This is a genomic window from Geobacter sp. (genome assembly GCA_009684525.1).
Lineage (GTDB): Bacteria > Desulfobacterota > Desulfuromonadia > Geobacterales > DSM-12255 > Geoanaerobacter.
Genome location: WKKR01000002.1, coordinates 977,951 through 1,035,621, shown reverse-complemented (window position 1 = coordinate 1,035,621; position 57,671 = coordinate 977,951). Strand labels below are relative to the sequence as shown.

Sequence of the window (57,671 nt, the reverse complement as noted above, 5' to 3'; positions counted from 1 at the left end):
GCGGGAAATTCTTGATCCGGATGAAACCTTTGGAGACGAGGTTCTTCAGGTAGGAATTGACCAGGCCGAGGGCGATCCCCAGGCGCCGGGACAGCTCCCGCTGGGAGATCTCCCGTTCATGGTCGATTTCGGACAATAACTGCAGGGTTTTGTAGGTATCGAGCGACTTTTGATCGGCAGCGTTCATATCGTGAACGGTACCGGGAAACAGGCGTCAAGTCAAGCGGAAGATGCAGATTCTGGGTCATTCGCCATCATCGATCGGCTTGCGCATCGCTGTCATGACAATGGCGAGCAGCACCTTGACCATGTAGTAGATGCCGTTCATGGCGGAGATCGACGATGTCCCTGCCTGACGTTCGCGCATCCGGATGGAGGCCTCGGCCAGCCGGAACTCGTTCTTGCCGAGCAGGATGACCGCCTCCGGTTCCGGGTAATCCACCGGGTAGTGCCGCGCCAGGAAGTGGATGGCCCGGCTGTCATAGGCGCGGAACCCGGAGGTGTTGTCGGTTACGCGTTGGCCGATGAGGATCGAGTTGACGGCGTCGAACAGGTGGATGCCGAACCTGCGCATGAAGGTGGAGCGGTACCCCTCGGTCCACCCCATGAAACGCGACCCGATCGTCACATTTGCCTGCTGCTCCCGCATGACCGCAAGCAGTTTGGGGATCTCCGCCGCAATGTGCTGGCCGTCGCCATCGAACTGGACCGCCATGGCATAGTCATGGCGATCGGCATACTTGAAGCCGGTCTGGACTGCACCGCCGATGCCGAGGTTCTTGGGGAGATCGATCACCCGCACCCCTTCGGCGCGAGCCACGACGCTCGTCCGGTCGCGTGAACCGTCGTTGACCACCAGGATGTCCAGCGGCATCGCCAGGCTGCGCAGGTCGGCAATCACCGCAGCAATGCTGGAAGCCTCGTTGTAGGCGGGTATGATGACCAGCAGTTCCGCCCGTTGGCCGGTTGTGGCATCTTCGTCCAGGTTCCGCAGTCCCAGCTCCTGGATCAGTTCATTATTCTGGTCGGTAAGCCGGGTAATGACGATGGAGATATGGATCAGCACCAGGAAGGAAAAGGCGGTGGTGAAGAGCATCAGGATGCTCGGCTTGTATGCCACGCCGAACAAGTCGCCGAAGCGGTCGATGGCATGCTTGTCGATGGAGAGGTAGATGAAGAAGAGGCTCATGCAGAACCAGAGGATGGAGTATTCCTCCTTCACCCGGCGCCGCTGCACCAACCCGAAGATGAACGCAAAGATACCCACGCTGAAGGCAAGGGAAAAGAGCTGGATTTTATCAAAGGTGATCATGCTGCTCCCATGGCCCGGTCACGTAACGGCTGGCAGACCTGTTCACCGCTTGCCCGCTTCGGTCAAGAGTTCCCTGAACGACAGCGGATAACTGCGCAAGAGGGCCGCCATCTCTTCATGAGAAATACTCGCTTTGGCTGCAATCTGCCGTCGTTTGGCGAGGCAGGCAGGCAGGCCGAGGATGGCGTCGCGCACCCCTCTCATGGCCGCCCCCATGAGCTCACCCTTGCGGCCACTCCCGCGAAAAGCCTCGCCGGAACCGGATGCGCCGGCAACCAGCCCGGCCTGCACCGCGTAGCGCTGCAGCGTAAAAAAGGGGAGCTGCAGGAGGGCTGCAGGGGGGAAGTTCTTCACGGCGACCCAGTAGTGGTTGCGCTCCACCAGATAGAGCTTGAGCGGCGAAAAGCTGCCGCCTGTCTGCGAATATTTGTGCAGTACCTTCGCATTTGATGCAAGAACGGCGCCCCAACCGGCACGCCGCCCCCTGAGCCCCAGGTCGGTGTCCTCGGCATAGGCGAAGAAATCGTCGTCGAAAAAGCCGGTCTTCTCCAGCATGGCCCGCCGGTAGAGGGCGGCGCAGGCGCTGGGGAGGAGGATGTCCAGGACCGGCGGCACAGGAGAGAGTTCCGAAAACCGCCTGAAGCGATGCATGCCGCGTGACATGCCGTCGCGGCAGATGCCGAACCCCATCGAATCGATCACGTCCGGATCGGCATGGGAGCAGATCCGGCACCCCACCATCCCCACGGCCGGGTTCCCGTCGGCGACCCGCACCAGTTCGGCGAGCCAAGCCGGGTCAACCCGGGTGTCGTTGTTCAGGGTAACGACGAACTCACCCCGGGCCTGCTCGAAACCCCGGTTGTTGCCGGTTGCGAACCCCGTGTTTTGCGGCAGCTCCACGAGCCTGACCCAGGGGAAGCGCTCCCGCAGGAACGGAGCGGAGCCGTCCGTTGAACCGTTGTCGACCAGCACCACCTCGAACTGGCGAAACGTCTGGGCGGCAATGCTCTCCAGGCACTCCTCCAGGTGGTGCAGGCCGTTCCAGTTGACGATGATGATCGAGACTCGCGGCATACCGCCCCTACCCCCTGTTTATCCTGTGACGCATAGCAAACCACCGCTGCAACAGGGCCCACGACAGGAACCAGCGCCGCTTGAGCTGCGTCCAGGGCATGAAGCGGATTGGGAAGTCGGTCATGCTCGCCTCGTGCTTGCGGTACTGCATGGTCTTCACTGGCACAAAGGCGGTGGCGCCGAACAGTTCGGCCACAAGGCCGAGCCACATGTCGTGCATCGGGATGCGGGGAGGAAACGGCAGGGCGATCTCCAGCAGCTGCCGCGAAAACGCCATGCTGCAGCCGATATAGCTATTGTCGACGATATTCTTCAAGAGGCCCGGCCCGGCCCGCCGCAGCCGGCCCAACAGGGAAGGAAAGAGGAGGTTCCCGGACGCATCGATGACCTCGGCGTCCAGCACCGTCAGATAGACCGGCTGCGGTTTGCTGGAGAAGAGCTCGCGGATCACCGCCACCTTGTTGGGGAGCCAGACGTCGTCCTGGTCGGAGAGGGCAATGATATCGCCGGATGCGTAAGTGAGGGCGTTCTCGAAGTTCAGCACCGGGCTCGAAAAGCAGTTCCCGGTCAGCAACCGCAGCCGTGGATCGGCATGGCTCCGGACGATCGCCACCGTGGCGTCGGTGGAGCCGTCATCGGAAACGATCAGTTCGTCGGAAGGCGCCAGTTGTGCCAGGATCGACGCCAGCTGCGCCTCGATGAAGCGTTCGCCGTTATGGGTCGCCATGCAAACGGAGATGCGCGGATTCGGTATTTCCATGGGGGTCAACAGTTCTTCCCTGTTTATGCACATTGTCAATGCAATTTACAATCAGCAGAGCCCCGACATCCGTCCCTCATGCATCGCGGGATTGGCCGGTCATCCCCCGCAGCAGGAGCGGCCAGAACCTGAAGGTACGGTAGCGCAGGGAGAGGACCAGGCACCGCACCAGCATGGCCAGCGGATGGGTGAGCCGGTCCAGCGGCGACCGGATACTGTTCCGCGCCCCCTGGCAGAAAAAGGTGAAGCGGGCAAGGGCGCTTGCCAGCGGGGTCTCCTCCCGGTCGGAGAAGCCGTGCCCGCAGTCCATATCGAGGATATACGCCTCGCCGAAGCGGCTAGCGAAACGGCGGCAAAAGTCGTGATCGGCAAAATCGAGCGGTATCCGCTCGTCGAAGCCGCCGATTTTTTTCATTGCATCAACATTGATCAGCATTCCACTATTCAATATAGACCGATGCTGCAAAGACATAGTGCCTTTAGTGACTTCTTTCAATGGAGCTCCAATCCCCATCCGGAAGGAACATGGAGATAATGTAACATTGCCTGACTTGAGGAACGGTGCATATAAATTCGCCTTACCTGAATTTATTGCTTCACAATACAAAGGCAAAGAATCCGATGGGAAGGAAGTATCCTGATCGAGGAGAAGAAGCCAACTTTTGCCAAGCCTGTGTGCTAACTGCAACCCTTCGTTATAGGCTTTACTGACACCTGGATTTGATGAATCGTGGATATATATAATGTTTAACTGAGGTGGAAGTTCTTCACTTGCACTCATCATTGATTCACTGCTATTGTCATAAATGAGCAAATCCAACTTTGTATCGATACTATTGAGGCTCTCTGCAAGTGTAAAAAGAGTAATTGATTCCTTTATGTCAACATTGTAAACCACTTCGACAGCCAATACCCTCCCAGCTATCTCTTGGAATTGATTGCATTTTCGATCCATGTCATTACCTAAAGAGCAATAATCCCAGATTCACGAGCCAACTCCCATAAAAGAACCTATACCTCAATATTGTCAATCGTCGCCGGAAGAAGCCTTGCGTCCCTAATTGCAGATAAGCATTGATTATTTCTTGCAGATGATCGTCAAGCCTATCCCGATATCGGTCAAGAAACTCAGCCGCTTGACGCCTCAAATGAGCTGTTAGCTTAGTGCGCTGATCCAGTGCGGCTTTCCACTGGGCCCTCGAAAAAACTTTACTAATTTCTGTCAGAAAGTTTACATGTGTTGCACCGCTGTCATTCATTTCATGCTGGCGATACAACATAGTTGGCCGATTCAAAAAGGCAATATGGCCGAATGCGCCAGCGACCAGCATCAGCCACCAGTCATGCATCCGCGCAGATGATGGAATGGGGCAGGCAAGTTCGAGCAGAGCCCTGTTTATCATCATGGTGCAGCCTGTTGCATTATTCTGCATGAGTAGTCGGTTAAGACTAATGGCATGAGGATTTGTCTTTTGCATCCGCCACAAAGAATCCGCTACAGGCCTAAGTGCATGGTCCACGACCCGGAGATCTGAATGTACCAAGAGAGGAGCATCAGGACCAAAAGCTGTCTCCAACTCATGCATTTTCTGAAGCGTAGTCTCTATTTTATCTGAAAGCCAAACATCATCTTGGTCGCAAAACATGATGTATGGTGCATCAGTCTGTTCCAGCAAATAACCGAAATTGCGACATGCACCAAGTTGGGCGCCAGTATTTGGGACAGTCGTGATAACTGCCGGGTGCGTCTCCCGATACGAAGCGATGATTTCAGGGGTTGCATCCGTCGAGTTGTCATCACTAACCAAGAGACACCAATCTCGATTGGTTTGGATGATCAGCGAGTCCAATTGTTCTGGAAGGAATGCCGCGCCGTTGTAAGTGGCGAGAAGAATCGCTACTGAACACCCCATTGCTGGACTTGTCCCGGTATAATGCAACCCAATCCCTTATTACGCTGCCATGGCAATATGACACCACGACCACGTTTGTCGTCAGCACCAGCAGCACCTACAGGGCCGCCACATGCTGTGCCTACAGGCAGTTGATTATCATCGTCACCGCACCACAATGAATCATAAGCCCAAACTGCTGTCAGCGTGATGCCATGCTGCCTTTGGCTAAGCAAATTTTCCCGCTTCGGCCTTACAGGAAATTGAATGTGATAACCTTCCAAATTTCACAGCATTAGCCATCAGCAAGCACAGGAGAGTGAGCCCCCTGATCCTCTAATGCGCCGTACCGTTCAACCATGAATCCGATCATGGCCCGCATCATGAATCGGGCAAAACTGCAATTATCTAATTATGTCAAGCGAGTCGAGAATACGCTCACATTGATTGAACCAGGCGTACCGTTCGCGGGCATCAACATAGGCACGTTCTGCCATCTCCCGATAGGTACCCAGACCATCAAGGGCAGTTCGTATCGCTTTCTCCCAAGAAAATGCTTGGGATATATATCCAGTCTCACCATCGACAATTGCCTTGGCATACGCGTAAGAAGGAGAAGCAATACTTTGTGTACCGACTATGGCTGCCTCGAAATACTTGAGTTCCGACTTGCAATTAGTGAAAGTATTGTATTGAAGTGGAATAAGGTTGAATTCGACTGATGCAACAAGTCGCTGCAAATTGACATAATCGTGAAATGGATAATAGCTCACCCGTGAACTGAAGCGCTTAAGTGTCGGGCCAGCCTCAATGTATCCAACAACCACGAGCCCCGTATCCTTACGCTCTTCAAGGATAGATTCAAGCGCAGGGATCACCAAAGCAAAATCGCGGTTATGAGAGGGGGAGCCGCTGAAATACCCAAAATGGACCATGCCGTCCTCACCAGGCTTCAAGGTCGCCTTAGCCTTGTAAAGCTGGTCTGAAAGCTCCAATTGTTCTTTATTGATGAAGTTGGGTACAACTGAAACCGGCAAACCGGAAAATTTCTGAATATGGCCAGCCAGGAATTCGTTAGTCGTTATTGCACCATCACATAATTTGAGGGTTGCGCCCATCCGGCTGCAATACGAAAACCAGTAATCCCATACGTTAGGGTTATCAGGATCTTGATCAAGGGTGGTCAGAATTAGCGGGGCAAAGTCAGTGTCAAAAACCAGATCATCGACATCGAACAAAACCCTCTTCCGGCGGTTGTGAAATGCTGTAATTACCTGATTTACACGATTATCGTAGCAGGTTCTGCAAATGACCAGGATATCGGCAGCATCAGCGATTTCGTCAATCCGGTGCAGGTCAGACATGAAGAAATATGATGCGGAAATTTCATGTTTGATGGCATTGAGCACCTGCACCATGTTATAGGCTCGATAGCGGAACGTGCTGTTGTTCGGCAGATCGTAAAAATAGGCCACCCTGCGTTTACGCCTCCAAAGCATGCGCAGCCGTTCCGTAAGCCCTTGACACCAGGGGTCAGTATATGGAAAGGCAGGCGCTAATGAAAGTAACGAAAACATCAGGGTTTTCTCGAAAGGGCCTGTATGATACCGGCAGTGGATGATCGCCAATTGCGACCAAGCCCGCTATTGGCATGATTTGAACTCCGTGTGGTCTCATCCATGGCAAGATGTATCCCAGCCTCAAGAGCCTCCAACATTGACTCACTGCAGAGTTCCTCGCAAACAATATTGGCTGAATAGCTGGCAAGATCGCGTTTGTTGCCAAACCTGTTGGTCACCACTACCGCTCCGCTGGCTGCAAGATCAAGCGGAGGGTAACTCGGATGAGGAGTATACATGAGACAAAGCCCCAGATCGACACGGCCTATCAACTCAGCATATTCAGCCCATGCCAGATTTTCTCGGATTTCGGGGCTAATTGTTCCACCGATAATGACCTTTGGGATATCCTTGCCAACAAACAAAATATCCCATTTTTCAAGATCAATAATACCTCGTGAAACCGCCGTCTCCAAAAGATCCAGGCCAAAATAAAAGAGGTTGCGCAGGTTGTAGGGTCGAGCATAAAATATCAGGGTTCGCTTACTTCGATTTTTATCAGCCCGGGGGTAGAATACCTCAGACGGAAATGCAGGCTCGAACCAAATACCATTCTCGACGATATTTGTGAATCCTTCTGCTGTAAAGTGGTCAAACAGAAGCCGTGTATTGATTACGAAACGGATTCCCGTGCTTTTAAGAACAGTTGAGCAGTGGAGATGGTCATCGCCATAGGAATAAAACATCCGCTCGTCTTCCTGAAGCAGGTAGATAATTGAGTCATGGGGTATGCTCGCCATGGTTGCAGCCGTCGTCCACCATGACGTAGTAATGAATATCTCCCCATAAAAGAAATCGAATTCATGGTAATTGTTGCTGAATGGCGCGAATACGAATTCCACGTCGTCCTGGAGAGCAATGCCGTATGTCCCAAGAACGTGCTGTAGATTGCCAGGCTTGGAAGGCTCAGTGCGAGTGATTATTCTCAATCGCGCGTTCATCGATTCCGCAAGCAACGCGGCAATGATCATAGCTGTCCCGACTCCGCCATAAAGACTGCCGCTATTGATGCTATCGGTAACGATACTGATACGCCTGGCGTCTGCTGCCGGTGTCGAATAAACCTTCAAGGGTGAACACGAGGCGAAACGTGAACTGACCAACTCTCTAGCGTTCCCTTTATCACTATCATGGTAAGACGGCACAACAGGAGCACCTTTATTCTTTAAAGTCTCTACAACAAGACGAACTAACGCTCGATTCCCGAATAGTCGTCGATAGCGGCAAGCATTTTTAAACCGTTCAATCAAAACAACTCCCCTCTGCCACGCATGTATTACATAAGTGGCTCATTTGTTCCCTTTGGGCATAAACAGATCAGCTAATGCACGTACGGGGCGTGTTACTCTCCACGAAAAGGACCCCAGCAGTGCATCAATCCGGTTATTCAAGGCACAAATCAGTGCATCTTTCTCTGACAACTGGTTTGCCTGCTCATCGACCAAATGTCGTTTTTCTGTCAATTCAGTTTCGATACGACATAATCTATTGTTTATATCTATATACTCTTCTGTAAAATACGTTTTAAATAATTTTTCTTTATTATTAATGAAATAATCATCTACAACTTTAAGACTTGAATGACCTCCAAATGCAAATTTAGCCAGAACTATATCGATATAATTGATTTTAATGCCGTGCAATGTAAAACATTTGATATTAAACAACCAATCAGCCCACGTTTTATAATCGGTATCGAATTTGCCCAGTTTATAGAATAGCTCCTTTTTATAGATGATCGCTTGATGGCAGATATTTTTCTCCATCAGCTTCAGTAGAGAGAATTTACCGTCATACAGTGTACCGGTATCCCCCCAGATCACGTTGCCATATACGAAATCATATTGAGATATCCCTTCTACGCCGAATATCTCTTCCAATACAGTTTCTGAATGAAACAGGTCATCGCTACCAAGGAAATAAATCCACTCACCGTTGGCAAGGTCGATTCCCTTGTTCATGGCATCATATATCCCGATGTCTTTTTCAGAAACAAATCGAATATGGGGGTACTGCTTCGCATAATTCTGCACGATATCGAGGGTTTTATCAGTCGACAGGCCATCAACAATCAAATGCTCTATATTCTTATATTTCTGGCCAGCAACACTACGGATGCAAGCCTCAATAGCATTTCCTGAATTTAATGTAGGAGTAATTATGGTGATTTTAGGTTCTGCGTCCATACTCGGATAAACTCCCGCCTTCGACACTAGCCAGACTCGTCAGTTCAACAGCACAAGAGCCAAATGAGTACCACTTCTTGACTGAAGAGATCTCTAATCGCGAGGTGGACAGAATGAATTCTTACCGCACCCCTCACCACTTGCGTACGAACTCCGCCATGCAAAGGTCCAGCCAAGCTCGAATTCGGGTTTACCTCGCGCTGGGAAGGTTTTCTTTCATGCACTAGCTTCAAATAGGATTGTGGTGCCGGACAGGTTGCATCAAGGATTGGGAGTGCTCAGGCATTGCCACGATACATCACGGCTCTTTGCGTTTCAGATTCTTCAATCTTAATATTTTCTTGCGATCAAACGAGTAAAGACTGTTGATGCCGCGTTTTTTCATCACGACCGCGTTATAACCGTCCACAAATATCACGAATCTCTTTCGGCATGGTTATCTGGCCTTTGGTAGTAACGGTTGACAACATAATTCTTACCGCCACAACACATTCCTACCTGAAACATTAGGCGAGACATTCAGCTTTGTCAATCGCTTCAACCTTCGCGATCACCTCTCGAGTCAGGGTTTCCGACTCACCGATTTCACAATATCCAGCAACTTTCTGAGCGGGAAGGTGAGTCGCCAGGAAAGGGAGGATTCCAAAGCATGAATTCGTTTCTGAAGTTGCTGGATTAACGCATCCCTCTCATGAATCGACAGAAAGTCAATCGGCTGGTCGCCTGGAATCTGATGATTTTTCAACAAACCAATCTCTTCCGATTTTTTCTTATATAATGGGGAATTTTTATAAAAGTTGTAGATTTGAATTTTCATATCATCATATCTATTGCGCAATTTTATGATTGTCCAAAACTTTTCAAATTGGACATAAGATGCTATCAATTCACTTGATGTATCGTTACTAACAAGTTTATGCCCCAATCTAATGTACTTGCGCTTATAATGCCATATGATCGCCTTAGAATCTTTCATCCAAATATTGGTGAAATTCGGCGCTATTGACACATCTGAATTTATAAATTCCCTGTACGAGCTCAAAACAACTTCTGAGGCACCAAAACCTCTAGTCAGCTTTTTCAGATAGTCCGAAGTAAGCCTGAATGATGGTAGGTAATGATAATATAATAGTCTATCATCATACCATAGGCGCCACCTGTAACACAAAAGCGCAAGGCAAATTTCGGAATCCTCACCAGAGCTGAGGTTTGTTCCATGCCTCCCTGAAAGTGAAAAAGAAAATCCGTTCTCGACAATTTCTTGCCATGCTGTACTTCTGATAGTCAATCCAGCTCCCCAGAGAAATCCTCTCGAATCGACATATCCGCTCGATTCACCCTGTGGACCGACTGCGTAACACTGCTGGAACTGTTCAAACCAAGGAGGGGGGGGCGACTCAAAGCTTGGGAAACCTTTACCGCCGCAAGCACCGACTTCTGGATGCCCAGACATGATTTCGTAGACGATATTGACCCATTCGGGGCAAACCCAGTTATCGTCATCTATGAAACAGATATACTCATATCGTGATTCCTCGAAACCTTTTAGCCGAGCGTTCCTGAGGCCAAGCTGATTTTCGACAACAATTCTTGTCACGTCTTTCAGATGAGAGGAAACTAGTTTGGCAGCGATTTCAGAAGTGCCATCAGTGGAAGCGTTGTCAACAATGATAAGCTCCCAAGGAATACCATCGGAAACCCGCATATCAATTATATGCTGGATTGTTGGAGGCAATTTATCTGCGCTGTTATAACAGCAAATAACTAGGCTGACCCCGTTCATCATCTATCCAATTGACTTACAACGCAACGTGAATACTCATCGTATTTTTCGGATGTCACAATAAACCCTGACTGCATAAGTTCAGATATGTTTCGCAATTCAACAGGCTTATTCGATAATTGCTTTAAGCTTTTGCCAGGATTTCCAGTGCTGATTTTATGATAGGCAAGATATTCTTTTGAGTTCTGCCAGTAATTTTGCTCTATAAGTGCATTTTTTACTATTTCTGAAAATTCATCTGTGAATTTATAATGGTACAACAAACAGGTAACATCTGCCAGCTGGTAACCTTTTTCCACAAAATGCGAATTAAAGGTGTCCGTATCTAGACGTCCATCTCGCTTCAGCAAGCACATTTTAGATAAACATATTACGTCAAGATCAAACACTTGCTGCCTCACCCCGTTATAATGAACAGGAATCTTGAGCCCGGCAATATTGTCACTAATCATATCCTTCTTAATTGCTGATATATCGTAATACCTATAATCGCTCCTGGCAAACTTCTGTCCAGACGGAGGATCAAACAATGGCTGACCTGAAAACATATCGAGCATTTGCGCCATTACAGCATTACATGAGTTGCCGTTAAGATACTTCAAGAACATATTTATAGAAAGACGGTCAGAATGAGGATAATCAAAAAACTCGTCGATATCAACGCATAAGCACCAGGTATTCCGAGAAAACCTATTAAGGAGATATGCCTTAAATCCGTGAGCGTATGTCCTGTAGGGTAACTTGGTCTTCAATATGGTAACATTGTCATACTTTCTGGCAATTGCTACAGTATTGTCAACAGAGTTATTATCAAGTAATACAATGTGCTTTACACCAATATCGGTATAATAATCTATGAACGATTTAACATAATACGCACCGTTTCGCACTACACACACAACAATAAGCTCATCATCACTACATGCTATGCTTTCTGGACCGCTTATGTGCTCAATACACGTACTGACAATCAGCCTATTAACCTTGCCAAATCTCAATCTTTTTCGCGGGACATAATGTAACCCTAATTTGGTAAACAAAATGTCACGTAATGCCAACATGGAATAATCAATCCTCTGTAATATGAATATTCAGTCTAATATTTTGCACCCGACTAGACATCAAAGGCTAGGACAAGAAATACCCATCATCGTCATATTACATCTCTGACACAGAGCTAATTTCTTGTGCAAAACCTGCTTACGTATCTCCCGATAATGTTTGGTGTTCCACAGTTCTGCAAATGAATTATAGTCCTTGATATTGCCGATCTTAACCTTTCTTTCTATATCAATACAGCAAAGAGCAACTTCACCATCTGCACAAACTACCGGCTCATAAACGTAAGGACATACTATAATTGGCATTTTAAGCTTTAAGTTTTTTCTATTTCTTTTGTATCTTGAATACTCGTTATTTACAGGAAGATAGCTTAATGCGTTTTCATATCTCAGTTTGTTAAGCTTTTCACTTGAAGCTATATCAAGAGACAACGTCTTCAGATAAAGAAAATCAGCATTGACTCCTCTCAAGATTGTTTTCATCTCTTCAATCTCATTTTCATTGTACTTGGTTACTACACACTGAACTCCCACGCTAACTCCTGGGGGCTTATTACCCACTACTTCTTTCAACGTATTGAGAATCTTGCTGAAATCGCTTCCAATTCTGTGCCTGCCATGGGACTCCTGTGACGTCCCGTCAAGAGCAAATATCAAATGATTCAGACCGGCATTCAGAGCATCAATATACTGTGTTCCCGGCAAAGTACCATTAGAACAAAGATGAGTATGAATGTTTTTCCCAGCTATCGACTTTAAAATCACAGGGAGATCCGGGTTCAAAAATGATTCGCCTGAAAAATGCAGTATAAGATTTGTTACCGACGCAGGTAATTTTCCCAAATACGCCAAAGCACAATTTACCGGCATGTTACAAGTATTTTCCGGCTTATACTGCTGGAAGCAAAATGTACATTTGAGGTTGCATCTTGAAGAGAGCTCCAGATACATGGTCTTTATCTGCCTGTAATGGTTCACATATCTATCAGGGAAAGCCATGTAAAAAAGCTTGGCAAAAAAATTCTGCCGCAGTTTGTATTGAAGGAATTTTTTGCTGAAAACCATCAGGAGTTCACCATACTACTGAGCTTTAAAATCCATTCTTCACCTATGACGTCGATAGAATAGCGAGGGATCACGGTCCTGCGGGCCTCGGCACCGATTTTTTCACGAAGCCCTACGTCCTTCAAATCAACCAAGTACCTTACCCAATCATCAATAGTCCTGGCCATGAACCCATTGTGCCCGTTTTTGATGATCTTCTCATATGCCGGCATTTCTGAGGCAATAACAGGCATTCCAAGAGCCATGCACATGGTGAGCCTGTTGTTTGATTTTACCTTCCAGCAAATGTTATCAATGGTGGGAATAACAACGACATCACCTGAAAGTATTTCACTGTGAACTGTTTTGAGATCCCATGCCACATCAGCGGCAGGGTGGTTTGATATGGTCTTTAACGAATAGCGAGGGTCATCAAGCTGCCGTAGCGCTTCATGAACTATATCCAGAGTTTTCCAATTAAACTCGTGCCCTACCCATACAAGTTGGATAGTATCAGTCTTTTCATGCACTTTAACTATATCTTCATCGATCTCCAGAGCATCGTCAATAGCTATAGGCATTATCCCATATTTCCCACAATAATGCGTCCGCAAAAACCCTGATGTCACCACCAGGTAATCAACTGCCTTAACCATTTGATCCATCTCTTTATCAAGAATATCTGAAACAAGGAATACTGTCTTAATTCCTCTTTTCTTTGCAGCTTCAGCCAAAAAAACAGCTTCTTTCCCGTACACTTTCTGAAAAATAAGAACGGTAATTCCCGAATCAAGCAAATTGTCCCGTTCTGCCGTTGTCAAAGTCAGGAAGTGCTTCATAGAAGGGTTGGTCTGGAATATGGTGGAAGCGATCCCTCTTTTCAAAAGGAAATTATGGATGTTTATTCCATGGATTCTTGAACTGCCGGTATTGATATCGCCAAGAAGAATCCAGCCGACATTAGGAACGGCTTCTCCCACCGCAGGAATTGCACCCTTAGTTGTTGCTTTGCCGAAAAATGTCTTGAGAATAGAAAGCATCTTATTTGTCAGCCTTAAAAACCAGGTCAAGCCCGTAACAAGGACAGATCCAACAAAGATTTGCCTCGTAAAATTCTTGGAACATGCTATTGCAGTTAAAGATCACTTCCAGAGGCTTCTTAAACAAGCTCAGACGCTTAAATGGATTAGCAATAACCAGCTTTTGAGAGACTACTCTAATCCTTATGTCGGTGTAAAAATTTGGCACTTTTCTCCGTAACTGATATATGTCATCGACAAAGTAATAAAAGGTATAGAGCCCCATAAACTTGTTGTGCGTGTAATCGGAATAGTAATATGGGTTGGAAAAATGGGGTACAAAAAGATGGCAGGTCCCGTCAGGCTTGAGAACACGAACGATCTCACGCATCAACCCTTCAAGGTTCTCCACATGCTCAAAGAAACTTCTTGAATGAATTTCGTCAACCGAGTTGTCGGGGAAAAATGGTAACCCCTGCTCAATATCAGCCACAATATCAACACCGGGCATATTAAGCCGGTCTATCCCTATACGGCCTGGGGTTTTATTTCTGCCACATCCAAGTTCTATAACAATAGGCATATTACGGTTGAATATTTGCTGAAGCTCTATATTGAATATTTCTCTCATGGTTGCGAGATCATAAAATTCTTATTTTAGGCTGATGATAAATGATTCCCTGTGATTGTTCCTTACCCCAAACATGTAAAGTGCAGACATTTTTTCTGGTATCAAGATTTGTGAAATCCTGCGAGGTTGCATGGTCTGCAACCCCAAACGATAATAGATAGTGACCAGGATTAAGCAACATGCCTGCCAGTAACTCTACATGAACAACTTCTCCTCGATTTCTTGGTCCGAATTGTTCGTCACTGTCAAAGAAACTATGCGCAACAAGAAGGTTCTGGCCTACAATATTACTGATCGCAAAACCGAAACAAGGGTTATCGACTTGCTCATAAAATTCTACCATAAGCCTTAATTTGAAAGTCTCACCACTCTCAATGCTCACAGTTTCTTGGTCTGCCGAGTTAAGTATAATATAATTAAGTATTTTTGCAGCACCGGTACCATATTGATAATCGATAGAGCTGCATTTATCCTTTATGCTATTTTTCATCTCTAGATATTTTTTATCAGCATCTTCTTTCGTATCGGCAAATTTCGCAGACTGCTCTTTTTCACGCATTAGTTGATAATACTGCAAGGTAATCATTTGTGGTTTGCCTTGACTGTAAATTTGACCTGAATCAAGCATGATCGCACGGTCACATAATGTATTAACGGAGTTCATATCATGAGTAACGAACAAAGTAGTTACTCCACCTTTAGTCATCTGATTGATACGATCCATGCACTTGCTTTGAAACATGATATCACCGACAGCGAGCGCTTCATCAATAATTAGAATATCGGGGTCCACATTCACTGCTAAAGCAAAAGCCAGCCTCACAAACATGCCACTGCTGTAAGTTTTGACTGGCTGATAAACAAATTCTCCAATATCAGCAAACGACAGGATATCACTGAGTCGCGCATCCATCTCCTCACGCGTGTACCCCATGAGCATACCATTGAAATATACATTCTCTAAACCCGTAAGCTCCGGATTAAACCCAGCACCGAGTTCAAGCAAGGCAGAAACCTTACCATTGACCGCTACGGCGCCACTGGTTGGGGTCAGCACTCCTGTAAGAATTTTCAGAAGGGTAGACTTCCCGGAACCATTTCTGCCAATAACACCTACGGATTCCCCCTGCTTAATCTCAAAACTTATATTGTTTAGAGCAAAATATTCGTGATGGTACTGCCGGCGTAGAGGATGTAAAGACTCTTTCAAACGATCTACAGGTGAATTATAAAGCTTGTAGACCTTCGTAAGATTTTTTGCTTCTATTACAATATGCTGTAATGACATAAGCGTATCAAGCCTTAACAATTATCTTCTTCAGTTTAAGAAAGCGATATTCTAAAAAGTGGTAACTTAAGGCCGAAATTCCGATCACAACAACAAAATATAAAACAAATAATAAACTTCCAATTATGTTGAATTTAATTGTATTAAAGTCAACATACCTTTTAACCAGCCACAACAAAGGTAAATGATATACATAAACCCCATATGATATTTTACCAATATAAACCATGATCTTATTATCAATGATTGTTCTAGAATTAGTCAATGTTTCCATTATCATGAATCCAGTTAATAAATTGATTGCTGAATAAAACCAAACATGCATATACCCGTTCTCTACCAGGTACTCTGGTTTTAAATATTGCGTTTTTTCTGAAAACGAATAGATTACACTTGACCCATTAATGCAATACGCAATAGTCAATCCTGTAATTAAAAATGCTAATGTCAAATACGCGATATTTTTTATTCTTATATGTATGTTATTTACACCAATTGTAGCAATTATTGCACCTACAGCAAATGCATCCATTTGGCAAAATGTTGAATTATATACTAGACTTCCTAACCACCAACTGTCATTATTCCATATTGATGCAATTTCAACCAGCAAATAACGAAGACCAGGGACACCTACCAACAATAAAACTAGTATACATTTCAACCGTAGCTCTGAGAATTTATAGACAATAAATGGCCAAAATAAATAAAATTGTTCTTCTACAGATAATGACCAAAAATGAGTGAAAAATAACGAGACACCTTCACCGAAGAACATTCTTTTTATATTGTATGTAAAAGTAATCAGCCATTTAATATTACCCTCATAATCATCGGGTTGTCGGACAACAGCAAATAATATCGTCAACAACATGATATAAAAAAAATAGAGCGGAAATATCCTCAATATTCGCTTTGAATAGAAATTATAATAATAATGATCAGACTTTTTGTCTTCCAATAATATATTTGTAATAAGATATCCCGACAAAACAAAAAACATCTGGACCCCGATCCAACCAAATCGAAGATATCCGTAATGATAAAGAATCACGAATACAACCGATATCCCCCTAAGTCCATCCAATCCACTAGAGTACTTCATAGCTCCCTACTCAACGACATGAAATGACTAAATCTGATTAGCATTTCGCTTATACAAATTAATATTGGAAATTTGTATCTTGTTGGCACTCATCCCTTTGACATCTATTTCAACCTTTATCTGATGTAATCTATTCCCAAGCATCCAGCGCGGGCTCACGTCTACCGGTAACAGCATTTTCCCATTAGCAGCAATAAATCGAATGGTATTTTTTTCCAAAAAATCAATATCGTTTTTCTCATTCCAGCCAACAGTTCCTTCAAATTCTTTCACATCAGTCCCCATTGGTATCGATAAGTCAAAAGACAAAAAAGCAATGTCTCTCGGCAGAAGACTAAGATCATCTGTATTAATAATAATTTTTTGACCAGGATTATTATGGTCTGAATGATAGACTTGCTCTAATTTAGAAGACAATGAGTACCATGATCTACCCCAAGCAATCGGTATTTTTAACAATGAGTCAATTTTAAACGATTTATCAAGCAATATGAGTTCATTTTCACGAGTTCGAGGCATTCGAGCAGTTAAACTAACGCTTCGCTGAACTTTAACCTTCTGAACTCCATAAACAATATCAGTCAATGACTTATCCAATTCAACGACAATTGCTCTATTCGTGATTTCAATGATTTTACCTTTATACTTCCCTCTAAATACTAAATAATCTCCATGCGAAATATCGTTAATCAGCTCGTTGCCCAATACTTTAATTGATATTAATCTTTTGTTTATTATCCCACGTTTAGCAGTCGTACAAATTTCCTGGACTTCAGCAAAGATTTCGTCGGAACATCCCCAAAAGGGGAACTCTCTTGCATAATCTGGTTTAACTAGAAAGATATACTCCCCTCGCTTAAGTGGCAAATAATTGAGACAAAAATACCTATAAATCAGATTAGCCCTCAATGAAGCACTCCCCCCATCATGTTGATTAATATTTCCATCAATAAGCACTACCATTGGTGGATTAGACATTATTCGGGAGAGAATCCTTTTTTGCATTTTAGCCGAAGAAGCATTATAAAAAGCCGCTTCCTGCATTATTACTGGCAAATTAAAATAAAAATAATAGGCAGAATGACCACTTAGGTCGAGAAATGTTACTCCTGGCTTCAGCAATTCATCAAAATGTTTTTTTAATCTAACTAAAGATTCCAGCCTATTTTCTTCGAGCAATACATTTCCAAGTCTTGGCAGCATTTGCTGAGAATTTAAGCGTTGGAATTGATCGTCAGTAAGATTGACTATTGTAAATGGATTATTCGCGATATTTATTATGTTTGGCAAAGTACGCCCTACCAACCCATTTCCCACAGCGCCAAACAGCAAGCAGATAATCCACAGATTAGTTTTATTATGCACATATTGATACAATGATATGTAAAGTGGTAGTGTAAGTGAAACAATAAATACTGTCACTGCACCAGTTCTGGAAAATCCTTCATCAATCCGTCCAAGACTATATATAGACAATATCATGAGAAACCCAAAAAGAATAAAGAAACAAATTACTTTCTGCGTAGAGGCTCCCCCAACACCATTAGAAAATTCGCGTAACATTAAATACAAAATAAGTACTGCTACTAATATCCATCCTACTCTCATTATTTCCCATATTATTCCGTCACTAAATATTCCTTTACCAGATGATATACCAGTACCGATTGAGGCAAGCCAAGATATTCCATTTGCAACACTATTTACAGATGAATTATCTCTTAAATACACGAGAAGATAGTATATTACACTAGCAAATGGGGTGACAATGCAAGCTATTAAGCTAATTATCATAAATATTAAAATTGAATATAATAATTTATACCTATTTAATTGCCATGCCTGATAAAACATAAAGCATGCTACAGGGAAGGAAGCTATAGCAAATGGCACTCCCGTTGACATAGCATACAATATCAATAAAATTGACCCAACATACCAGACCAGCAACCACTTAAATGGATTCAGCAACATTCTTTTATTTATTAAAAACAGTAATAGTGGCGATATGAACCAGAAATTGTGGTAATTTGTTGGGAATGGGAATGTCACTAAAACAATAAAAGCATAAATTGGCCCAATAACGCCTGAGAAAGCAATGTAGGTTAACCCTATTGCGGTTGCAAACAAGATTGAATCCGCTGGGATAAAGGATGCTGCAGACCCGTCAAAGAATGCCCATGAAAACATCCCATGCAGAAGATGAACAAAACCGTGAGGATAGTTGAGGTCAACAAAAGGCAGCTCTCCAAATTGTATTAGCTGCTGCCAAGGGAGGTACCACTCTCCCATATGATAATCATCCCGAGCGTATTGCACACCAATTGCTGGCATACGCATCGAAACAAGAACTGCAATTACTGCCAGTGAATCCAGCACATCAGAAGGCCAAGCGTCTGACCATTTATTCGATAATTTAATTTTTCGAAATTTATTAAATATCGCTCTCCACGAAATTAAAACATACACAACTAAACAAAATAACAAGAAACCGGATGCGTTATAACCATACATCAAACTGCCATTTGCTTTCCACACCGGCGGGATTAATACGAATATTAATAAAGGCAATGGATATTGCATAATAACTATTGCCTTTGTCAGACTTACCTTAAAGCAATTCAGTGAAATATTAGTTATGAACATTAACTGAATTACAACTGCCGCCGCAAATAACAAGCTAAGCAATACGATTGCAGTATTTGATGATATTAATCCACAAATACTACTCATTATTTTAATATCATATAGTGTTAACGCTCTCGCGATCACCATAAAAAAAGATATGCCTATCAATGGAACCATTATCAAAAATGCTACTACCAACCCAGTTACACAAATTACACTATCCCTATCAAGCTGTTTTCTGTATTTGATTAAATTCATCAATGTGAACATCACGCCTGCATACACAACTAGAGTCATTGCAAGATAATCAGTGCGGGAGTGACTGCTAACCATGTAATTACCGAACCATAATACAAAACAACCAATAGGCAAAATAAACACTGAGTTAATTGCATCCACACTATTCGTATTGCATAATTTATCCGTTAATCTTCTAAAAACATATGCCACAAAAAAAATATTGGATGTAAAGACAAGTATGAATATTATGTAGGCGTAGTATTCAATTGTTTTAGATGCATCGGACCATGCGATACTACCAACAATAAAATCAGTGTATGTTTGATTTATTTTTAATTGAAATCGTGAGATTAGAAGTGATAATGACAACAGACTTGAAAACAACAATGAAGTGATTATTACATATGGGCCTAATATCGATAAGATAGATAATCTTTTGATAAGATATTCAAATATAAAGCATATATTCAACCTCATAAAATTAATTCCTTCTGTTTATTTCTTCCCAAAGATACTTAAGAAGCTTTATACCAGTAGGTAGGATTTTAAAGCGAGTTTCTCCATGAGGGCGTTCAATCTCGCTGACAGGAAATTCAATTCTTTTTAGACGCAGTTTATACGCGCGAATAACCATTTCAATATCAATCGACAAACCATGAGCCAAAGGCGCTATTCGCCTAAACCCTTCGACTGAAAAACCTTTATATCCATGTAAGACATCTCGTATGAAGCAGCCTTCTCTACGCCAGAGCAATGAAGCAAAAAATGCTAAACACAATACCCCCCATTTACGAGGTTTAAATATCTTACTGTCCTCCTCGTTCCTTCCCCCCTCAATTTTCCGACTTGCAACCACTAAATCGTATCCACCCTCTAACAATGGTCTAAAATTTTTAAGGGTAGAAGGATCAATTGTCCCCTTCGGAAGAAAAACAACCATCGCGTCACCAGAACAACAGTCAACAGCATGAATATAAGCTGCATTCAAACCTTTCTTCGGTTGCTGAAAAACCCTAATCCCTTGAGATTCTAAATACTCAACTGAACCGTCAGTACTTCCTCCATCAACAGCAAAAACTTGATCAAATTCCCCGAGAGGTAGCAGTGGGACATCATGCCTGCACCCCTCTAATTCATTCCATACCAATAAACACAATGATATTTTCATACACTACATCCCAGCCACCAAGCTACGCGCAACTTCGATCGCATTTGCTACGGCAACGTCAGAATTCATATGCTCCCACGTCCCCCATCTTCCTAAACCAACGATATTGACGCTACGGCCCCAAGACAATATTTCATTAATCACCCTAGGCTTGTTTATCAAATTTACCGGGTAAGCATATTCATTTATATATTGCCAATTGACAGATTGGATTGAACGAGCCGAATTAGTTTCAGTCCAATGCCCCATACTCCCATGCAAAAAATTATTCCGACACAGAATACGATGAAAAGATTTACTCATATCAGGATTGTATATCCAGTGAGCATCCGTGTTTAAATTATCTGGATAATAATCAATCGTTATTGAGGTATACTCCAACTCCCTTATTGCACTAACAATAGTTGAAGGTAAGTCTGATATTTTGCAAATCGAAGTCCATGGCACAGTATTAATTATCATGTCAGCTTTGAAGTGATCATTAATTATAAGGTTATTTACGTCAATACTAGTTATAGGGCTTGAGGTAAGCAAATGATTACCAAGTGCTTTTCCCATCCTGCTCCAAATCTCTCCATAACCAAAACTAGATGGATACAGAAATCGACTGTGAGCGGGTATTTTCCCCGTTGATTTTTTTTCTAAACAACTGCGTAACGTATCTCGAAAAGACACTTCAGGTAATTTATATAACCAATATGTCCCCAACTTTGAAAGATCGATAGACCAAAGTTTTTGGTTATATGGAAGCATGTAATCTTCGGCAATCCTGCTCCCAAGCTTCCAATACACCCAATCCCTAAAACCTAACGGCATTTGTTGACCACATACAGACCCAGCCTTAGAAATAGATTCAAGGTAATCTAATTGAATTTCATGAGGAAACTGCCAGATATTTGCTTCTAAAGGATAATCTACACTATGACCATTAATTATTATTCGAGATATCCGCTCATATTCACACCATTCTGTTTTAGGCATAAATGAATAAACAAAGTCCAAAACATCGCAACGCTTTGTATCAAGGAAATGGCCCCCTCCAATGTCTAAAGGAGCACCATCCACTACACAACTGCGACAGAGCCCACCTGGCGTAGCCTCCTTCTCAAGGACAACAAATGAAGTTTCCCCATGCCTCAGGAGTGTATGCGCAAAACTGAGCCCAGAGGGCCCTGCGCCCAATATAACATAGCGGTATGATTGCATATACACCCTAATATCGAATAACGGATTCGATAAGTTTTATTGCTATAAAAAAGGCGGCACACACAATGATGGCCGCCTTTAAGCTAATGAGGAACTAAGATCCTAAAAAATCTACGCCAATAAAACACTCAATTACTATCAATTCTCGCTTACATTTTTTGCTGGATATAAGTTATGACATCACATAAATCAATAATATGGAATCTTTCTATCAACTCCATTCACCGTAATAGTCATGTAACCTGCTGGTGTAGCGGGTAATGCATCTGCCGCACCTGCTGTCGGAGCAGTAGTCGTCGTTGCCGGAGAAATTGCTATCGTACCACTCGCAACTTCTAACTTATGGGTCGGAGATGCAGTACCAACTCCAACGTTCCCATTTTTCAAAACTAACGTATCTGCGACTGCACCACTTTTAAAAAGCTTAAACACGTTTTGCGCGTTTGTCCTAATATAAAAATCATGAGTGTAACAGTTCATTAAAGCAGTACCACTTACCCCAGGAACACCATATCCAGGCACACTATCAGACAAAACCTGAAAAATAATATGTTCTTGCCCGGCGGGTCCAAGGACAAATTGCTCTTGAGCTGCTGCATCATTGGCATTAAAGATATTGGGGTTTTCAACACGCAATGCAACAACACCACTTTTTGCCTGTTTTACGTGAATTTTCGCATTAGCATCTGGAGTAAATGCTGAAGCGCCCAATGTGAGCACGCCTGTGTCACTTACAGCAAAGACTGTGTCTGTGCCATTAGTCCCCTTCACCACCAACTTATCCGCCGCACTTGCAGCCCCAACCATCAATGCCGATACTGCCAGAATTGTCGCTATACTCGTGATCATCTTCCGCATTGTGAATGCCTCCTTTGTACGCGTCTGATATTGATCTTGTTCTCGTTTTATTTAATCTTCCGCCGAAATCAACCGCAACTTTAGCAGATTTATGAAAACTTCTAAACAAAAATCCTGAGAATGACCCCCTGCATGTCGCGTTACCACGGAGCCGCCCGTTAATTCACTGAGCGCTCAAGCAGCCTATTGCCTGCTATCGGTCCCTATTCGTTGCCTTGACTTCCTCTCTGTGTACACTCTGTGCCGAAAACTGAACTTAGGCTTGTATCCTGCCAACTGTTTTCTTAACTACTCTGGTGACCTGTACACATTTTTATGCAAAATCAAAACCAAAACCAAATAACACAACATGGAACCGCAGATGACCGCAGATGGACGCAGATAAACTCAAATCCTTCAAACCTTCAGCCACTGATGTCACGGATGGACACGGATAACATCTTTTGGGGTTAAAGCTTACATCCGTGAAAATCCGTGTAATCCGTGGCTCATGCTTTTTAATCTCAAAACCTTCAAACCGTTAGCCACCGATGTCACGGATGGACACGGATAAACCCATTAAACATCTTTTTTGGGTTAAAGCTTACATCCGTGAAAATCCGTGTAATCCGTGGCTCATGTTTTTTAATCTCAAAACCTTCAAACCGTTGGCCACAGATGTCACGGATGGACACGGATAACATCTTTTTGGGGTTAAAGCTTACATCCGTGAAAATCCGTGTAATCCGTGGCTCATGCTTTTTCCACTACGGATGTCCCTCATAAAACTAATCTTTTAAATTCGGCACGGGAAGTGCCAAAGTTAACAAGAAGGCCAACTCGTATTCCGGTAGCCTTCAAGTAGTTTAACAATTGCGCCTGATGTACAGGCTTTAAAACATCCACAGCTTTCAATTCGACAATTACTTCACCCTCAACAAGAATGTCCGGGAAATACAAACCGACATCTTCACCTTTATACAGCACACGAAGCTCTTTCTGCTCTTCAAGCACCACACCCCGCAGACGCAGTTCCTTGACCAACGCCTTTTGATAAACGGTTTCAAGGAAGCCCGGCCACAATATGGAATGAACCTCGTAGATCGCCCCAATTATTCTTGAGGTGATTTCATCTGCAATTAGAGAATTTGGTTTGCTGTTATCCGTGGCCATCCGTGTTATCCGTGGCTAAAGTCTACAACACATCCGCGAAGTGCGGACGCAGTCGGCGAAAAACCACCGCCCCCAGCACGAACAGCAACCCGGTGACCCCCCAGAAATAGAGGGTCTGCCAGGGGTGCTCCCAGAACCAGACCTTGTGGATCAGGCTGTCGCGGTAGCCTTCGACAATGTACTCCACGGGATTGAGCTTGACGAAAGGAAGATACTTTGCCGGTACCAGGTTGATCGGCCAGAAGATGGGGGTGCCCCAGAAGAGAAACTGCAGACCCATGGCCACCAGTTGCCCCATGTCGCGGAAAAAGATGATCACCGACGAGGTGAGCCAGGAGAGGCCGGTAAGGAGAATGAGGGATGCGGCAAGGAAGTAGACCACCTGGATACTATGAATGGAAATCGGGGATCCGTTGATGACAAACATGACGAAGATCATGGCCAGAAAGAAGAGATGGATGATCAACGTCGAAAAGAGCCTCACCAGCGGCAAAATCCCGATACTGAAGGCCACCTTCTTGACGATGAAGGAGTTATCCAGGATCGCGCCCGTGGCGCTGGAAAGGGCGTCGTTGAAGAAGAACCAGGGGATGATCCCGGACGCCAGCCAGAGCACGTAGGGGACGTCCTGAACCGGCTTGCTCTTGAAGACAAAGGAGAAGACGAACCAGAGGATGGTGATGTAGACGGTCGGATGCACGAACGCCCAGAGCATGCCGAGATAGGAGCCCAGATACTTGCTCTTGAAGTCGCGCCGCGTCATCTCCAGAATGAGTTGGCGGCGGGTGACCAGTTCGGCGATGAACGCCGAGAATACGCGGAAGTAATTCATTGAATCCTCTTGCAGCAGCAATCAAAAAGGCGGCGCATCCGAAGATGGCCGCCTTGAAGACTGCATCACGTATCTTCTTAATTGATGACGATCGCCCCGCCGCTGCTGGAGCCAATGATAACCGCGCCCGAGGAAATCGTCAAGCTGCCGGTGATGGTGGCATAGTTCCCTGCGGGGACCGACGCCCAGTCAGTAGCCCAACCACCGACCAGGGTAACCGTTTTTGCCTGGTTGGCAGCAAGGGCGAAGCTCTGGGCGGTCTGGACATCGATCTGGGCACCGGTTGCGGCGGCATCGTACGCTTCCTGCAGAGTCTGATAGTAGGCTGTTCCCACACGTACCGGACCGCCGGGCAGCAGAACAAAGCGGGCTGTCGCAGTCTTGTCCGCATCCATGAGATCGATGGTGCAGGGAGGAGGTGTGACCGCACCGCTTCGTTGCGTGGTGCAGGCGCCGCTCCAGCCGATGAAATACATCCCCGAATCGTCCGTGGGGGTCAGTACGACACTGGTCGTGTTTACGGGGATGGAAACCGTCTGGCCGGTGCAGGCGGTGCCGCAATCCAGCCCACCCACGTTGCTGACGACCCTGCCGGTTCCATTGCCGATCTTGGTGAGGGCCAGGTCCCACGCGGTCCTGCTGAAGGTGGCAGAGACGGTGTGTGCTGCAGCTACAGCCGGGAAGAGGTAGGTTGCCGGCGTGCCGACATTTCCGCTGTCGACCGTGACGCTGGTCGTGGCATAGTTGTGGTCGGGAGTGATCGCAACGTTCAGGTCCAAACCGCCGGCAGCCTTGATGACGCCAGTGGAAGGATTCCGTGTCACGAGTTCAACTGGATTGATAGTGCCACCACTGCCGGGTGTGGCGGTTATGTCGAAGAACACCGGTCCGGCAAAGTTGCCGAGTGAGTTGGGATACTGTCCCACCGCAGGGGTTGCGGAAACCGTGTTGGTTGCGGGGTTGATCACCGAAGCAGTCCCTGAAAGGGAATTGGCAGCAACGAGCTTGGCTCCGTTAGGGCTGATGGCTATCCCCATCGGAGCTTGCCCTACCGAGATGGCAGCGGTGACAGTGTCGCTGGCAGTATCGATGACTGAAACTTTATCAAGTGCACCAGAATTGCTCACATACGCCTTGAGTCCATCAGGACTGACGGCAACGCCGAAGGGGAGCGAGAGTGCAGCAACCCCGGAACCCGAGGCGATCGTCGAGACTCCCGAAGTAGTGGTGTTGATGACCGAAATCGAGCTTTCGGTCCAGTTGGCAACATAGACCTTGGCACCATTCGGCGTTACGCCGAGCCCCTTCGGGCCGGGACTGGCAGTGGAACCGACGGTGTATTCGGTGGCAGACTTGGCATAGCTGGAGGTGCCGTCATTGGCATCGACAACTACCACCTTGTTGCTGCCGTTACAGGAGACGTAGACAGAGTAAACGCCGCCTGTTGCCGGGCCGACAGCCACACCGTCCGGCAGGTTGTAGCCGAGGGAGACGGTTGCGAGCTTGCTCTGTGTCGCAGTGTTGTAGACCGATAGCGTGGCGCCGTCATTGTCAGCCACGAAAAGTCGCGTTCCCGCGGCATTGACCGCCAAACCACCAGGGGTATTCGCAAGAGCGATGGTGCTGACCGAATTGTCCATGGTATCGATGACCGAAATCGTCTTGTCGGCCTGATTTGATACGTAGACCCGGCTCCCCATGGCGTTGACCGCCACGCCGTAGGGCTGTTGCCCGACGGCAATGGTCGCGGAGACAGTATTGGAGGCAGTATCGAGAACCGATACTGTGGCATCGGTATTGTTTGCTATGTACGCGAAAGGTGCAGCCTGAACGATCCCCGCAGACATGAGCATGCACAAGACACCGAATATTACCCTGAAATACATGTCTTCCTCCTGTTACGTTGATACAGATAGCTTTTCTCTTTTCAATATTCATGCAAAATCGAAACCAATTACGCCGACACGTCCCGGCATTGGTGATAAACCGTTAACACTTTACCATGCGCCACTGGTGAGGCGCAACAGGAAAGAGCCCTGCCAACGGCGCGTTTATGGCGTTCCCCCCATGCTCATGATCTGCCCGGTCAGCGGCCCGGCCAAGGGGGAATGCAGTTCCCGCAGCCGTTGCAGTGCCCAATGTGCCGCGGGCTGGTTGCCAAGACGCACGGCAGCCGTTCCGTAATTGAAGTAGGCGTTGGGGTAGTCCGGCTTCAGCATGGCAGCAAGGCTGAAATACTGCAACGCCGCCCTGATCTTGCCCTGCTGGAAAAGGGCCGTCCCGAGGTTGTCATACGGGATATGGTACGCAGGCCTGAGCGGTATCGCCTTTCTGAGGGTATCTTCAACCTGCGGCCAGAGCTCCTTTTCGGCGTAGGCATTGGCCAGGGTCAGATGGTTACGCTGATTATGGGGTGCCTTGCGCACGCCGTCCTGCGCAAAGGCAATCGGGTCTGCCCAGAGGGCGTTACGCTGCCAGGTTGCAGTGCCATAGCCGAGCAGGGCGCACAGCAGCAGTCCCAGTGCCATGTTCCGAGACGGAATGGAGCGGACGAGCGCTGTCAGGGCGATGGCGACACCGGCCATGGGCAAATAGAGACGATGCTCAACTGCCGCATCAAGAGGGATGATGGTCGATTCCACTGCCAGCGTGACAAAGAACCAGAAGATACCGAAGGCCAGGAGCGGCTTTCTCCTGTGCAGCCAGAACGCCGCGGCCAGAAGCAGGACAAGCCCCGCACCGGCCGCGACGTTCTGCAGGGTCAGGAGTTTGCCGACCAGCGGGTACCCGTAATCGAAGACCTGGCCATAGGGGAGGAGCAGCAGGCGGATATAGAGCCAGAGCACGGAAAACTCGGTTACCTGGTAGATGAGCTGGAGATTCTCCGGCGGTTTTTCCACCTTGCGTGGTTGCTGCAGTTCGGCAGCAAGCGGCAGTGCCGCGCTGGGAGCTATCTTGCCCGTGGCCGACCTCTCCTCTGCCCTGGCCCAGTATTCGGCCAATCCCGCATCTTTGAGAAGGACGTCGCTCATCCCGACCTGCAGGTAGATGAAGAGGCAGGATACCAGGACAAAGGGGAGCAGATAGGCCGCTGTCCGGACAAAGGGCCGTGGCAAGCGCCCCTGGCCCAGCACCAGCCACTCGAAGAGAAAAAGCGCTGCCGGGAGCACCGCTGCATTCTGTTTGCTCATCAGGGCACAGACGGCTGCTGCGAGAGCCGTCAGATACCAGGCAACATGTGTGGGGGCAGCCAGGTGCGCATCGGCGTTCCGGGCCTCTCGTGCCCTGATATACCCGTAGAGTGCCAACAGAAAGAACAGCGCCGACATGCTGGTCATCCGCTGCACTATGTAGTTGACCGCCTGGGTCTGCAGGGGGTGGACCAGGAAGAACAGCCCGGCACATGCTGCCGGGATACGTGCATCGTCGAGCGTGAAGCTCCCCTTGCAGGAAGAGGTCGGTGGAAAGGCGCGCTTGGCAATGAGATAAACGGAGAAGGAGGCAAGCAGGTGAATAGCAATGTTGACCAGGTGATAGCCAATCAGGTTGAGTTCGCCAAACCGGTAGTTCAGGGCAAATGAGAGGTAGGCCAGTCCGCGCGGGGCGCCGATATTGTGCCAGGCAGTGCTCACCTGGCGTATGACCGGGTTCTCGACGATGTTCTGGATATCGTCGATCAGCCAGGGGACCTGCAGGGTCCTGCAGTAGAGCAGGCTGCCGAGCAGCGCAATAACCAGAAACACCAGGCCGTCGATCTGCCAGCCGCTGATTCCCGGTTCTTCGCTCGTGCCGCGCAGACGTGACGGGATCGTTTTCATGCCTCTCCTCTGAACAACGAAATGCAGCAGGTGAACATGACGCTACATACCCGCCATCAGCCCGCGCTCGCGCAATGCCGCTTCTGCTTCGGCAAGCCGGTCCTCCCGCGATTCACCGGCAGCCCAGGCAACCAGTTCTTCCACTCCCCGGCTGAACGGCACCTCCGGGGCAAATCCGAGCTCGTCCCTGCTCCGGGTCAGGTCGGCATAGCAGTCGCGGATATCCCCCACCCGGAACTGCCCGGAATAGATGAACTCCTCGTCCCTGCCCACTGCCCGGCAGACATGCCTGGCCAGGTCGAGCACCGTCAGGCGCTCGCCGGAGCCGACGTTGAAGGTCCCGCCACCGGCTCCGGGGTGTTCCAGTGCAAGCAGGTTGGCCTGCACGACATCGCTGACATGGACGAAGTCGCGCCCCTGCTCGCCATCCTCGTAGATGGCGATCGGCTGTCCGGCCAGGAGCCGCGTCGTAAAGATGGCCCCGATGCCGGTATAGGGGTTGCCCAGCGACTGCCTGGTGCCATAGACGTTGAAATAGCGCAGGATGACGGACGGGATCTCATAGGTTGCCGCAAAGAGGCGGAGCAGATCTTCCTGGACCCGCTTGGTCTCCGCATAGATTGAGATCGGGGCCAGAGGCTTGTCCTCGGCAGTGGGCAGCGGCTGCAACGGCTTGCCGCAACAGGGGCAGGAGATGCCCCATTCGTTTCGAGCCAGCGCCTCCCGGTTCCGCAGCGGCGGATAGACCGTGCCGCAGTCGGCACAACGATAGGCCCCTTCGCCGTAGACCGCGCGCGAGGAGGAGAGCACGAGCCGTTTGACCCGATGCGGGCTGTTGGCCAGGACATCGAGCAGCATGGCCGTGCCGCCGATATTCACATCGCAATAGCTCTGGATCTCGTACATGGACTGGCCGACACCGGTCTGGGCAGCGAAGTGGCAGATGGCGTCCATGTCGGCAACGGCCAGCTCCAGATCCTCGCGGCAGCGCACATCGCCCACCTGCAGTTCCACCCTCCTGTCAAGATAGGCGGGGCGCTGACGGGCAGGACCATGGATCTGCGGATCGAGGCAGTCCAGCACCCGGACCCGGTACCCTCTGGCAAGGAGGGCATCGCAGGTATGCGAGCCGATAAAGCCAGCCCCCCCGGTAATAAGGACACTGCGCTGTTCAAGGTTCTCATGAAGTGGCTGGTGGTGGAGAGTTGCGTTGAGCTGATTCGGCATCGATCCGTCCAAAGAGAGCGTTGAGAGTAATGGTTGATGGGGCCTGCACGCAGGAGCGACTTCGAGCGGTGGATCACCCGGCAAGCAGCTCCTCGTAAGCCTTTGCCAGCGCACCGTAGGCTGCCACGGGGTCATAGCGCCGCCGCGCTGCCTCAAGGCCGGCATTCCCCATCCGGTCGCATTCCCCGGGGCTGTCCAGCAGGTATTCGATCGTCTCCACCAGCGCCACCACGTCCCCCGGCGGCACCAGCAGACCCGATTCGCCGTGGGTTACCACCGTGCTGATTCCCTTGATGTCGGTGCCGATCACGGCGATGCCACTGGCAAGGTAGACCGGAAGCTTGCCCGGCACGTTCTCGCCATACAGCCGCAGGGCAAAGCCGATATCGCAGATCTTCAGGTACTGGGGCAGACGGTCGAACGGTTCGTCGTCGACAAAGACGATCCGGTCGGCAATCCCCATCGCCTCGGCCATGGTGCGATAGGGAGGGAGGGGGCGGCCGAACAGGACCAGTTTCACATCGCTGCGCCTTCGGCACAGTCCGGCAAAGGCCTGCAGCAGGAAATCGACCCCCTGGTACTCCTCCATGCCGCCGGAATAGATCAGGAGCTTCTCGCCCGCAGGCCGCAACCGCTGCTCCAGGTCACGGTCCACCCGGTCGTCGGCAACCAGGAACGCATCCAGTTCCGGAACATCTTCGACCACCACAACCTTGTCGGCCCCATGGCCGGCGGCAATGAATTCGTCCCGCCGCAACGCGGACTGGGCCACTATTCTGTCGACCCTCCGCTCGATCCAGCGCTCAAACCGCATGAGCGGCTTTACCAGGATGGAATCGCGGGAAAGTGCACCAGTGGCGATCAGCTCGGGGACAAAGGTGCCATGGGCGTTGTAGATGACCCGAGCACCGGTAAAGAGCCGCGCCACGAGCCCGATCAGGGCACCCTCGTGAAGGTGGCCGTCGATGAGCCCGATCCGTTCGCGCCGCACAACCCGCACAACCGTTCCCACCAGGAGCAGATCATACAGGAGCTTGGCCAGGTTGGCGCCGGTGCGCTTGATGGTCAACGGCAGCGGCAGGGTGCGGTGGACGGTGAAGGGAAACGGCCCGTCTTCTCCCTGATGAAACGAGATGACGTGGACGTCGAATGCTTCGGACATGGCACTGGCCAGGCGTTTGATCCGCAGGGGGGTCCCCCGGTCGATATAGAACGGGCACGGCGCAATGACCGCCACCTTGGGCCTGGATGCCCTCTGTGCGATGCGTGATCCCGGATCTCTTTTCACACCTGACGTCTCACGCTTCGCGGTCCACGTTTATCGTTTCCCGCACCGCGTAAATCGGTTTTCCCTGCGCCTCGTAGTAGGTCCTGGCGTTGAGTTCCCCCAAAAGCCCAAGTGCAATGAACTGGACCCCCATGAAGAGGAGAAACGCCGTAAGGATCAGGAGCGGGTTCCGGTTCATGCTGGTATGCTCGAACAGTTTCATATAGAGCGTGATGGCGCCGGAGAGGGTTCCGGCGAAAAAGGAGTAGATGCCCCATTTGCCGAAGAGCTGGATCGGCTTGGTCGAGTAGGAGAGAAGGAACATGACCGTCATCAGGTCGAGCACCACCCGCATGGTCCGGGATAGGCCGTATTTGCTGGTTCCGTGGAGCCGCGGATGATGGCGCACCGGTAGTTCGGCAACGCGGGCGCCGATCTGGGAGGCGAGCGCCGGGACAAAGCGGTGCATCTCCCCGTAGAGGTTGATCCCGTCCAGGACCTCGCGGCGATAGGCCTTGAGGGTACAGCCGTAGTCATGCAGGTGCACGGAGGTCAACCGGGAAATGAGGCGGTTGGCGAGCACCGACGGCAGGCGGCGGCTGAAGGTGTCCTGCCGGTTCATCCGCCAGCCCGACACCACGTCGTACCCCTCGTCGATCTTGGCCAAAAGCATCGGGATGTCGGCCGGGTCGTTCTGCAGGTCCCCATCCATCGGGATCACCACGCGGCCGGAAGCTGCGGAGAATCCTGCCGCCATGGCGGCTGTCTGCCCGAAATTGCGGCGAAAACGGATCACCTTCCAGCGACGGTCCGCAAGCGCCATCCCTTTCATTATCTCGAAGGAGCCGTCGGTGGAGCCATCATCCACCAGGATGACCTCGTAGCCGATGCCGCTCTCCGCAAGCGCGGCCGTCACCCGCTCACAGAGGATGGGCAGGTTGTCGGACTCGTTGAATATGGGCACCACAATGCTTAAGTCCATACCATTCCGGAGCAGGTTGTTGAAAAGCAGCCATCTCGCCGCCGTCCTCGAAAGCCTCCTTGTGCGGCGTGGCGCTGTTTATGCCCAGTGGGTACCACGCCTCCGCGGGGCTTTCTGCGGATGCGACGATCTGGCTACTTTTGAGCAACCTGAGTTTTTTTTACAACCAGCTAAATGCAAAACGGGCTCAGCCGCCGATCTCGAACCTTTTCAGGGTCACGGTCGCCGGCTCCTTGCTCCGTAGATACCTCGGAGAGAGCGCTCCCATGATCATGCCGGCACCATAGGCGAGGTGCAGCGTGGGGAGCAACAGCATCAGCAAGGGGAAGAACTCGAAACGCCTCCTCTGCAGCGCCTCCCAGCCGGCACTGGCCAGAACTGCTCCTCCATAACACAAAAGGGGGACAGAGTAAACAGGGTTCTGGGCAAAGGGGAGCATCGCCAGATAGAGCAACAGGAGTACCGGCAGCAGGCTGGCCGGACTGATCCGCCCGCTGATTCGGGTCTGCTCGGCGCGTCCACGGCCATAGGAGAAGAGCTGCCGGACAAAGGCCCGATACGTGGGACGCTGGCTCCGCTCAACGGCCAGGCAGGGGTCGTGGATCAAGCGCCAGCCATCGAAACGGAGTCGTTCCATCAGCTCATTCTCTTCGTTGGGATAGAGCCGCTCGTCGAGACCACCACTGGCAAGAAAGACCTCCCGCCGGAAACTGAGGTTGCAGAGGATCAGTTCGTGGTCAGCGGTCGCCCTGGCCGAGCCGACCCGACGATAACGGTTGCGCACCTTGCCGCCACCGACGAGCGACCCGAGCGCAGCACCGATCGACTGCTGCAGCATGGAGTCGCCGGCCGGGGTCAGTGACGGCCCGCCGACCGCAGCAACCTTCGCATCGGCATAATGGGCAACCACTGCCTGAAGCATGCCAGGTGACACCATGGAGTCGTCGTCAAGGAAGTAGAGGATATCTCCCCGCGCCTCACGGGCCGCCCGGTTGCGCTGACGGCTGGGAGAGTTCCCCTCGGCAACGATGACGTCCAATAAAGGTCGGGGATACTCGACAGCGGTAAGCGCATCCAGGGCGCGCACCCTTCCCCCCGGCTTCACCGGTATGATAATGGTAATGCTTGGTAACATGTTTGCACGTCCATGGAACTTGTTTCCAGCCGGAAACGGCTCTTTTTCGCCCTGGCGGTGTCAATCTGCGGGATTCCTTGTGCGGCGTAGCGCTGCTCAAGCCTCCGCGCAATCCCTTGATTTCCTTGCCAGGACGAAAAATCCCTCGTTTCCGAAGTATCGGCAACGTGGGTGTGCGGGCACAAAAAAACCGGAGTGTCGCCCCGGTTTGCAGCCCTGCAGCATGCCTGAAACTCAGAACTGCTTCTTCAGGTTCGCTGAAACCCGCTTTTCGATGCGATTATCGCTGCTGCCGGTGCGCCGCCCATAGGCTCCTTCAAGGGCAACCTGCAGTTTGCGGAAACTGAGCCCGACCGTTGCCGAACCGAGCCACTCGGAGACACTGCCGGGATCAAGAAGCGAATAGCGGGCTGTTGCTCCCACATAAAGGTTCCGCAACGGGTAGCTCTTGGCAATCAGCGTCAGATGGCGCTTGGTGGAATAAAGACCCGAGTAGATCTGCTTGTCCGAAGTATTATAGCCCGCTTCCTCAATAAGGTCGAGCAGTTTGCTCTGACCAAAGCCCGTTCCCTGAATCGTGTATCTGATCCGCTGGAGGAGTTCGGCAGAGTTTGTGATGGCCCCGAAATCATCGAGACGGTTGTACGTCCCCCGGATCAGCATCTCGGTATTCCGATTGGGGTTATAGCTCGCGTTAAAGGATGAATTGGTCTCCGACGATTCCTTATCACCGACAATCCGCTTTGAAAATCTGTTGGAACCCTTGATCGCATAACTGGGCATGGTGTAGTCGATGGTATTGGTAAGGGTCATGATCGTGTCGAGGCTACCGCCGCTTTGCTGGAAAACGTCGAGAGAGGCTTGCGCGCCAACCCGCATCCTGGCCACCGGTTCCCAAGATACGCCCGCCGTTGTGGTGGACTGGATATAGTCGGTACTGTTCTGATCGCGCGTCGACTCCCCCAGGCTCGACTGACTGGAGAGGAGAGAATTCGAACCGCTGCCTCCCAAAAGCGAACTCGACGTACTGGCATCGCCGCCAAGCGCTGAAATCAGCCTTTCCTCGAAATTCAGGCGCACCCGGTCGGTGGCGGTATAGTTGATGCGGCCGGTCAGGGTCTGCTCAAGCCGGTCCGTTTTCACCGCAGGCGTTTCGCTCCGGATGTTCTTGATGTCGTAGGAGGCAAAGATGCCGACGGAATTGGAGTAGCGACGAGTACTGGCAGCTTCCAGGGTCCCTTGCAGGGTAATGGTCGTTTCGTCAGGGGAGGTGAAGCGCTGTGCCGTCAGGCTAGGGGTAAGCGTGAACAGGGAACGCTTGAAGGTTTCCAGGCGAGCAGTGGCTAAGATATCGTTGGTGGCCTGCCCGGATTCCAGGATCCTGTCTCTGACAGAAACCCTGGCCTGCCAGTCGGTATCGGGGCCCAATGTCCCTTTGAGATAGACCGGAATGAAACTCTCGTGGGTTATGTAGCTGTTCTCCGTTTCGGAGACGTGCAGGGTGCGGGTAAAGGTGTTGAAGTTGCGCAGAGACCAGGTCGGTCGTTCGGCAGCGACAAACAGGTTGAGGTCCAGGACATCCTCGCGATAGGTATCCGAAGAGGTCTGTTCGCGGACCTTTGTTGCCTGGCCGTCAGCCGAGATGCTGATCCAGTTGGTGAGATCGGTCCAGCGACGGTTTTTGCGGATATCCACCATCCCGACCTGGAACACCTGCTCTTCCCGTTTTTCCGGAACGGCGGTGGTGATATCGCCAATAAAGTCGGTGTAATTCAGATAACGGTAGATAAGCCATCCTTCATACTTATTGATTGCCGCGGTAAAGGAATTGGTCTGGGAATGCCGTGGAGTCAACGACTTGAGATCGCTGACATAATCGTTGCGATAATCGAGATAGATACGGGGGAGTTCGCGAAAGGCAAGGGCCGACCGGCTCGGAACCTTGTCTCCATGGACGCCGAAGGTCAGGGTGGCCCCGGAACTGGTATGCGTACCATCGATGATCGAATCGACAACATTGGGATCTATGATGTAATCCGACGAAGGGGGTTGGAAGGTCGCATCGGTCTGAAACATCGCCCTGGTCAGATCGCGGCTGTATGCCTTGAAGCGGATGGGAAGTTCGCGGGTCTGCAGATCGACCTCCCCCTGATAGAGCAGATGGCCGGCCTTGATCGAGGCTGACTGCTCGCCGCTGCCGTTGTTGAGCGTGGTATCCACTGCTGCCCACTCATAGCCGACAACGTATTGATAGGTCCCGAGCTTCCCCTTCGCAAACCGCCCGCCGCCGCTCGTGAACAGGGCATAGCGCTGGTACAGGGAACTGGCATCATACGCCCTGCCATTCACCGTCGAGCGGTAATCCGTATAGCCGACTTCAACCTCTCCCCCGATACGGGCATGCACCACTCCCGGAAAGGCAGGAGACGCCAGGAGCAGGCTGGCGAGCATGATGCGTAATGACGAGATGGGGGATATCTTCATGAAACAGAATACCTATGAAAGCTGGTTGCCAGCACAGATGTGACGGGAAAACCGGTATCCCGGAAACAATGCAACGTCCATACCGCCCAGCCAAATATTTGACACAATTAACAGCCCGCAACATGGCAGTCTTACGGCATTTTCTCTCGGAGCACAAAACCGGAAAATATTTACGGCAAAAAGAGGTGGCGATTCGGCGGAAAGCACCGCGATATGGCCAATGAGCTGGGTCTCACCGAGAATGGCACGATAGGAAAGAATGCCTTGGATGTCAAGCGGATAAATGGTGCTGCCAATGCCCCGGACCAGCGTCAATAGACTCTGGAAAGAACAGGAAGAAGGCTGCGGCTTCACCCATAAAAAATGAGGGGCGGGATAACCCGCCCCTCATTGTCATAACACTGTCAACTGCTGCGAAACCTTACTTGGCGTGGCAGGCGAGACAAAGAGCAGAACCGCCGTTTTCGATACGGAGGAAGTTTTTGCTGGTGCCCGGCTGGTGAACGGCGTGACAGCTGGCGCATTCCATCTGATCGGTACCCCTGGCGCTGTTGTAGAACGGCTGGTAAGCGCCGGACTCACCAAAGGAGGTCTTGACTTCGGAGATGGTGTGGAGGCCGCCGGTGCCGCTCTCAACGTTGTCCTGGGTCTGGGCAACAGAGTAGCTGAAGCCGATCGGGTGATCGTTCTTCAGAGACTGGCCGTCATTGCCGATTGCTGCATAGTTGGTTCCGAGGGTGTTGCCGAAGTCCGGATACGTCGTGTCCACACCAGCGTTGTTGGTGGGCAGGTTCTTGATGGCGCCAACCTTGGTTACGCCGTCATGGCAGCTCATGCAGAAGGCGGAAATGCTGTCCATCTCGAACGTTGCGGTTTTGGCTTCGGTGGAGAGGGTCGGGCTGTAGTACAGGGTCTGGGCAGTGGGGTTCACACGGTTCCAGAGCGGGATGTTGCGCTCTGCATTGTGCGGGGTGTGGCAGAAAACACAGATCTGGTCGGTGCTTCCGCTCTGGTACGTGGTGCCTGAGAGGTCGTGGGCAGACCCGCTGATGGTGCCGGATGCTGCATAGGAAACGGCAGCTGCGGCCAGTACTGCTGCTACGGCAAATACGAGCTTCTTCATAATCATTCCTTCCTTTCATTGATAGTTCTGCGACAGGCGCAGATGGTAGAACTCTCATGTGAGTGTTGCGATACACTTTGCTCTATGCACCGCATATGCCAACACCCCAAACAAAAGCTATCTACCCGATAACATTGACTTCAAAATTACATCCTGCTCATGATCTGCCGATTGTACCGGCTATTTACCCCGGCTATTCAACGGTAACGCGGTGAAATAACCACATACGCATCAATGAAAAATCTGCATCCGACCGACGACAGCAGAGCGAGACCCGCGTCGATTGCCTCACGGCTTCACCGGAGCAGCAGGCTCTGCAACAGCCTGCACCGGATGCTCGCGAAGATACTTTTCGTTCAGATACTGAAACATCTGTACCCGCTGGTTGAAGACGTCCGCCACATAGATCGTGTCGTTCTGGTCGATGAAGACGCCGTTGGGGAAGTTGAATCCGCCTGCCGTCACCATTGCGCCCCCCTTTTCCGAGGCGGGCCCCCCGACCTGGAGCAGGATCTCACCGGCATCGTTAAAGAGGGAGAGCTTGCTACTCCGGCCGTCGGTAACGTAGATATGCCCCTCGGAGTCCACTGCCACGGCCTTGATGATGTTGAACTCGCCGACACCGTCGCCCCGTTTGCCGAACTTGGACTTAAAGACGCCATCGGGGGTAAAGGTTTCGATCCGTGCATTCATCTGGTCGCAGACAACGATATTCCCCTGGGGATCGAGGGCAACCGAAGAGGGGAAGTTGAGCTCGCCATCTCCCGGACCACGCTTGCCGAAGCTGGAGAGAATCTTGCCGCCAAGATCGGTAATGACAATCGCCTGGCCCTGGATATCAGGGATAATCAGGCGTTTACGCATCTTGTCAACGGCAAAGAAGCCGATCGACTTGAGCTCTTTGCTCAGATCGAACACGCCTGCCAGCTTTTCCTCCTTATTGAAAACATAGATCTTTTTCCTCGCCGTATCACCGACATAGATGTTGCCGCTGGCATCAAACCCTATCCCGGTCGGCCGGTGGAATCCTTCCGGGAAATCCTTCGCGCCCAGCATCCTGACCGTCTTGCCAGGGAAATCGAAGATCATCACCCCGGCCAACTTATGATCGGAAACATACAACCTGCCCATGCCATCCCCTGCGGCAAATACCGGAAAACCGAGGGTCATCCCGAGATCTTCGCCCAGCACCTCGGAAAGAAAGCCCGGCGTAGCCAGCTGCCCCTTCCCCTGATAGAAACCGAGCCATTCCACGCGGGGGATATCCGGCGGACCCGGCCAGAAATACCGTTCGCGGGCTTTCTGCGGGGCAGCACAAGCCGTCAGCATGACACACAGGGTGACAAGAATCCATTTCAGACGCAGCATGGATCTCATGAATACTCCTCCTGACCTACAATGTAATAAGAGTCTCCAGCATCTTCCCGTCCCGCTTTTTTGCACATCCTGCGCCTATTTGGCGTGGCAGAACTGACAGAGAGCCATTCTTTCCGCGGAACGGCTTACCAGGAAATAGCGCACCACCCCACCGTGCGGGTCATGACACGATGCGCAGGATAGTTCTTTCCCCTTCCGCTTGGGCGAAATATCCTTGCGCCCGCTCAGCGGATGCCCCTCACTCCCGGAGGAACGGACCACGTGCGGTGATTTGGCGATCTTTTCATGACAGGAAAGACATACTTCGTTAATGGGACGGCGCATGAACGCGGGATATTCGGTGCCATGAGGATCATGACATATTTCACAGTATCCCGCGGCAACCGGTCCATGGGGATAGGTGAATTTCTTGATGTCGGCTTCCTTGTCCGCGTGACACTCGAAGCAGAGCGGCGCATCGCGCTTGCCGACCTTGTAGCGGGGGGTGCCGCTGCTGCTGTGGCAATAGGAGCAGGTAAGACTTTTTACCGGTTCATGGGGATACGCAACTTCGAGCATCTTCTTGTGACAGGTGCCGCAGTTCGATGAACCGGTCGCAGACCCGTTTTTGGCTGATGCAGGCGTCTTGCTGTGACAATGGGCGCAGAGCTTCTCATCCTCATCGGTATGCAGCGTATTTTTGATAAAACCCTGCGGGATCAGCTTGGTGTCGCCCGAAGGGTTGTAGAAAATCTCCGTAGCGACCGATTGGACCTTCTGTGTGCCGCTGAAGCCCTCCACGAGCAGGGTGTTTTTACCCTTGTCCCAGACCGGCTGGACAATGAGGAGATCCTGAAATGCCCGGCGATATTCAGGGGAGCCGATCTGCATGATGTCGCTGTCGATGCCGTTGACCGTGATCTTTATGCCATTCACGGCAGGGTCGTTCGTTTTCAGGATGAGATAGTCGGATCGATAGACCCAGCTCTTTTCGACCGGGTAGATAAGTTGCAGGGCTGCCGACACGCTCGCCGGTAGCAGCACGAGCAGTAATGCAGCGACATAACCAGGCCAGTTCCTCATCCGCACACGCTCCCCGTGGAATCTCCAGTTCAGCTCAATGCCGAGAACTATAACAGCTCCATGCGCCCCTGACAATCCTTGATGGCCGCCCACCCTGACCGATTGCCGGCAAGCGGGCGAAAAAAAACGGCGCGGTGGATAACCGCGCCGGGAATGGATGATACTTACTTGCCGCCATAACTGTGCAGGCCGGAAAGGAAGAGGTTAACCCCGAGATAGCAGAAGATGGTCGCCGCAAAACCGATGATGGAGAGGAATGCCGCCCGCCGGCCCACCCATCCACGGGTGATGCGGGCATGGAGAAAGGCGGCGTAGATGAACCAGACAATCAGCGACCAGGTCTCCTTCGGGTCCCAGCTCCAGTAGGTGCCCCAGGCATAGTTGGCCCAGGCTGCGCCGGTGACGATGCCCAGCGTCAAGAGCGGAAAGCCGATCATGATCGCCTTGTAGTTGAGGTCATCCAGCACCCGCACCGACGGGAATGTGGCCATGACGCCGCCGGCCTGGCCATCGCCGCCGGTTGCCGATTCGTGACGCTCCTTGATGAGGTACATGATCGAGATGCCGCACGCCACGGCAAAGGCAGCATACCCCAGGAAGCAGGTGATGACGTGGTAGAGAAGCCAGTTGCTCTGAAGCGCGGGAACCAGTGGTTCGATGCCGCTGCTCAGACCGAGTTGCGCCCAGGCCATGCCGAGCAGGGCAAAGGGAACGACAAAGGCGCCCACGACCCGGTATTTGTATTTCATTTCGATGATGCCGTAAATCAGGATGATGGTCCAGGCAAAGAAGACCACGGACTCATAGAGGTTGGACAGGGGAGCATGGCCATGCCCCATGGCATAGGACTCTTTCCAGCGAAGCAGGATCGCAGCGGTCTGAATGAGCCAGCCGGCATAGGCGACGCCACTGGCGGCAAGTCCCACTCCTTTGTTCCTGCTGGCAAGGAATGCAAAAAAGAGCAGCATCGACACCATGTAGGAGAGGGTGGTGATATTGAACAGCAGGGAACTGGACATTGATTATAACCTCCGTGAATCTTGAAGTCCGAGAGTCGATAAACGAGAATCTATTTAGTTTCCGTCCGGAAAGGGCTCTTTTCCGCCCTGCCGGCGTCAATCTGCGGGATTGCTTGTGCGGCGTACCGATGTACGCCTCCGCGCAATCCCTTGATTTCCTTGCCAGAACGAAAAACTCCTCCCTTCCGGTTCGGAAACCAATTGTTTCTCATCCGGAATTTCCGGATGGAAACTATTTACAGTTTTTCCATCTTATCGACAAGGGTTTCAAAGGCCCCCTGGAAAGCCGGCTGGTTTTTGCTGGCGCTCCCGCCGACAACAACGCGGCCGTTTGCAGCTATCCTGACCCAAAGACGTTTGTGGGACAGGAAGAACGCCATGATGATCCCCACCACCATAAGGGTACAGCCGAGCCAGACAACCCAGACACCGGGGTCCTTGGCAACCTGCAGGCCGGTATAGAATTTCTCGTCGGAGCCGTCATAGGTGAAAATCAGGTCGCCGCCGCGCTCTGCATCGAGTTCGGGATAGTTGCGAAAAACGATGAACGACTCGGGCTGCTTGCCGGGCGCATGGACCTCTACCCGCGCAGCCGGGCCACTGAGCTGGGGGATCACCGGGCTGACATCCTGGGTCGACTCCACAACGCGCATGGTGCGGCCGCCGGGGAGTTGCACCATATCCCCCTGGTGGGCAGCCACCCGAACCGGGGCTCCTCCCTTGCGTTCACGCATGGTGAAGTAAAAGGTCCCCCCCTCGCTCGCCGGGCCGTAGCTGGACTGGTAGAAGGTGAAACCCTTGTAGGTCAGCGGGTCGTTGACGACAACCGGGATATTGACATACCCCGGCACCGGCTGCCCATTCTCCAGGATCGTCAGGATGCTCTTGAACTCCTTGGGAGCGCCGGTGTTGTAGAACGAAACCGAAAATTTTTCCAGCTTTACAGCAAAGCCGAGGTCGACCATCTTGTCGTTGCGGCCCTGGGCCGCGGAAACGCTCGATCCTTCGACGATCTGGACATAGGCCTTGTAACCGTAAAAGGAGCCGATCAGTGCGCCGATGAAGATGATGATGATGCTGAGGTGGACCACATACACGCCGAGACGGCACCAGGGGTTCTTCTGTGCGAAAAGGTGGATCTCGCCGTTCTGTTCGGTTACAACCGGAGTCGCGAATTCACTGGAAAGAAACCCGGTCAGCTTGTCCTTCAGGCTTGCGGCGTCTCCCTTCAGCTTCAGATCACGGGTGAGCGACAGCGAGCGCTCCAGCCCTTCGTCGAAGATCAGGTTCGGCTCGGAAACGATCTTCCAGACGCGGGGGAGCCGCTTGATGGAACAGGCCACCAGGTTGACGGTCAGCAGGTAGAGCAGGAGAATGAACCACCACGAGTGGTACATGTCGAAGAAACCCAGTTTGTCATAGAGCTGCAGCTTGGTCTGGCTCAACGACCGGATATACTCTTCCGGAATACTCGGGGCCTGCGGAATGACCGTGCCAATGATCGAAACCAGGGCGAGGCCGATGAGGAGGGAGATGGAGAGCTTGAGGGAACAGAAGAAATCCCACAGGCTCTGCAGAAAACCTTGTTTTTGCGTAGTCAAGACAAGCTCCTCTCGATATGGTTGCATGCAGATCGGAAATCAGCGGCTTATTCAGATATTCGGCTGAGACCTAATCAACGGCCGATTATACAGGAACTACCCACGAAATAACAATTAATTTTCTATATGTATACAGACGCAAAAAAGGGGATAACAGGCCTCCTGTCATCCCCTTTCGCACCGGAATCACTCGGTTTCAGGCTACTTACTTCTTGTGGCAGTCCTTGCAGCTGGTCGGACCCTTCTTCATGTCGGCATGGCAACCTTTGCAGGTCTTGTGCGCCCAGTCCTTGCCGAACCCTTCGATTTTGCCAGGACCCTTCTCATGGCACTTCTTGCAATCGCCGACAGCAGCCTTGTGCTCTTTGTGGTTGAAAGACACGCCTTTCTTCATCTCGATGACGTCTGCGCCAAAGGCGGTCCCGGCGAATGCGACAACAGCAAACAGAGCAACGATAGACTTTTTCATGCTGACTTCTCCCTTCAAACTTTGATGAAAATGTACGGAAAACTATGACACCACTCGCCGGATTGTCAAGATAAAATGGGTTCATGAACCATGGTTCATGGCCGCTGCCGGATGGTCATCAGCCGCGTGCACGGGCCAGTTGCAGCGCCTCGTCCTTTGCTGCAACCTCTTCTGCCAGTTGCCGCTTAAAGTCGGCCAGCCCAGCGACCAGACGCGTGTCGGCAATCGCCAGCATCTGCACTGCCAGGATGCCCGCATTTTTGGCCCCGGCCTTGCCGATGGCCATGGTCGCCACCGGAATCCCGCCCGGCATCTGCACCATGGCATAGAGGGCATCCACCCCGTTGAGGGGACCGCCGCCGATGGGAACGCCGATAACCGGCAGGCAGGTCTCTGCCGCCACGACCCCTGCCAGATGAGCCGCCATGCCGGCTGCAGCGATGATCACCTTGATGCCGCGACCGTCGGCGCCCGCTGCCAGCTCGGCCGTCCTGGCCGGCGACCGGTGCGCGGAGGAGACCCGCATCTCGTAAGGGACCTGGAAGGCATCCAGCACCTTGGCCGTCTCCTCCATCACCGGCAGGTCGGAATCGCTTCCCATGAGTATCAGCACCAGTGGTTTCATCGCGTTCCCCTATTCCCGGCCCATTGCCTTTTTGCCGATATCGGTGCGGAAATGCACCCCTTCCCAGTTGATGGCCGCAACACCCCGATACGCCCGGTCGATGGCAGCCCGGACCGTCGGCCCCAGGGCAGTGACCCCCAGAACCCGGCCGCCGCTGGTGACGATCCGCCCCTGATCGAGCACAGTGCCGGCATGGAACACGAACAGGTCCTCCAGTGCAGCCGCCGTGTCGAGGCCATGGATCGCGTCCCCCTTGCGGTAGTCGCCGGGATACCCTGCAGAGGCCATGACCACGCAGACCGCTGCCTGGTCGTGCCATTCGAGGCTGATCCCGCTGATGTCCCCCTCGGCCACCGCCATGAGCACCGGCACGATGTCCGACTTGAGCCGCATCAGGAGGGGCTGGCACTCGGGGTCGCCAAAACGGGCATTGAACTCCAGGGTCTTCACCGAGGTCCCGTCGATCATCAGCCCGGCATAAAGGACGCCGCGATAGGGTCGCCCCTCGGCAGCCATGCCGTCGACGGTACGCTGCATGATCTCGGCCATGACCTGATCGTGGATGGCCTTGGTCACCACCGGTGCCGGAGAATAGGCCCCCATGCCACCGGTGTTCGGCCCGGTGTCGCCGTCGAAGACCGCCTTGTGGTCCTGGGCCGAAGCGAGCGGGATGATGTTCCGGCCGTCGGTGAAGGCGAGAAACGATGCCTCCTCCCCCCGGAGAAACTCCTCGATCACCACCCGCGATCCAGCCGCGCCAAAGGCATTACCCGAAAGCATGTCCGTTACCGCCGTGACCGCCTCGTCGCGGGTCTGGGCGACAATGACCCCCTTGCCGGCGGCAAGGCCGTCAGCCTTCACCACAATGGGGGCACCGAGCCGGTCGATGAAGGCAACCGCCGGTTCCACCTCGGTAAAGACCTCGTAGGCTGCGGTCGGCACCTGGTACTTCTTCATCAGGTCCTTGGAAAAGGCCTTGCTCGCCTCGATCAGCGCCGCATTGCGGCGAGCGCCGAATATCTTCAGGCCATGCTCTTCAAAGAGATCGACGATCCCCAGGGAGAGCGGCAGTTCGGGCCCGACCACGGTCAGGTCGATATCACGGGCAGTGGCAAAGGCCAGGAGTCCCGGCAGATCGTCCACCGCAAGCGGCACATTCTCGGCCATCTGGCCGATCCCCGGATTCCCCGGAGCGCAATAGACCCGGTTCACCAGGGGCGACTGGCAGATCTTCCAGACCAGCGCATGTTCGCGGCCACCACCGCCGACAACGAGAATATTCATGATGGTTCACTCCTCAGGAAAGCGTTGCTGGGGCTATCCCCCCCGCGTCACCGGCCGAAACAGCAGTCCTGCCGGTACGCGGCACAGGGCGGCGATCAGTGCCTGAAGTGGCGCATGCCGGTGAAGACCATGGCCATGCCGTGTTCGTTGGCCGCGGCGATCACCTCTTCGTCGCGCATGCTGCCGCCGGGCTGGATCACCGCGCTGATGCCGACCGCTGCGGCATTGTCGATGCCGTCGCGGAAAGGGAAGAAGGCATCGGAGGCCATGACCGCCCCCCTGACCTCCAGGCCGGCATGTTCCGCCTTGATGGCCGCGATCCTGGCCGAGTTCACCCGGCTCATCTGGCCGGCACCGACGCCGATGGTCATGCCGTCCCTGCCGTAGACGATGGCGTTGGACTTGACGAACTTGCAGATCCGCCAGGTAAAGAGCAGGTCGACCATCTCCTTCTCGGTCGGCTGGCGGGTGGTGACCACCTTGAGGTCGCCATGGAGGGCGAGATCGGTATCCTGGACGAGGATGCCGCCGTTCACCCGCTTGAAATCGAGCCTTTGCAGCGGCGCTGCCGGCCACTGCCCGCATTCGAGCAGGCGGACGTTCTTTTTCGCCGCCACTGCCGCCACTGCACCGGGGGTCACCTTCGGGGCGATAATCACTTCCACGAACTGGCGGTCGCAGATAGCCTTGGCGGTCGCCTCGTCCAACTCGCCATTGAAGGCGATGATCCCGCCGAAGGCCGATTCGGGATCGGTCTTGTAGGCCCGGTCGTAGGCGTCGAGAAGGTTCGCGCCGATAGCCACGCCGCACGGGTTGGCGTGCTTGACGATGACGCAGGCCGGCCCCTCGCTGAACTGTTTGACGCATTCGAGCGCCGCGTCGGTATCGCCGATGTTGTTATAGGAAAGTTCCTTCCCCTGGAGCTGTCGGGCCGTGGAGATACAAGCCTCCCGGACGTCGCGCTCGACATAGAAGGCTGCCGACTGGTGCGGGTTCTCGCCATACCGCATCCCCTGGGCCTTGCGGTACTGGAAGGTGAGGGTGTCGGGGAACCGCTCCACCCCCTCGCCGGTCCGGGCGCCGAGCCAGTTGGAGATGGCACCGTCGTAGGCTGCGGTGTGCTGGTAGACCTTGACCGCCAGTCGGAAATTGGTCTGCTTCGCGACCGCGCCGCCATTCGCCTTCATCTCGTCGAGCACGGTCCGGTAATCGACGGGATCGACGATCACCGTGACATCGGCATTGTTCTTGGCAGCGGAGCGGAGCATGGTCGGTCCGCCGATATCGATATTCTCGATGGCATCCTCAAGGGTGCAGTCGGCCTTGGCCACGGTTGCCTCGAACGGGTAGAGATTCACGGCCACCAGGTCGATCGGCTCGATCCCGTGCTGCTGCATGGTCGCCACGTGCTCGGGGTTGCTCCGCATCCCCAGCAGCCCGCCATGGACCTTGGGATGAAGGGTCTTCACCCGGCCGTCCAGCATCTCGGGGAACCCGGTGAACTCGGAGACGTCCTTGACCGTGAGCCCCGCCTCGCGCAGAAGCTTGGCCGTGCCGCCGGTGGAGAGTATCTCGACGCCGTAGGTGGCGAGTTCCCGTGCAAATTCGATGATGCCGGTCTTGTCTGAGACGCTGATCAGCGCCCGCTTGATCTGTGCCATGCTATCCGCTCCTTTTAGCAATAGTGGAATTGAACGTGAAACGTGACAACTACCGGGTCACTATGCTCCGAGTGCCACTCACGCCGCCGCTGTACGGCTTATTTCGCTACCGGCCTGCAACTCGCCCTTACGGGCTCAGACAGGCAGGCCGGTTGACGCTTCATTTCGCCTACAGCGGCTGGCTCTCGGGCACAGTCGCTTCGTCGACCCGGCATCTGTCACGGATTAAGGTTGAAGATATCGGGCCGGGTCGTCATGCCCCGGCATTGAAAAGGGGAAATTTAGCAGATTCCGGCGCAACTGCAAAGCCCTTTTCACACCCCCCGGAAGCATCGTCCCGAGCCCGGTGCCACAAGGCAGTTTCCCGTCGATCAGGGCTCGCTGTCGGTAAAATCCATGAACCGGATGAAGTGCGCCTCGAACAGCGGATTGCCCGACAGCGGGACGACCGCAAGGCGGCTGGCCAGGGCCGCCACCTCCCCTTCCCCGTCCTCCCGGCGAAGATAACGCTCCACTCCCGCCAGGGCGCCGTCCGCACCGAACCGGACCGAAGGGACCGCGTGCGGGATCACCCCCAGATCGCGCAGCAGCCCGGCGCCGAGCACCATGCCGAATGACCCGGTCACGACCACCTCGGCCAGATCGACCGCGGCCAGGCCGGCCCTGGCGAGCAGAACCTCGATACCCGCGCGGATCGCCCCCTTTGCCAGCTGAACCTGGCGGATATCCTCCTGGGAGATGACCACCTCATGCCGGGCATCCCGGTACAGGACGAACCCCCGCCCCTCAGTCCGCTCGACAATGCGGTTGCCGAGGTTCGAGGGGATCTCCGCAGAGGACCGGAGCCGGCCGCTCGCATCAATGACCCCTTCCCTGCGAAGCGATACGATGGCCGACAGTGCACCGGAGCCGCAAACGCCCGTCGGCACCCCGTTGCCGATGGTTTCGATCCGGACCTTCCCGTCGGCGCACTCCACCTGGGCAATGGCACCGGGCAGCGCAGCCATGCCGCAGGAAAGGTTCCCCCCCTCGAAGGCGGGCCCAGCTGCCGCCGACGTGGCAAAAACCCGATCACCGCAGCAGAGAGCAATCTCGGCATTGGTCCCCAGGTCGAGATAGAGCCGTGCAGCGTGGGGCAAGGGTGGTGCATCGGAGAGCTCCTCCCCGTAGAGGAAGGCGACCAGGTCCCCCCCTACAAAGCCGCCGGGAAGGGGGAAGAGATAGAGACCGGCCGCAAGGCTCCAGCCCAGGTCGCGGGTCAGCAGCTGCCTTCCTTCCCTGAAGAGGGGTCGATAGGGGATATGGGCCAGCGAATCAACCGGGAGATCGAGCAGCAGGTGCTCCATGGTGGGATTCCCGGCAATGGCGACCATCGTCAGGCAGGACTCCGCCACCCCGGTATCGGCAAGGAGGCGACGGGCGAGCGTCTCCAGCTCGGCATTCACCAGCCGGGCCATCCCGGCCCGCGTATCGGGCGAGGCAACCGCAGCGGCAAGACGCGTCACCACGTCGGCGCCGAACGAGCGCTGCGGATTGAGGGCTCCCCCCGCGGCGAGCCGCTCCCCGGTGGCGGCGTCGAGCAGGGAGACCGCAATGGTGGTGGTTCCCAGGTCGCAGGCAAGGACAACGGCATCAGGCAATGACAACGGCATGCTCCTCTCGGGGCAAGACCTCCCCGATCCGGACGGCGAAACAGCCCTCTTCCGCGGCCAGGGCCATGAACCGCTCCAGCTGCGCAGGGGGCAGGGCAATCAGCAGGCCACCCGAGGTCTGCGGGTCGAAGAGCGGCAGGAGACGCTCGTCGGCTGTGGTCGGCCCGTCACCCGCGGCCTTGATCCCATCGACCCGGCAGAGCGGCGCGTAATGATCGCGGTTGCGGTAGCAGCCTGCCGGGACCAGCCCGTCCCGGACCAGCTCCATGACGCCGTCCAGCACCGGCACTGACTGCAGGTCGAGACGGACGGTTGCTCCGGCCCCTGTCGCCATCTCAGAGATATGGCCGATGAGGCCGAAGCCGGTAACGTCGGTGCAGGCGGTTGCGCCGCAGGCGACCATGAGCCGGGCGGCAACGTCGTTGAGCGTGGTCAGCCAGCGGACCGCCTCGTCGACCACCGCGGCAGGCACCATCTCCGCCTTGATGGCAGTGGAGACGATGCCGCTGCACAGCGGCTTGGTCAGGACCAGGACATCCCCCGGCCGGGCCGTTGAGTTGCGGACCACCCGGTCGGGATGGACGATCCCCGTAACGGCCAGCCCGTACTTCAGCTCGTCGTCCTCAACCGTATGCCCCCCCACCAGGCAGGCCCCGGCCTGCGCCAGGGCGGCGCTCCCCCCGGCGAGAATATCGGCCAGCACATGGGGGGGGAGTTTACACGCGGGGAAGAATACCAGGTTGAGCGCCGTCACCGGCCTGCCACCCATGGCGTAGACGTCGGACAGGGCGTTGGACGCAGCTATCCTGCCAAAGGTGAACGGATCGTCCACCAGCGGGGTGATGATATCCACCGTGTCCACCAGCGCCAGTTCGCCGGAGAGTCGATAGACCCCTGCATCGTCGGATGTCTCCGGCCCCACGAGGAGGGCGGGGTCAACCGCAGGAGGCAGGGTTCGCAAAGCTTCCTCAAGGCCCGCCGGGCCCAGCTTTGCCGCTCAGCCGGCCGCTTTCACCATTCCCGTCAGTTTTATCTTCTGCTTGGTCATAGGTTTTCCACTCTGCACGATCTACCGCATGCGACCGCGGCCCGACACACAACTGAACGACCCTCTTCTAACAGGTTGTTGAAAACGAAGTTGCAGCGTAGCTAAAAACTCAGGTAGTTCAAAAATAGTCAGATCGTCGCACCCGCAGAAAGCCCCGCGGAGGCGTAGTACCCACTGGGCATAAACAGCGCTACGCCGCACAAGGCGGCTTTTCGAGGACGGCGGCGAGATGGCTGTTTTTCAACAACCTGCTATCGGTCGAAATTCACCCGCTCCTTTTCGATCACCAGCGGCCGTTTCTGCACCTGGGTGTAGATGAGACCGATGTACTCCCCAAGGATGCCGATGAAGAAGAGCTGCACCGAGCCGAAAAAGAAGAGGCCGATCACCACCGGCGCCATCCCTGCCGTAAAGGTACTCCAAAAAACCAGCTTGGCAATCAGGTAGCCGAGAGAAACCAGAAGGCTCAACGCCGCCATGGCGAAACCGAGCATGGTGGCGATCCGGAGCGGCACCCGTGAATGGTTGGTGATCCCGAGCATGGCGATGTCGTAGAGGGTGTAGAAATTGTTCTTGGTGATCCCCCGCTTGCGGCGCGGCTGCACGTATTCGATAATCGCCTTCTCGAAACCGATCTCCGAGACGATCCCACGGAAATAGGGGTACGGGTCGTTGATCTCCCGCAGCGCCTCCATGACCCTCCGGTCGTAGAGGCCGAACCCGGTGTTGTTCTTGGTCAGCTCGATCTCCGACAGCCGTGAGATCAGGTTGTAGTACATCCTGCGGATCAGGAACATGGCCGGGGTCTCTTCGCTGTTGCTCTTCACCCCCAGCACCACCTTGTACCCCTCCTCCCACTTTGCGATGAAGTCCCGGATCATGGGGGGCGGGTCCTGCAGGTCGGCCACCAGCAGGATGACGGCATCCCCCTCTGCCTGGAGCAGGGCGTGGTAGGGGGAGCGGATATGGCCGAAATTGCGGCTGTTGACAATGATCCTGACGTTTTTGTCCTGGCCGGCGATCTCCTTGAGGATGGCAACGGTCCGGTCGCGGGAGGCGTTGTCGATGAAGATGTGCTCGTAGCGGTACGCCGGCAGGGAGGCAAAGACCTCCCGCACCTGGCGGTAGAGCTCGGCGACATTCTCCTCCTCGTTGTAGCAGGGGGTGACGATGCTGATCAGCTTCATGTCTCTCCTCACGCTCATATTCCGCTGCAGCCCGCCTTACCTGGCACCGGAAAGGTAGGGTCGCACCTGCTCCCTCAGTTCGGGAAAGCGCCGGGATATCTCCGTGAACAGCGCTCCGGCCTTCCCCTTTTCCCCCATGCGGTCGTAGGTGATGGCCAGGTTGTACGGCGCATAGGCATAGCCGCTGTTTTGCGTCATGACCTCTTCAAACGCCCGGATCGCCCGGGGGTAGTCGCGCGACTCCCGATAGCAGATCCCCAGATTGTTCAGGGCATCCAGGTTGCCCGGCGCCGCTGCAAGGGTTTTCCGGAAGTAGGCAATCGCCTCTGCGTAGCTGTTCCGTTTCATGTAGATCGTGGCGATATTGTAGTGGAGCTCCCACTGATTCCCGCCAAGCCGCTCCATCTCCAGGAAGATCTCCAGCGCCTTGGCCAGATCGTTCCCGCGGTAGTATGCCAGTGCCCTGTCTCCCAGTGCAGCGAGTTGCCCGGCATTGCCACCACCGGCCGCATTCCCCGGCACAGCACCCGCCCCGAGGCGGTCAAGGGCCAAACGGGCGGGCTTGAGAAAGACGTTGCCATGCTCCCTGGAACCGACGACCCCCTGGTAGTACTCCCGCGCCTTTTGCAGATCGCCCCGCGCCTCAAAGATCTTTGCCAGTTCATACAGCGGCCTGATGGCATCGGGTTTTTTCTGCAGGGCATTACGGAATGAAGCAATGGCCCGGTCGGATGCGCCCTGCCTGAGCAGGTAGAGCCCCAGGGCGGTATCGTAATAATGGTTGAGCGGGTTGAGCTTCTGCGCCTCTGCATACTGTGCGAGCGCGCCGGGATAGTCGTTGGCCGCGAGCAGGGCCGTGCCGAGTCCCAGGTAGCCGACAACGACCCGCGGCTGATTCTCTATGGCGCTGGTCCAGAGACTCCGCTCGTCCTTCCAGGCCGGGACAGAGGCAAAGGTGAGCAGGCCGCAGGCAGCGATACAGCCCGCCAGAACGACCTTGGGCAGGGACTCCCCACCCCATGCCTTCAAGCGCCAGATACCGACGACTCCCCCCACCATCAGGCCGACCAGCGGGATATAGCCGTAGCGGTCTGCCACGATGGGGTTTGTCGCATAGAGGTTACTCACCGGAAGGAGCGTGATCCCGAACCAGCCCACGCTGAAAAGGATCTCAGGGTAGCGTCTGCGCTGAAAAACCGCAAGAACCAGCGCGACGGCAATGCCCGCGCAGGCACCGATCGTCTGCAGGGAAAGGAGCCGGGGCGAGAACGTCACGTCGTATTCAGGCGCCAACCGCAGGGGGAGGAGAAACTTCCCGATATAAAAGTAGGGGATCTGCAGCGCCCGGCTGATCCGCACGGCGAGCCCTTCCCCCTGCGCTGCCAGCTGCGCGTCGGTAATGATGCCGGCAACCGCAGCAACCTTCATGAACAGGACATATGCGGCAACGGAGACAAGGAAGAACGGGACCAGGGAGAGATAGGGACGCTGGCGTCCGGCTCTTCCGGAGATCGCCAGCAGCAGGCAGAGGACGAGCGGCACTGTAATGGAGGTGGCCTTGGAAAGAAGCGAGCAGACAAAACATGCCAGGGCAGCGGCGTAGAGCCACCCTCCTTGGCGCCCGTCACGCTGCAGCCAGCCCAGGTAAAGCTGGACCGCCAGAAGCGAAAAGAGGCCGCACAAAAGAACGTTCCTGCCGGAAATCCAGTTGACCGCCTGGCCGTTCAAGGGATGGACGGCAAAGAGGAGTGCAGCGGCAAGGGGGATGGCGGTGGACGGCCGACCGGCGGCAGGGAGCCCGAACAGGGGCTGGAGCCTGTTGACAAGCGCATAGAGGGCCAGGGCCGAACAGCAATGGATCAACAGGTTGGTGGCGTGAAAACCGGCCGCATGCTCTCCCCAGAGGGCAAAGTCCAGCATGACCGTCAGGTCGCGAACGGGGAGATACTCGATGCCGTTGGCAAGGGTCGCGAACAGGCTGAAGGGGTCAAAGGTCCGGTAGATCCGGGGACCAAGGAGATAGACCGGGTCGTCCCAGACGAATCCGTTGAAAAGGGCGCGGCCATAGACCAGCACAATCGCGGCGACAATAAGGACGACGTCGCGCAGGTACGAATGCCGGGATTTCGCTGTCGCCCGTGCCTGATCGGCCCGGGAAGCCCCGCCGTATCCCGACAGCCCGGAATCAGGTCCCATTGACATAGACCCGCGGCACCCGCTTGCTGATGCCGCAGAATATTTCGTAGGGGATGGTGCCGGCCAGGGCCGCCAGTTCTTCCGCGCGGATGCAGACGCCGCTGCCGTCGCACCCCAAGAGGGTGACCTCGTCCCCCACGGCAACGTCGGGGACCCCGCTCACGTCGGCCATGATCCAGTCCATGCAGACCGTGCCGACCACCGGGACACGGTGCCCCCGCACGATCAGCTCCCCCTTGTTGGTCAGGGCGCGGCTGTAGCCGTCCGCATACCCCACCGGCACGCTGGCGACCAGGGTGCGCTGACTGGTGGTGTAGCGGCGGGAATAGCTGATCGATCTGCCCGGCTCCACCCATTTGAGCATGGCAACCCGGCTCTTCAGGCGCATCACCGGCCTGACGTCGAGCCGGCCGGCAAAGTCCCCCGAGGGGAGCGAACCGTAGAGCACGATCCCCGGCCGCACCAGGTTGCAGAAGGGGAGATCGACGCTGAAGATCGCGGCGCTGTTGGCAATGTGGATATAGGGAGGGGTAAAGCCGCAGGCGCGGCATTCGCCGATCACGGCGCTGAAACGGGCTGCCTGCTCGGCCGTGTAGGCCGATCCGCTGTCGTCCAGTTCGTCGGACGAGGAGAAATGGGAGATCACCCCTTCCAGCTCCACGTTCCGCAGCTCCCGCAACTGGCGGAAAAAGTCAGCGGCCTCGTCGTAGGGGATGCCGAGCCGCCCCATGCCGGTATCGATCTTGACATGGATTTTGGCTTTGCGGTAGAGCCCCCTGGCCGCGGCATCCAGCGTCCGGGCCTGCTCCATGCTGAAGACCGTGGTGGAGAGGTTGAAGCCGACGCACTTTCGCTCCTGGCCGGGGTAGACCCCCCCCAGGATCAGGATCGGCCGGTCGATCCCGCTCTTGCGGAGCTGGATCCCTTCGGCCAGGAAGGCCACCCCGAAGGCGGTCACCCCCTCCTGGTCGAGGACGGTGGCGACGTCCATGAAGCCGTGGCCGTAGGCATCGGCCTTGACCACGGCCAGGACGCCGCAGTCTTGCCGGACCGCCCGCCGTACCTGGGCATAGTTGTGGCGCAGGGCCGCAAGATCTATCTCTGCTATGGTGGGGCGACTGTCCATGATCGGCTCGCAAATCGGAATGTGCCCGGAAACAGCGAACGAGACACCACTTGTTTCCGGATCGGAAAGGAGGGATTTTTCGTCATGGCAAGGAAATCAAGGGATTGCGCGGAGGCGTAGCAGCGCTACGCCGCACAAGGAATCCCGCAGATTGACGCCGCCAGGGCGAAAAAGAACCCTTTCCGGACGGAAACTATCTATCATGTATACAGGACCGTGTAAAGCCCATTCCCGTTTATTGTCATTGACTTGCCGGGCGTTTTCCATTAGCTTATGGAAATTATTTGCCAGCTGGGGGAGTTCGCGAGAACTGAGATGAGGCTTCCGCCTCAAACCCTTTGAACCTGATCCGGTTAATGCCGGCGTAGGGAAGCGGCTCCTGACACCCTCCATTCGCCGACCAGGTAAGCCGTAACCCAACAGGTGCGGCTTTTTGCGTCTCTTCCCCAGCACAGGAACTCTATGTATCGCAGGAAATCCGATCATCTTCGGCTCGTCGTGGATCGCGGCGACGACGCCTTCAGGCTTAACGGTCTCTACCTGGTCACCGACGAAGGGGAGCAACTGGTCGAGCGGGTACGGCGGGCGATTGCCGGCGGCGTCTCGGCACTCCAGTTCCGCCGCAAGACGGGAGAGCGGGCAGAGAAGCTCAGCCTCGGCAGGGAGCTGCAGGAGCTCTGCGCCCAGGCCTGCATCCCGTTCATCGTCAACGACGACCTCTCCCTGGCCCTTGAGCTGGACGCCGACGGCCTCCACCTGGGCCAGGACGACGGCGACCCTGCCGAAGCCCGCAGGCAGCTCGGTTCCCACCGCCTGCTCGGTATCTCCACCCATGACCTGGACGAGGCTCTGGCGGCCCAGGCCGCCGGTGCTGACTATATCGGTTTCGGCGCCATGTTCCCCACCCGGAGCAAGGATATCCGGCACCTGGCCGGACCCGAAGGGCTAGCAGCGATCCGCGATCAGATCAAGATTCCGCTGGTGGCCATCGGCGGCATCACCCGGAACAACGTGGCCAGGGTGATCGACAGCGGCGCCGACGCCGTGGCGGTCATCTCGGCAGTGCTGGAGAATCGCGACCCTTCAGCCGCGGCTGCTGAACTGGCGTTGCAGTTCAACCGGAAAGCCCCCTTTCCCCGCGGCGCCGTGCTGACCGTTGCCGGCAGCGATTCGGGAGGCGGCGCCGGCATCCAAGCGGATCTGAAGACCATCACCCTGCTCGGTTCCTACGGCTCGTCGGTCATCACCGCCCTCACGGCGCAGAACACCCGCGGCGTCTCCGGCATCCACCCGGTCCCCCCCGAGTTCGTGGCAGAGCAGCTCGACGCGGTGCTTGCCGACATCCCGGTGGACACGGTGAAGACCGGCATGCTCTTCTCGGCACCGATCATCGACATCCTGGCGCAGCGGCTGGAGGAGCAGCGCCGGCTCCTGCCAATCGTCGATCCGGTCATGGTCGCCAAGGGGGGGGCATCCCTCATCGACCGCGACGCGGTTACCTGCCTCAAGCACCGGCTCCTGCCGCTCGCCTACCTGGTCACCCCCAACATCCCCGAGGCGGAACGGCTGAGCGGCCTGGACATCAGCGACGAGGAAGGGATGCAGCAGGCCGCACGCGCCATCCACCGCATGGGAGCGAGAAACGTCCTGATCAAGGGGGGGCATCTGGGGGAAGGTTCCGCGGTGGACATCCTCTTTGACGGCAGCGCCTTCATCCGCTATCCGGGCCAGCGCGTCCACACCCGCAACACCCACGGCACCGGCTGCACCATGGCCTCTGCCATCGCCACCTACCTGGCGCAGGGGGAGCCGTTGCAGGTCGCCATCAGCCGGGCCAAGGAGTTCATTACCGCCGCCATCCGCCTTGCCCAGCCGCTGGGCAAGGGGCACGGACCGGTCAACCACTATCTTGCCGCACGGGAAACGAGAGACTAGCCACCGGGAGAACCCGGTCCGCCTCTATTACGACAAGGAGCATTACATGAAGACCCAACTCGAACTGGCCCGCCAGGGCATAATCTCCGACATGATGCGCGAAGCTGCAGCAGCCGAGGGGGTCCCTGCGGAGACCATCCGCGACGGCATCACCGACGGCACCATCATCATCTGCCACAACGTGAAGCGGCTCAGCGGCATCCCCCTGGCCGTGGGCAAGGGGCTGCGCACCAAGGTCAACGCCAACATCGGCACCTCTGCCGACGACACCGACATCTCCAAGGAGCTGGAAAAGGCGCGCGTGGCCGTGAAGCACGGTGCCGACGCCCTCATGGACCTGTCAACGGGCGGGCCGGTGGATGAGATCCGCCGGGCCATCATCGCCGAGACCCGCGCCTGCATCGGCACGGTCCCCCTCTACCAGGCTGCGCTGGATGCGGTCCGGACCAAGAAGAAGGCGATCGTGGACATGACCGTGGACGACATCTTCGCCGGCATCGTCAAGCATGCCGAGGACGGAGTGGACTTCATCACGGTCCACTGCGGCGTCACCCGCTCCACGGTCGAGCGGATGCAGAACGAGGGGCGGCTGATGGACGTGGTCTCCCGTGGCGGCGCCTTCACCGTAGAGTGGATGGCTTACAACAACAAGGAAAACCCGCTGTTCGAGCATTTTGACCGGCTGCTGGAGATCGTGAAGGCATACGACATGACCCTGTCGCTGGGAGACGGGTTCCGTCCGGGCTGCCTGGCCGATGCCACGGACCGCGCCCAGATCCACGAGCTGATCCTCCTGGGGGAGCTGACCCAGCGGGCCCGTGAGGTGGGGGTACAGGTGATGATCGAAGGGCCGGGCCATGTGCCGCTGCACCAGATCGAGGCCAACATCATCCTGCAGAAGCGGCTCTGCCACGGGGCACCTTTCTACGTGCTGGGACCGCTGGTTACCGATATCGCACCGGGCTACGACCATATCACCTGCGCCATCGGCGGCGCCATTGCCGCAGCCGCCGGCGCCGACTTCCTCTGCTACGTCACACCGTCGGAGCACCTGCGCCTTCCCACGGTTGAGGATGTGCGGGACGGGGTCATCGCCTCCCGGATCGCGGCCCACGCCGCCGACATCGCCAAAGGGGTCAAAGGGGCCATGGAAAAGGACGTCGCCATGGCCAAGTGCCGCAAGAAGCTCGACTGGGAAGGGCAGTTCGCCCTTTCCCTCGACCCGGACAAGGCCCGCCAGTTGCGCGCCGAATCGGGGGTCGCCGATCACGGCGCCTGCACCATGTGCGGCGAATTCTGCGCCTACAAGGTTATGGACGACGCCATGGAGAGAAAGGCCGCCCACGGCTGACCGGCAACAGGCAGGCGCCGGGTATCGTACCGGCCCGGTCGCAGTCCCCTTCCCTATCCGATCATCGGCCGCCCTGCCACGGCAGGGCGGCCCTCCCCTCGCTCCTTCCTGGTAACCGCAGATAACTACGGATAAAACAAAACCTTTTTAACCGAAAAACAGTCATTTACGGGGTTAATCTTTTGAAGTATCTGCGTTCATCAGCGTCCATCTGCGGTTACATGCCTTTTTCAGGTTCATCCCCATCGACGCAGAACAGGAACAGCGCATCGCAGTAACGCTTCGCCAGTGCCAGCTCCGCCCCGGTCAGCCGTTCCACGGCAACCGGTTCCCTGAATCTCCGCAGAAACCGCCGGGCAGCCCGGTCGAGACACGGGTTGGCAGAGCCGAGCCGACCATCGATCCTGAGCGGCAGCAGCCTGAAACCGGACACGGCCCTCTGCAGCGCGGGATTGAGCAACAGCCTGCTGCCGGCAACCGATGGAGCCGCGCCACGCGGCTCTTTCCCGGCAAGGAGGGTATAGTTGTGCCCAATCGCGCCTTCCCGTTCGGCCCGGCGCAGCCGTTCCACCTCTGCTGCCACATCTGGCGAGGCTTTGCTGTGGGTGAAGAGCAGCGGGGTCAGGCCGGCCCCCTCCAGGAGTTCCATCAGCTGGTCGATGCGATAGGTCCTGGCGCGCGGATGGAGGAAGGCATCGGCAAACCCGGCGACAGAGCCGGCCTCGGGGAGTTCGGCAACAACCCTGGCCAGGCGCGACCCTTTCGGTGCCCGGCGCACCAGGTGCCGTGCGGTTGCCGGATCGTCGATGCCGAGCAGCCGGAAGGCCCGGCGGACCGCCTCCACCTCCCGCCGGGCGCCGTGGCTGTAAACCATGAGCCGCAGGATGCCGCCGGGGGCAAGGCGTCCCGCCAGTGCGGCCAGGCCCGAGGCCGGATCTGCCAGGTGATGGAGCACTCCGTAGACATCGATGAGATGGAACGGTCCCGGCGCCACTGCAGGTTCGGTCAGGTCGCCGCGGACAAAGTCGACGTCTCTGCAGCCGTGCACCCGGGCATGAAGACGGGCCCGTTGCAACGTGGCAGACGACAGGTCGAGGGCGGTAATCCGTGCGCCCGGATTGGCGATGCTGAAGGGATAGGGGGAAAAGGTGCCGCAGCCGGCCAGGAGTATCCGTTGCCGGAAG

General features: G+C 53.9%; 45 protein-coding genes, 1 pseudogene and 1 riboswitch (2 of these 47 running past the window's edge). Of the genes and pseudogenes, 2 read left to right on the top strand and 44 right to left on the bottom strand.

Going from position 1 to position 57,671, the window contains the following annotated elements:
- From GJT30_10700 to alr, 43 genes and pseudogenes are all read right to left on the bottom strand, one after another.
- On the bottom strand, nt 1-187 hold the beginning of the coding sequence (locus GJT30_10700; protein ID MSM40076.1) for a winged helix-turn-helix transcriptional regulator. The gene continues 437 nt to the left of window position 1, outside the view; the window shows 187 of its 624 coding nt (coding positions 1-187); its start codon is at nt 185-187; the stop codon falls past the left edge of the window.
- 57 nt (nt 188-244) lie between these two features.
- Nucleotides 245-1,312, bottom strand: coding sequence for a DUF2304 family protein (locus tag GJT30_10695; GenBank protein MSM40075.1), 1,068 nt, complete (start codon nt 1,310-1,312; stop codon nt 245-247).
- Nucleotides 1,313-1,354: 42 nt separating this feature from the next.
- Nucleotides 1,355-2,386 carry a glycosyltransferase gene (locus GJT30_10690; GenBank protein MSM40074.1) on the bottom strand — a complete coding sequence of 344 codons (1,032 nt, stop codon included), beginning with the start codon at nt 2,384-2,386 and terminating at the stop codon, nt 1,355-1,357.
- Nucleotides 2,387-2,393: 7 nt separating this feature from the next.
- Nucleotides 2,394-3,179: a glycosyltransferase gene (locus GJT30_10685; GenBank protein ID MSM40073.1), complete on the bottom strand. Its 786-nt coding sequence runs from the start codon at nt 3,177-3,179 to the stop codon at nt 2,394-2,396.
- 43 nt (nt 3,180-3,222) lie between these two features.
- On the bottom strand, nt 3,223-4,101 hold the full coding sequence (locus GJT30_10680) for a glycosyltransferase (GenBank protein ID MSM40072.1): 879 nt from the start codon (nt 4,099-4,101) through the stop codon (nt 3,223-3,225).
- Between the two features lie 4 nt (nt 4,102-4,105).
- On the bottom strand, nt 4,106-5,059 hold the full coding sequence (locus GJT30_10675; protein ID MSM40071.1) for a glycosyltransferase: 954 nt from the start codon (nt 5,057-5,059) through the stop codon (nt 4,106-4,108).
- A gap of 383 nt (nt 5,060-5,442) precedes the next feature.
- On the bottom strand, nt 5,443-6,615 hold the full coding sequence (locus tag GJT30_10670; protein MSM40070.1) for a glycosyltransferase: 1,173 nt from the start codon (nt 6,613-6,615) through the stop codon (nt 5,443-5,445).
- Nucleotides 6,615-7,760, bottom strand: a complete 1,146-nt coding sequence (locus GJT30_10665) for a hypothetical protein (GenBank protein ID MSM40069.1) — start codon at nt 7,758-7,760, stop codon at nt 6,615-6,617. Before GJT30_10665 ends, GJT30_10670 begins: the two co-directional genes overlap by 1 nt.
- 186 nt (nt 7,761-7,946) lie before the next feature.
- Complete coding sequence (locus GJT30_10660) at nt 7,947-8,843, bottom strand: glycosyltransferase (GenBank protein MSM40068.1); 897 nt, start codon at nt 8,841-8,843, stop codon at nt 7,947-7,949.
- Nucleotides 8,844-9,405: 562 nt separating this feature from the next.
- Nucleotides 9,406-10,629, bottom strand: a complete 1,224-nt coding sequence (locus tag GJT30_10655) for a glycosyltransferase (GenBank protein MSM40067.1) — start codon at nt 10,627-10,629, stop codon at nt 9,406-9,408.
- Nucleotides 10,626-11,687 (bottom strand): hypothetical protein, encoded by a 1,062-nt coding sequence (locus tag GJT30_10650; protein MSM40066.1) that lies wholly within the window; start codon nt 11,685-11,687, stop codon nt 10,626-10,628. The genes GJT30_10655 and GJT30_10650 overlap by 4 nt, the downstream gene beginning before the upstream one ends.
- Nucleotides 11,688-11,747: 60 nt before the next feature.
- Nucleotides 11,748-12,752: a radical SAM protein gene (locus GJT30_10645; protein ID MSM40065.1), complete on the bottom strand. Its 1,005-nt coding sequence runs from the start codon at nt 12,750-12,752 to the stop codon at nt 11,748-11,750.
- Nucleotides 12,752-13,771, bottom strand: a complete 1,020-nt coding sequence (locus GJT30_10640) for a glycosyltransferase (protein MSM40064.1) — start codon at nt 13,769-13,771, stop codon at nt 12,752-12,754. Before GJT30_10640 ends, GJT30_10645 begins: the two co-directional genes overlap by 1 nt.
- Nucleotide 13,772: 1 nt before the next feature.
- Nucleotides 13,773-14,381, bottom strand: a complete 609-nt coding sequence (locus tag GJT30_10635; protein ID MSM40063.1) for a methyltransferase domain-containing protein — start codon at nt 14,379-14,381, stop codon at nt 13,773-13,775.
- A 589-nt stretch (nt 14,382-14,970) separates the two neighbouring features.
- Nucleotides 14,971-15,669, bottom strand: a pseudogene (locus tag GJT30_10630) (ATP-binding cassette domain-containing protein).
- 7 nt (nt 15,670-15,676) lie between these two features.
- Nucleotides 15,677-16,774, bottom strand: a complete 1,098-nt coding sequence (locus tag GJT30_10625; protein MSM40062.1) for an acyltransferase family protein — start codon at nt 16,772-16,774, stop codon at nt 15,677-15,679.
- 27 nt (nt 16,775-16,801) lie between these two features.
- Nucleotides 16,802-20,119: a hypothetical protein gene (locus GJT30_10620; protein MSM40061.1), complete on the bottom strand. Its 3,318-nt coding sequence runs from the start codon at nt 20,117-20,119 to the stop codon at nt 16,802-16,804.
- Between the two features lie 4 nt (nt 20,120-20,123).
- Nucleotides 20,124-20,810 carry a glycosyltransferase gene (locus tag GJT30_10615; GenBank protein ID MSM40060.1) on the bottom strand — a complete coding sequence of 229 codons (687 nt, stop codon included), beginning with the start codon at nt 20,808-20,810 and terminating at the stop codon, nt 20,124-20,126.
- Nucleotides 20,811-20,813: 3 nt separating this feature from the next.
- The gene (locus GJT30_10610; protein MSM40059.1) at nt 20,814-22,016 is read right to left on the bottom strand and encodes an NAD(P)-binding protein; all 1,203 of its coding nucleotides are present in this window, start codon (nt 22,014-22,016) and stop codon (nt 20,814-20,816) included.
- Nucleotides 22,017-22,205: 189 nt separating this feature from the next.
- Nucleotides 22,206-22,874, bottom strand: a complete 669-nt coding sequence (locus GJT30_10605; protein MSM40058.1) for a hypothetical protein — start codon at nt 22,872-22,874, stop codon at nt 22,206-22,208.
- Nucleotides 22,875-23,633: 759 nt separating this feature from the next.
- Nucleotides 23,634-24,026 (bottom strand): GxxExxY protein, encoded by a 393-nt coding sequence (locus GJT30_10600; GenBank protein MSM40057.1) that lies wholly within the window; start codon nt 24,024-24,026, stop codon nt 23,634-23,636.
- 22 nt (nt 24,027-24,048) lie between these two features.
- A complete protein-coding gene (locus GJT30_10595) occupies nt 24,049-24,858 on the bottom strand; it encodes an ABC transporter permease (GenBank protein ID MSM40056.1) in 810 nt (269 codons plus the stop codon).
- 77 nt (nt 24,859-24,935) lie between these two features.
- Nucleotides 24,936-26,744, bottom strand: a complete 1,809-nt coding sequence (locus GJT30_10590; protein ID MSM40055.1) for a beta-propeller fold lactonase family protein — start codon at nt 26,742-26,744, stop codon at nt 24,936-24,938.
- Between the two features lie 165 nt (nt 26,745-26,909).
- Nucleotides 26,910-28,676: a hypothetical protein gene (locus GJT30_10585; protein MSM40054.1), complete on the bottom strand. Its 1,767-nt coding sequence runs from the start codon at nt 28,674-28,676 to the stop codon at nt 26,910-26,912.
- A gap of 42 nt (nt 28,677-28,718) precedes the next feature.
- Nucleotides 28,719-29,903 carry an NAD-dependent epimerase/dehydratase family protein gene (locus GJT30_10580; GenBank protein ID MSM40053.1) on the bottom strand — a complete coding sequence of 395 codons (1,185 nt, stop codon included), beginning with the start codon at nt 29,901-29,903 and terminating at the stop codon, nt 28,719-28,721.
- A gap of 73 nt (nt 29,904-29,976) precedes the next feature.
- The gene (locus GJT30_10575; GenBank protein MSM40052.1) at nt 29,977-31,191 is read right to left on the bottom strand and encodes a glycosyltransferase; all 1,215 of its coding nucleotides are present in this window, start codon (nt 31,189-31,191) and stop codon (nt 29,977-29,979) included.
- A 10-nt stretch (nt 31,192-31,201) separates the two neighbouring features.
- Nucleotides 31,202-32,152, bottom strand: a complete 951-nt coding sequence (locus tag GJT30_10570; protein ID MSM40051.1) for a glycosyltransferase — start codon at nt 32,150-32,152, stop codon at nt 31,202-31,204.
- 187 nt (nt 32,153-32,339) lie between these two features.
- Nucleotides 32,340-33,287, bottom strand: coding sequence for a glycosyltransferase (locus GJT30_10565; GenBank protein ID MSM40050.1), 948 nt, complete (start codon nt 33,285-33,287; stop codon nt 32,340-32,342).
- Nucleotides 33,288-33,521: 234 nt separating this feature from the next.
- Complete coding sequence (locus GJT30_10560; GenBank protein MSM40049.1) at nt 33,522-35,771, bottom strand: hypothetical protein; 2,250 nt, start codon at nt 35,769-35,771, stop codon at nt 33,522-33,524.
- A 421-nt stretch (nt 35,772-36,192) separates the two neighbouring features.
- Nucleotides 36,193-36,894, bottom strand: coding sequence for a cytochrome C (locus GJT30_10555; GenBank protein MSM40048.1), 702 nt, complete (start codon nt 36,892-36,894; stop codon nt 36,193-36,195).
- A 288-nt stretch (nt 36,895-37,182) separates the two neighbouring features.
- Nucleotides 37,183-38,271 (bottom strand): 6-bladed beta-propeller, encoded by a 1,089-nt coding sequence (locus tag GJT30_10550; GenBank protein ID MSM40047.1) that lies wholly within the window; start codon nt 38,269-38,271, stop codon nt 37,183-37,185.
- 75 nt (nt 38,272-38,346) lie between these two features.
- Nucleotides 38,347-39,333, bottom strand: coding sequence for a cytochrome C (locus GJT30_10545; protein MSM40046.1), 987 nt, complete (start codon nt 39,331-39,333; stop codon nt 38,347-38,349).
- Between the two features lie 164 nt (nt 39,334-39,497).
- Nucleotides 39,498-40,352, bottom strand: coding sequence for a c-type cytochrome biogenesis protein CcsB (ccsB, locus tag GJT30_10540; protein MSM40045.1), 855 nt, complete (start codon nt 40,350-40,352; stop codon nt 39,498-39,500).
- Nucleotides 40,353-40,588: 236 nt separating this feature from the next.
- Nucleotides 40,589-41,953, bottom strand: coding sequence for a cytochrome c biogenesis protein ResB (locus GJT30_10535; protein ID MSM40044.1), 1,365 nt, complete (start codon nt 41,951-41,953; stop codon nt 40,589-40,591).
- A 205-nt stretch (nt 41,954-42,158) separates the two neighbouring features.
- Nucleotides 42,159-42,422 carry a cytochrome C gene (locus GJT30_10530; GenBank protein ID MSM40043.1) on the bottom strand — a complete coding sequence of 88 codons (264 nt, stop codon included), beginning with the start codon at nt 42,420-42,422 and terminating at the stop codon, nt 42,159-42,161.
- Nucleotides 42,423-42,540: 118 nt separating this feature from the next.
- Nucleotides 42,541-43,047: a 5-(carboxyamino)imidazole ribonucleotide mutase gene (gene purE, locus GJT30_10525; protein ID MSM40042.1), complete on the bottom strand. Its 507-nt coding sequence runs from the start codon at nt 43,045-43,047 to the stop codon at nt 42,541-42,543.
- Nucleotides 43,048-43,056: 9 nt separating this feature from the next.
- Nucleotides 43,057-44,331 carry a phosphoribosylamine--glycine ligase gene (purD, locus tag GJT30_10520; protein ID MSM40041.1) on the bottom strand — a complete coding sequence of 425 codons (1,275 nt, stop codon included), beginning with the start codon at nt 44,329-44,331 and terminating at the stop codon, nt 43,057-43,059.
- Between the two features lie 95 nt (nt 44,332-44,426).
- Complete coding sequence (gene purH, locus GJT30_10515) at nt 44,427-45,992, bottom strand: bifunctional phosphoribosylaminoimidazolecarboxamide formyltransferase/IMP cyclohydrolase (protein ID MSM40040.1); 1,566 nt, start codon at nt 45,990-45,992, stop codon at nt 44,427-44,429.
- Between the two features lie 371 nt (nt 45,993-46,363).
- A complete protein-coding gene (locus tag GJT30_10510) occupies nt 46,364-47,644 on the bottom strand; it encodes a DUF4445 domain-containing protein (GenBank protein ID MSM40039.1) in 1,281 nt (426 codons plus the stop codon).
- The gene (gene selD, locus GJT30_10505; GenBank protein MSM40038.1) at nt 47,625-48,692 is read right to left on the bottom strand and encodes a selenide, water dikinase SelD; all 1,068 of its coding nucleotides are present in this window, start codon (nt 48,690-48,692) and stop codon (nt 47,625-47,627) included. The genes GJT30_10510 and selD overlap by 20 nt, the downstream gene beginning before the upstream one ends.
- Before the next feature lie 251 nt (nt 48,693-48,943).
- The gene (locus GJT30_10500) at nt 48,944-49,879 is read right to left on the bottom strand and encodes a glycosyltransferase (protein ID MSM40037.1); all 936 of its coding nucleotides are present in this window, start codon (nt 49,877-49,879) and stop codon (nt 48,944-48,946) included.
- A gap of 36 nt (nt 49,880-49,915) precedes the next feature.
- Entirely contained in the window at nt 49,916-52,081 is a 2,166-nt protein-coding gene (locus GJT30_10495) for a tetratricopeptide repeat protein (protein ID MSM40036.1), read from the bottom strand.
- Nucleotides 52,065-53,201 carry an alanine racemase gene (gene alr / locus GJT30_10490; GenBank protein MSM40035.1) on the bottom strand — a complete coding sequence of 379 codons (1,137 nt, stop codon included), beginning with the start codon at nt 53,199-53,201 and terminating at the stop codon, nt 52,065-52,067. The genes GJT30_10495 and alr overlap by 17 nt, the downstream gene beginning before the upstream one ends.
- 283 nt (nt 53,202-53,484) lie before the next feature.
- A riboswitch (TPP riboswitch) is annotated at nt 53,485-53,589 on the top strand.
- A 74-nt stretch (nt 53,590-53,663) separates the two neighbouring features.
- On the opposite strand from alr, the gene thiD reads away from it, so the two are divergent.
- Complete coding sequence (thiD, locus tag GJT30_10485; protein ID MSM40034.1) at nt 53,664-55,136, top strand: bifunctional hydroxymethylpyrimidine kinase/phosphomethylpyrimidine kinase; 1,473 nt, start codon at nt 53,664-53,666, stop codon at nt 55,134-55,136.
- A gap of 46 nt (nt 55,137-55,182) precedes the next feature.
- Nucleotides 55,183-56,487, top strand: a complete 1,305-nt coding sequence (gene thiC, locus GJT30_10480) for a phosphomethylpyrimidine synthase ThiC (protein ID MSM40033.1) — start codon at nt 55,183-55,185, stop codon at nt 56,485-56,487.
- 217 nt (nt 56,488-56,704) lie between these two features.
- On the opposite strand, the gene GJT30_10475 is transcribed toward thiC, so the two are convergent.
- Nucleotides 56,705-57,671, bottom strand: partial view of a methyltransferase domain-containing protein gene (locus GJT30_10475; GenBank protein MSM40032.1) — the 3' portion only. Its footprint extends 140 nt past the window's final position; 967 of the gene's 1,107 nt are visible here — the last part of the coding sequence; its start codon lies beyond the right edge, outside the window; its stop codon occupies nt 56,705-56,707.

What these genes read in the sequence shown, in the direction of transcription:
- GJT30_10550 (MSM40047.1), bottom strand. Translation starts at nt 38,271, where the DNA reads ATGAGATCCATGCTGCGTCTGAAATGGATTCTTGTCACCCTGTGTGTC.
- alr (MSM40035.1), bottom strand. Translation starts at nt 53,201, where the DNA reads ATGGACAGTCGCCCCACCATAGCAGAGATAGATCTTGCGGCCCTGCGC.
- GJT30_10565 (MSM40050.1), bottom strand. Translation starts at nt 33,287, where the DNA reads ATGTTACCAAGCATTACCATTATCATACCGGTGAAGCCGGGGGGAAGG.
- GJT30_10625 (MSM40062.1), bottom strand. Translation starts at nt 16,774, where the DNA reads ATGAAGTACTCTAGTGGATTGGATGGACTTAGGGGGATATCGGTTGTA.
- GJT30_10670 (MSM40070.1), bottom strand. Translation starts at nt 6,615, where the DNA reads ATGTTTTCGTTACTTTCATTAGCGCCTGCCTTTCCATATACTGACCCC.
- GJT30_10590 (MSM40055.1), bottom strand. Translation starts at nt 26,744, where the DNA reads ATGTATTTCAGGGTAATATTCGGTGTCTTGTGCATGCTCATGTCTGCG.
- purH (MSM40040.1), bottom strand. Translation starts at nt 45,992, where the DNA reads ATGGCACAGATCAAGCGGGCGCTGATCAGCGTCTCAGACAAGACCGGC.
- GJT30_10690 (MSM40074.1), bottom strand. Translation starts at nt 2,386, where the DNA reads ATGCCGCGAGTCTCGATCATCATCGTCAACTGGAACGGCCTGCACCAC.
- GJT30_10605 (MSM40058.1), bottom strand. Translation starts at nt 22,874, where the DNA reads ATGCGGAAGATGATCACGAGTATAGCGACAATTCTGGCAGTATCGGCA.
- GJT30_10615 (MSM40060.1), bottom strand. Translation starts at nt 20,810, where the DNA reads ATGAAAATATCATTGTGTTTATTGGTATGGAATGAATTAGAGGGGTGC.
- GJT30_10530 (MSM40043.1), bottom strand. Translation starts at nt 42,422, where the DNA reads ATGAAAAAGTCTATCGTTGCTCTGTTTGCTGTTGTCGCATTCGCCGGG.
- GJT30_10560 (MSM40049.1), bottom strand. Translation starts at nt 35,771, where the DNA reads ATGAAGATATCCCCCATCTCGTCATTACGCATCATGCTCGCCAGCCTG.
- GJT30_10570 (MSM40051.1), bottom strand. Translation starts at nt 32,152, where the DNA reads ATGGACTTAAGCATTGTGGTGCCCATATTCAACGAGTCCGACAACCTG.
- GJT30_10495 (MSM40036.1), bottom strand. Translation starts at nt 52,081, where the DNA reads ATGTCAATGGGACCTGATTCCGGGCTGTCGGGATACGGCGGGGCTTCC.
- GJT30_10545 (MSM40046.1), bottom strand. Translation starts at nt 39,333, where the DNA reads ATGAGGAACTGGCCTGGTTATGTCGCTGCATTACTGCTCGTGCTGCTA.
- thiC (MSM40033.1), top strand. Translation starts at nt 55,183, where the DNA reads ATGAAGACCCAACTCGAACTGGCCCGCCAGGGCATAATCTCCGACATG.
- GJT30_10585 (MSM40054.1), bottom strand. Translation starts at nt 28,676, where the DNA reads ATGAAAACGATCCCGTCACGTCTGCGCGGCACGAGCGAAGAACCGGGA.
- GJT30_10555 (MSM40048.1), bottom strand. Translation starts at nt 36,894, where the DNA reads ATGAAGAAGCTCGTATTTGCCGTAGCAGCAGTACTGGCCGCAGCTGCC.
- GJT30_10680 (MSM40072.1), bottom strand. Translation starts at nt 4,101, where the DNA reads ATGGATCGAAAATGCAATCAATTCCAAGAGATAGCTGGGAGGGTATTG.
- GJT30_10580 (MSM40053.1), bottom strand. Translation starts at nt 29,903, where the DNA reads ATGCCGAATCAGCTCAACGCAACTCTCCACCACCAGCCACTTCATGAG.
- GJT30_10675 (MSM40071.1), bottom strand. Translation starts at nt 5,059, where the DNA reads ATGGGGTGTTCAGTAGCGATTCTTCTCGCCACTTACAACGGCGCGGCA.
- GJT30_10645 (MSM40065.1), bottom strand. Translation starts at nt 12,752, where the DNA reads ATGGTTTTCAGCAAAAAATTCCTTCAATACAAACTGCGGCAGAATTTT.
- GJT30_10635 (MSM40063.1), bottom strand. Translation starts at nt 14,381, where the DNA reads ATGAGAGAAATATTCAATATAGAGCTTCAGCAAATATTCAACCGTAAT.
- GJT30_10610 (MSM40059.1), bottom strand. Translation starts at nt 22,016, where the DNA reads ATGCAATCATACCGCTATGTTATATTGGGCGCAGGGCCCTCTGGGCTC.
- ccsB (MSM40045.1), bottom strand. Translation starts at nt 40,352, where the DNA reads ATGTCCAGTTCCCTGCTGTTCAATATCACCACCCTCTCCTACATGGTG.
- GJT30_10500 (MSM40037.1), bottom strand. Translation starts at nt 49,879, where the DNA reads ATGAAGCTGATCAGCATCGTCACCCCCTGCTACAACGAGGAGGAGAAT.
- GJT30_10620 (MSM40061.1), bottom strand. Translation starts at nt 20,119, where the DNA reads ATGAGGTTGAATATATGCTTTATATTTGAATATCTTATCAAAAGATTA.
- purD (MSM40041.1), bottom strand. Translation starts at nt 44,331, where the DNA reads ATGAATATTCTCGTTGTCGGCGGTGGTGGCCGCGAACATGCGCTGGTC.
- GJT30_10650 (MSM40066.1), bottom strand. Translation starts at nt 11,687, where the DNA reads ATGTTGGCATTACGTGACATTTTGTTTACCAAATTAGGGTTACATTAT.
- GJT30_10640 (MSM40064.1), bottom strand. Translation starts at nt 13,771, where the DNA reads ATGCTTTCTATTCTCAAGACATTTTTCGGCAAAGCAACAACTAAGGGT.
- GJT30_10510 (MSM40039.1), bottom strand. Translation starts at nt 47,644, where the DNA reads ATGCCGTTGTCATTGCCTGATGCCGTTGTCCTTGCCTGCGACCTGGGA.
- GJT30_10660 (MSM40068.1), bottom strand. Translation starts at nt 8,843, where the DNA reads ATGGACGCAGAACCTAAAATCACCATAATTACTCCTACATTAAATTCA.
- GJT30_10685 (MSM40073.1), bottom strand. Translation starts at nt 3,179, where the DNA reads ATGTGCATAAACAGGGAAGAACTGTTGACCCCCATGGAAATACCGAAT.
- GJT30_10655 (MSM40067.1), bottom strand. Translation starts at nt 10,629, where the DNA reads ATGATGAACGGGGTCAGCCTAGTTATTTGCTGTTATAACAGCGCAGAT.
- thiD (MSM40034.1), top strand. Translation starts at nt 53,664, where the DNA reads ATGTATCGCAGGAAATCCGATCATCTTCGGCTCGTCGTGGATCGCGGC.
- GJT30_10695 (MSM40075.1), bottom strand. Translation starts at nt 1,312, where the DNA reads ATGATCACCTTTGATAAAATCCAGCTCTTTTCCCTTGCCTTCAGCGTG.
- purE (MSM40042.1), bottom strand. Translation starts at nt 43,047, where the DNA reads ATGAAACCACTGGTGCTGATACTCATGGGAAGCGATTCCGACCTGCCG.
- GJT30_10595 (MSM40056.1), bottom strand. Translation starts at nt 24,858, where the DNA reads ATGAATTACTTCCGCGTATTCTCGGCGTTCATCGCCGAACTGGTCACC.
- GJT30_10600 (MSM40057.1), bottom strand. Translation starts at nt 24,026, where the DNA reads ATGGCCACGGATAACAGCAAACCAAATTCTCTAATTGCAGATGAAATC.